The organism is Blautia sp. ZXY-1-B12, assembly GCF_056339915.1.
Genome location: NZ_JBWJVP010000211.1, coordinates 1 through 42803 on the forward strand (window position 1 = coordinate 1; position 42803 = coordinate 42803).

Consider the following 42803-nt stretch of genomic DNA (forward strand, 5'->3'; position numbering starts at 1 on the left):
GAAATGGGATTTATGACAAGCCAGAATGACGATCTGAAAATGAATGATGCAGAATTCCAGAAAACAATGGTACAGGGAATCGCAAATGGCATTGACAGCTACTTTGCATCATGATGATGTAAGTGTCAAAAAGCATTTTGCCCTTGACTTGATATCTGCGGATTGCTACGCAGCTTCGCAGTTCCCGCAATCCTGATTACAATAATAATTACGAAAGGAAAACCGCAATGAATAAAAAGCCAAATGAAAAACCTATTTTTCTCTATATAGTGATCGGCATACTGACTGTTGCAGTGATTGCACTGGCAGCTGTTTCATTTTTATCACTGAACCATCTCGTCACACTACAGCAAAAAGTACAGACACTCTCCAAAACCGTAGAGGAGATTTCCACTGATGCAAATACCCTTATCAGTCAGGCAGATCAGTTAGATGAATTAAGAGAACAGGAAAGTTCTGTCAAGGCAGCCACCGGAGAAACATCTCCTGCGCAGTCAGAATCCGCTGAACCCTCTTCAGAATCCGAACAGCAGAACGGAACACTTTCCCCTTCCTCCAACAACACATTTACCGACAACACTGATTCCAGCATGGACAATCTCCTGAAACAGGTACAGTCCCTGCTGCCGGCTGATAACGGAACCTGGTCCGTCTATGTCTGCAACCTGCCGAAAGATTCTGAAGGCATGATCAACGATACTCCCATGCAGGCAGCAAGCCTGATCAAACTGTATATTATGGGAGCTGTATACGAAAACTACGATACACTCTCCCAGTCTCACAATGGAGACGAAATTGACAGTAATATTTCAGCCATGATCACTGTCAGTGATAATGATGCTGCTAACACTCTGGTAAACTGGCTTGGAAACGGCGATAACTCTGCAGGTATGGCAAAAGTAAATGGCTTCTGCCAGGAACATGGTTTCACCAGCACCCAGATGAACCGCCTGCTTCTCGCAGGTAAAGAAAACGGCGACAACTATACATCCGTCAAAGACTGTGGAACCTTTTTAAAGCAGATATACCAGACTGTCAACGGAACCCTTCCCGCTTCTACTCTTCCAAACGCAGATGCAATGTATTATCACTTAAAAATGCAGCAGCGTAAAAACAAGATCCCTGCACAACTTCCAGAAGGCGTCGGTACTGCCAATAAGACCGGCGAACTTGACACTGTAGAAAATGATGCAGCGATCATCTATGATACAGCCAAAGGAATTGATCTTGTAGTATGCTTTATGTCACAGAATCTTACTGATACCGGTGCAGCCCAAAGCACCATTGCTGCAGATGCACGTGCTATCTACGGATATTATAATGAATAAACACACTCTTCTGAATCTACAGTCTATCCAGATAATTGTCATAAATCAGACAGATATTCGCAACCTCCGCAGGGGACTTACTTGATTCGGTTAAAAGAAGGAGGCACATCCCTTAACGGGTTGTGCCTCCTTCTGCAAATTCAACAGGAAGAATCGTCAATGTCTCAATCACTTCCCCTTTTATTTTCTTTAATAAAAGTTCCACAGCCTTTCGTGCCATATCCGGCACCGGCTGTACAATTGTTTATACCATTATGCCTCTTCAGCTTCCCCCTCTTCATAGGACTTCTCCCATATCTCCGAAAATACTGCCAGCGGACAGTCTGTGAGAAGGCACATGAGAAGGAAACATTCGTATGGATTTACTATGTATATCTCTCCCATTCCACATCGAAGCAGAATATCCTGAATCTCATCCAGAAAATGCTTGTATCTGTTAAAAGGATCATCATCCTCCATTTCCTGGGATACGATAAAGAATTCCAGTGTGATCAGGTCAAAGCGCTCCACCGGGAGTTTGTGGCTTAAAATATTTGTAATCCTCTGCCTGCTGAAACGCTTCTGGCTGAAATGCTTTGCCAGAATGGAGGCAGACATTTTCTTCAGATTGCCCATTTTGTTGATGGGGATTCCGCTGCAGATTACTTTTTCCACATCAGAAGGTGTAATTCTTTCTGCTGTCCACACCTTATCCCCACCTTTTTCCTCTTCATCATGCTGATACAGTCCGGCAATAATCTGCTTCGCATGATATAAAAGCTTTGTAAACTCCTGAAATGCCTGACTTTTCTCAGATATGGGATCTACTCTTTTTGATTTCAGTCGGGCAAGATAATCGATCAGTTTCTCCTCCGTATCAAGGCACAGGTTGCTTCCGTATAAAACCTGAGTATTTTCCACTTCCACAGGAGCGAGTATCTCATATTTTTTTTTCAATTCCTCTGCTTTATGATAACCCTGCTGCGTACTGTAACAATACCAGTAGATCACCTCGTCCGGATTGTAAAAATCAAAATCCTGTTCTTTCAGTACTCTTGTCAGGAAATCCGACACATCCTCTGTGGTCATTTTCAACCCAAACCCCAGAAGAAAAACAGTTTCTCTTTTTACAGATGCCTGATTCAGCCAGTTATTCACCAGTGCCGACAACTTGGTAGAGGTAGGATTCATGGATTTGGGCGTATAGGTTTCCTTAAAGGAATCTACTACGATCTCCTTATACACTTCCTGTGGAATCTCCGAGAAAGGTTCTTCCAGCTCTGCCCTTTCATAAATATATCTCTTCAGATGGTCGCCAAAGGACACCAGTTCCATCTCTTTATATAAATAGTGGAAAATAACATCCGCATCTTCGTCTTCAAAACTGTCCAGGCTTACCACCTGCCGAAATCTCTGTGCCGCCCTTCTGGTAAATTCATACTCCTGTACTTTATCAAACGCAACATTCTGTTCAAAATCCAGATCCTGCATACGGTTCTTCATGCTGCCCCACCTCTCATTTTTTATCTTTCAGATTTTTCATCCATTCTTTCATTCTGCGGACTGTATCCAGCTTCTGTACTTCACAGAGCACGATCGTCACATTATCTCTCCCACCTTTTTGGAGAGCATTTTTAAGAAGATCATTTACAATCTCCGGGATTTCCATATCCTGTGACAGAATCGCCTCTATCTCACTGTCCGAAAGCATATCTGTTACTCCATCTGAACACAGAAGATATCTGTATCCCTCCTTATGCTCGATTTCTGTCACAGAAGGTTCCAGTCTCTGCAGCTCTTCAGGAAGTCCAAGATACTGGGTTAACGGGGCTTTCCCAACTGCCGTACCACCAAAAACATGGTCTGTGGAAATCTGCTGAAGCTTACCACCATCCATAAAATAAATCCTGCTGTCCCCAAGATTGCAGGCAAACATAGACTCTGGTGTAAAGAGGAGCATCGCCATTGTGCTTCCCATGCTCCAAATATGATGCTCTGTTCCATATCTGCATACTGCCTGATTCATCTTCTCACATACATCGTCTATAAAATCTTCCGGCATATCCCTCAGCATTCTTTTATTCGCATTATAAAATTTTCCAAATTCTTCTGATGCAAGAAAGGCTGCAATCTCGCCGCAGCTTTCTCCTCCCATACCGTCAAATACCGCCATTGCCGGTACTCTGTTACCCGAAATAATCTTTGAGCAGATACCCTTTGTTCCTTCATTGTTCACCGGAAGGGATTCCCCAAAACACCAGAAATTATCTTCATTATTTGCCCGGATATTTCCTGTATGGCAGGTATATGCACATTCAATCTGATACATTGCCATTATCTGTCTTTGTTCCTTCTCCCTTCAATGCTTTCAATGAATTGTTCCAGTATTTCTCGCCACGTTTCACGAATTCCTCATTATCTTTTTCGTTATCGTGACACTTTCCATTGGAATCGATCCATCTTATCAGTTCGCCGTCGTTATAATAATAATATTCTGAAGTTTCATCATACCAGATATATGCAAAGAATAACTTCTCTCCCCAGTAGAAATATTCTTCATAAACTCCATCTCCGGATTCTGCCGGATAGACCAGAGCTTTCATGCATTCACTCTCAATATCCAGATTTCCATCTGCCTGCTGAGTGGTCTTTACCCTTCTCAGATATCGCAGAACAGTTCCTTCTGTTCCAACCCAGTCGTAACTGTTCAGATTATCTGTGATAGTTGTTGCCTGCTCCTTGATCGTATCCAGAGCTTTGGAGAAATCTTTGGATCCGGATTTTGTGGAGCTGTATTTCTCATCATCCAGAATTGCGATCGGATTATCCTCCTGTCCTTCCTGAGCATGATCTTTACTTACTCTGTAATAGACGGCGGCCATCATAAGTATCGCTGTACCTGCCACAATTGCAAGCAATGCCCTGCGCAGCAGCTGTTTCTTCCTGCGTCTTCGCTTTCTGGCTTCCACAGCACGCGCAGATCTTATCGCAACTGTTTCTGATGGCGTTTCCTGTGGCTGTATTTTCTGTTCTGCTACAACTGACATTGTTTCTTTATCTGTAAAGCTGCTCGCCGGAACATTGTTTACAGCACGTTTTCTTTTTGCAGCATTCTGAAAATCTGATGTTTTTTTATTTCCCCGGGTATTCTGTACTGACGTATTCTGCACTGTACTTTTTCGTACATTTTCGGCATCTGATGTAACATTCTGTGCTGCTCTGCCGTTCTGTGCAATTGCACTATATGATTCTGTTTTATCCGTTCCTGCTTTCTGAACACCGTTTTGTAACTGCCGGATTCTGCCAGATCTTCCATTTTTCAGATCATCCAGCGCACTATAAAGCTCCTCCGGTGTCTGATATCTCTGTGCAGGATCATAAGCACAGGCCTTCATGATAATACGGGCAAACTGTGTTCCTGCATCCACAGGTGCACTCATCTGCTCTCCTGCAACACGCTTATTTAATGCATTTTCCTTATCCCTGTAAGTGATAAACTGTTTTTCCAGACTCATAAATGGCAGTCTGTTATGATTCATCAGCCTGTACAGCACAATCCCAAGAGAATAAATATCTACCCTGCTGTCATATTTCTCACCTTTATACATCTCAGGCGCCATATAAGAGTAAGTACCTTTCTTGGAAAATCCGCTCATGGTTCGCTCAAGTTCACGTGCAATTCCGAAATCTCCAAGCTTAAAATCGCCAAATCTGGATACAAAAATATTCTCCGGCTTGATATCCCTGTGAATGATCTTAAGTTTCCGGCAATATTCCAGTGCCTTACTCAAATCCATTCCCAGCTTTATTACCTCTTTCTCAGTAAGCTGCTTTTCCGCACAGTAATCCATAAAACTTGTCAGATATTCCATCCTTATGGAAATCTCCCATCCAATGACATCCAGATATTCCATAACCTTAAAATCTTCTACAGAGACAATGTAAGAGTTTCCTCGAAAGTATTCCATGGTACTGATTTCCTGAATACATTCCTCAACCAGATTCTGAAAATACTGTCTTGTGGACTGCTCATCCCCTGTTTCAGAACGTACGCTGTTCAACTCGCTCTGGCTTCCGGGTATATTGATGATCTTGATAGCAGAATAGAAAGATTTTCCACGTTCTGTTCTCTGTGCCTTATACACCTTTCCAAAAGAGCCTTCGCCGATTTTCTCTATGATTTTCCATTCCGGCCATGCTGAAACCGGAAGTTCTTTATCCATATTGCACCTCCATTTCTGTTCAATTTCTATTTCCTTCCCTGTCCCGGTCAATGCTTTTTACAAGATGTTACCGGAAACAAAAATGTATATTTATCATAACTGTAAAAATACTTCACAGTTCATTACCTGCTCATAATGTACTGGTATTATAACACAAAAAGCAGTTTCTTTGTATTTTTCTCTTTTTTCGGCAATGGAATGTTCCGGAAAATAAAAGAGAACTACCTCGCCGGCAAAATCTGTCGGCACAGATAGTTCTCTTGTGAATTCATATCAAATCAGTCCGGATAAGTTATCTACTCCGTTGGATCATTCGTTGTCTTCTGCATCGTCTGAAGCCTGATCATCAGCTTCGTCTTCAGCAGCCTCTTCTTCATCAGATTCTTCAACATCGAATTCTTCGTCTTCCGGAAGTTCTTCATCCATTGTGACCATCTCATCATCTTTGATTTCTTCATCTTCCGTAAGTTCTTCGGCTATATCTTCAACCTTTACTTCCGGTTCAGGCATTGTGCTGTTGAGCCTTACATCTCTGTAGCGTTTCATACCGGTACCTGCAGGAATCAGTTTACCGATGATTACATTCTCTTTCAGACCGATCAGCGGGTCAACTTTACCCTTGATAGCGGCTTCAGTCAGAACTTTAGTTGTTTCCTGGAAGGAAGCGGCTGACAGGAAGGAGTTTGTAGCAAGAGATGCCTTGGTAATACCAAGCATAACCTGTTTTCCATCTGCAGGCTGTTTGCCTTCTTTTTCCATCTGCTCGTTAACGTCCTCGTATTCAAGGAAGTCAACCAGTGTTCCAGGAAGGAATTCTGTATCTCCGTTATCTTCGATACGGATTTTCTTCAACATCTGACGAACGATAACTTCGATATGCTTATCGCTGATCTCAACACCCTGGAGACGATATACACGCTGTACTTCACGGATCATATAATCCTGAACTGCACGTACACCCTTAATTCTCAGGATATCATGCGGATTTACGCTACCTTCTGTAAGTTCATCACCTGCTTCAAGGATCTGTCCGTCTGTGATCTTGATACGGGATCCGTATGGAATAAGGTAAGTCTTGGATTCACCTGTTTCCTGATCTGTAACGATAACTTCACGTTTCTTCTTAGTGTCATTGATAACAGCAACACCAGGAATCTCTGTGATGATGGCAAGACCTTTCGGCTTTCTTGCCTCAAAAAGCTCCTCGACACGAGGAAGACCCTGTGTGATATCTCCACCGGCAACACCACCACTGTGGAAAGTACGCATGGTAAGCTGTGTACCTGGCTCACCGATAGACTGAGCAGCGATGATACCGACAGATTCACCAACCTGTACCGGCTCGCCGGTTGCAAGGTTCGCACCGTAACATTTCGCACAGATACCAACTTTACATTTACATGTAAGGATTGTACGGATCTTAACTTTCTCGATAGATCCGCCTGTCTGGTTGTCCACGCCTTCTTTCATGATGCGGGCAGCACGTTTCGGTGTGATCATATGGTTGGCTTTTACGATAACTTCGCCATCTTTATTCTTAATTGTCTCACAGGAGAAACGACCTGTGATACGCTCCTGAAGTCCTTCGATCTCTTCTTTACCATCTACAAAAGATTCTACATACATACCTGAGATCTCATCTCTGTTTTCACAGCAGTCTGTCTCACGTACGATCAGATCCTGAGAAACGTCAACCATACGTCTTGTCAGGTAACCTGAATCGGCTGTACGAAGAGCGGTATCGGACATACCTTTTCGAGCTCCATGGGCAGACATGAAGTATTCCAGTACGTCAAGACCTTCACGGAAGTTAGACTTGATAGGCAGCTCGATGGTGTGACCGGTTGTATCGGCCATCAGTCCTCGCATACCTGCAAGCTGTTTGATCTGTTTATCGGAACCACGGGCACCGGAGTCGGCCATCATGAAGATGTTGTTGTATTTATCAAGTCCGGACAACAGAGCATGTGTCAGCTCATCATCAGTCTTCTTCCATGTATCAACAACTTCTTTGTAACGCTCTTCTTCAGTGATAAGACCACGTTTGTAGTTCTTTGTGATAAGGTCTACTGTATCCTGAGCCTGTTTGATCATCTCCGGTTTCTGCGGCGGAACGGTCATATCGGCAATGGCAACAGTCATGGCTGCACGTGTGGAATACTTGTAACCTGTAGCTTTGATCGCATCAAGAACCTCAGCAGTCTTTGTAGCACCGTGAGTATTGATAACTTTTTCAAGAATCTGTTTCAACTGTTTCTTGGCTACCAGGAAGTCAACCTCAAGAAGAAGTTCATTTCCCGGAACACTTCTGTCTACGAAACCAAGATCCTGTGGAAGGATTTCGTTAAACAGGAAACGTCCAAGTGTAGATTCTACTGTACCGGTCAGAACGGATCCGTCCGGCATTGTCTTGCTGCAGCGAACATGGATTCTGGACTGCAGTGTGATTACTTTATTCTCATAAGCAAGAATTGCTTCGTTTACGCTCTTAAAGAACTTGCCTTCACCCTTGTTTCCAGGTCTTTCCTGAGTCAGATAGTAGATACCAAGTACCATATCCTGTGAAGGAACGGCTACAGGACCACCATCAGAAGGTTTCAGCAGGTTGTTCGGTGATAACAGAAGGAAACGGCACTCTGCCTGTGCTTCCTGTGAAAGCGGAAGATGTACGGCCATCTGGTCACCATCGAAGTCAGCGTTGAATGCGGTACAAACCAGCGGATGCAGTTTGATCGCTTTACCTTCTACAAGGATCGGTTCGAATGCCTGGATACCAAGACGATGCAGTGTAGGTGCTCGGTTCAGCATAACCGGATGTTCTTTGATAACATCCTCCAGAACATCCCATACAGCAGGCTCCAGCTTCTCAACCATTTTCTTGGCGTTCTTAATGTTGTGCGAAGTTCCGTTGGCAACAAGCTCTTTCATAACGAAAGGTTTGAACAGCTCAATGGCCATCTCTTTCGGAAGACCACACTGATAAATCTTAAGTTCCGGTCCTACAACGATAACGGAACGTCCGGAATAGTCAACTCGTTTACCGAGAAGGTTCTGACGGAAACGTCCGGATTTACCTTTCAGCATATCAGAAAGGGATTTCAGGGCTCTGTTTCCAGGACCTGTTACAGGACGTCCGCGACGACCGTTGTCGATCAGGGCATCAACAGCTTCCTGAAGCATACGTTTCTCGTTACGAACGATAATATCCGGTGCACCTAATTCCAGAAGTCTCTTCAGACGGTTGTTACGGTTGATGATTCTTCTGTAAAGATCATTTAAGTCAGATGTAGCAAAACGTCCTCCATCCAGCTGAACCATAGGACGAAGATCCGGCGGGATTACAGGAATCACTGTCATGATCATCCACTCAGGACGGTTTCCAGACTCACGGAAGGATTCTACAACTTCCAGACGTTTGATGATTCTGGCACGTTTCTGGCCTGTAGCATCTTTTAATTCTTTTTTCAGTTCCGCAGAATCTTTCTCAAGATCAATTGCCTCAAGAAGCTCTTTGATGGATTCTGCACCCATACCTACACGGAAATCATATCCATAAGCCTCACGTGCATCCTGATATTCTCTCTCTGTAAGTACCTGTTTGTACTGGAGTCCGGAATTAGCCGGATCCAGTACGATATAGTTAGCAAAGTAAAGAACTTTCTCCAGAGTTCTCGGAGAAATGTCAAGGATCAGTCCCATACGGGACGGAATTCCTTTGAAATACCAGATGTGGGATACCGGAGCAGCCAGCTCGATATGTCCCATACGCTCTCTACGTACAGAGGATTTGGTAACTTCTACACCACATCTGTCGCAGACAACACCTTTATAGCGAATCTTTTTGTACTTTCCACAGTGGCACTCCCAGTCCTTGCTCGGTCCAAAGATTCTTTCACAGAAAAGTCCGTCTTTCTCCGGCTTTAAGGTACGGTAGTTGATGGTCTCAGGTTTTAAAACCTCGCCTCTTGACCACTCTCTGATTTTCTCAGGGGACGCCAGTCCGATTTTGATGGCATCGAAAGTCATTGGCTGATATGTTTCATTGGCGTTAGTTGTTTCTGCCATGTATTCTTTCCCCTTTCTTACTCTTCGTCATTGTCTTCAAGAGCCTCATCCAGCTCAATGAAGTCATCCTCATCTTCATCCTCGTCAATGTCAACGAGTTCTTCTCCGTCAAACTCCTGCTTTGTATAGCCATGTTTGCCGTAGTCTTCTTCTCTGTCATGATGTCTTCTGGAATCTCCCTCGATGACAGAACGAAGGTCTGTGTCACCGTAATCTACAGATTCAAGAAGATGTACTTCTGTATTGTCATCCTTGAGTACCTTCACATCCAGACCAAGAGACTGAAGTTCTTTTAAGAGAACCTTGAAGGATTCCGGAATACCCGGCTCAGGAATATTGTCACCCTTGATGATTGCTTCGTATGTCTTAACACGTCCAACAACATCATCGGATTTTACTGTCAGGATTTCCTGCAGTGTGTAGGATGCACCGTATGCTTCCAGTGCCCAAACCTCCATCTCACCAAAACGCTGTCCACCGAACTGTGCTTTACCACCCAGTGGCTGCTGTGTTACCAGAGAGTAAGGACCTGTAGAACGTGCATGGATCTTATCATCAACCAGATGGTGCAGTTTCAGATAGTGCATGTGACCAATTGTTACAGGACTGTCGAAATACTCTCCTGTACGGCCGTCACGCAGACGCACTTTACCGTCTCTGGAAATCGGAACACCCTTCCACAGTGCTCTGTGGGCTTTGTTCTCATCCAGATACTGCATTACATCCGGTGCTAAAATGTCTTTGTATTTCTCGCGGAACTCTTCAAAGTCTTCTGTGTTTACATAGTCGTTTGCAAGTTCCAGTGTATCCTGGATATCATGCTCGTTTGCGCCCTGGAAAATAGGAGTTGCAACGTTGAATCCAAGTGCTTTCGCAGCAAGGCTTAAGTGAATCTCCAGGACCTGTCCGATATTCATTCGGGAAGGCACACCCAGAGGGTTCAGCACGATATCAAGAGGACGTCCGTTCGGAAGGAATGGCATATCTTCAACAGGAAGTACACGGGAAACAACACCCTTGTTACCATGACGTCCGGCCATCTTATCACCAACGGAAATCTTTCTCTTCTGTGCGATGTAGATACGTACGGACTGGTTAACACCAGGTGACATCTCATCGCCGTTCTCTCTTGTAAATACCTTGGCATCTACGATAATACCGTATTCACCGTGAGGTACTTTCAGAGAAGTATCACGTACTTCACGTGCTTTCTCACCAAAGATCGCACGAAGAAGTCTCTCTTCTGCCGTAAGCTCTGTCTCTCCCTTAGGAGTAACTTTACCAACAAGGATATCGCCAGCACGTACTTCAGCACCGATGCGGATAATACCACGCTCATCCAGATCTTTCAGTGCATCGTCGCCCACGCCAGGAACATCACGTGTGATCTCTTCCGGTCCCAGTTTGGTATCACGGGCTTCGCATTCATATTCTTCAATATGAACAGATGTATAAACATCGTCCATAACAAGTCTTTCACTGAGGAGTACCGCATCCTCGTAGTTATAACCTTCCCATGTCATGAATCCGATCAGCGGGTTCTTACCAAGAGCAAGTTCTCCGTTTGCTGTGGAAGGACCATCTGCGATAACCTGTCCTGCCTCTACGTGCTCACCCTGGAATACGATTGGTTTCTGGTTGTAACAGTTACTCTGGTTACTTCTCAGATATTTAGTCAGATGGTAATCATCTTTTGTACCATCATCATTCTTAATGCTGATATCTGTAGATGTGGAACGAAGTACAGTACCAGATTTCTTTGCAACTACGCAGACACCGGAGTCAACTGCTGTCTTCACTTCCATACCAGTACCAACTACCGGAGCCTCTGTTGTCAGAAGCGGCACAGCCTGACGCTGCATGTTTGATCCCATCAGCGCACGGTTGGCATCGTCGTTCTGCAGGAACGGGATCAGGGCAGTAGCGACGGAGAATACCATACGAGGAGATACATCCATGTAATCAAACATATGACGCTCATACTCCTGAGTCTCTTCACGGAAACGACCGGATACATTCTTATGAATGAAATATCCTTCTTCGTCCAGAGGCTCATTCGCCTGTGCTACATGGTAATTATCCTCTTCATCAGCAGTCATATATACAACCTCATCTGTTACACGAGGATTCTTAGGATCTGATTTGTCGATCTTGCGGTATGGTGCCTCAATAAATCCGTACTGATTGATTCTTGCATAAGATGCAAGAGAGTTGATCAGACCGATGTTAGGACCTTCAGGTGTCTCGACAGGGCACATTCTTCCGTAATGGGAGTAATGGACATCTCGAACCTCGAATCCGGCTCTGTCTCGTGACAAACCGCCAGGTCCCAGGGCGGAAAGACGTCTCTTGTGTGTCAGCTCACCAAGAGGGTTGTTCTGATCCATAAACTGTGACAGCTGGGAAGAACCGAAGAACTCTTTCACTGCTGCAGTTACAGGTTTAATATTGATCAGGGACTGTGGAGAAATATTCTCTGTATCCTGAGTTGTCATTCGCTCACGAACCACACGTTCCAGTCTGGAAAGACCGATTCTGTACTGGTTCTGAAGCAGCTCACCTACCGCACGTATACGACGGTTGCCCAGGTGGTCGATATCATCGGCATTGCCAAGGCCATATTCCAGATGCATATTGTAGTTAATAGAAGCAAAGATGTCTTCTTTTGTGATATGCTTCGGGATCAGATCATGGATATCTCTGTGGATTGCTGCAATCCTGTCTTCTAATGTATCATTTTCTTCCAGAATGTTTTCGAGAACAGGGTAGTATACTGCTTCTGTAACACCGATGCTCTTTGGATCTTCAATTTCCGGAAGATAGTGGCGGATATCAACCATTAAGTTAGAAAGAACCTTGATTCTACGGTCTTCCTCGCCAAGGATCCATACATATGGAACAGCGCTGTTCTGGATGGTATTTGCCATTTCTTTTGTCACAACAGTTCCTTCTTCTGCCAGGATTTCGCCTGTAGAAGCATCAACAACATCCTCAGCCAGTCTGTGACCAACGATTCTTCTGTTGAGGTGGAGCTTCTTGTTAAATTTATAACGTCCAACTTTCGCAAGGTCATATCTTCTCGGATCAAAGAACATTGCATTGATAAGGCTCTCCGCACTCTCAACTGCAAGCGGCTCACCCGGACGGATTTTCTTGTATAATTCAAGAAGACCTTCCTGATAGTTGGTGGATGTATCCTTTGTAAAACTTGCAAGGATCTTTGGCTCTTCACCGAAGAGATCAATAATCTCTGCATTGCTTCCTACACCAAGTGCTCGGATCAGAACAGTGATCGGAACCTTTCTTGTTCTGTCAACACGTACATAGAAAACATCATTAGAGTCTGTCTCATATTCCAGCCATGCACCTCTGTTCGGGATAACAGTACTGGAGAACAGTCTCTTACCAAGTTTATCATGCGCTATTGCGTAATAGATTCCAGGGGAACGTACTAACTGGCTGACAATTACTCGCTCTGCACCATTGATGACAAAGGTACCTGTAACAGTCATGATCGGTAAATCTCCCATGAAAATCTCGTGTTCGTTGATTTCCTCTGTTTCTTTGTTAATCAGTCTCACTCGAACCTTCAAAGGTGCGGCGTAAGTTGCGTCACGTTCTTTACACTGTTCGATAGTATATTTCGCATCCTTCTCGTCAAATGTAAAGTCGATGAATTCCAGGCTGAGCTTTCCGCTGTAGTCCGCGATCGGAGAAATATCATCAAAGACTTCCCTAAGTCCTTCATCAAGAAACCATTTATAAGAATCCCTCTGGACTTCGATCAGGTTTGGCATTTCCAGGACTTCTTCTTGTCTCTGGTAGCTCATACGCATGCTTTTTCCAGTTTTTACAGAACGAATTCTGTTTTTTTCCATTGACGTTTCACCCCTGTTTTTTCTTTAAATTTATTATAACTTGACCCTTTTTGCCAAAAGACATAAAGGCACATCTTGCCATAATATAGCATTCTTCACTATAGCACAGCAAGTTGCGCCTGTCAATCACTTTTTTGATATTTTTTTAATTTTTTCAAATAATTGCAACAATCGCTATTTCGTTACTGTGAACGGAGCGAACAGTAACGCTATTTCTTCGAGATTTTACTGTTTCTTACGTGGATACGATTTGAATATCCATTTTCTTCAAAACGATTGCCTTTATAACTGCTGATATGAGAGCGGATAAATTCCGCCGCATATCCTCTGTTGCCGCGGAAGGAATTTCCGTCTGCCGAAATCCCCTTTGATCCGGCAATTCGCAGACCTGATTTTTTATTGGAACCACAGACATTTCCCTGCACAGAAGAATGATTGCTTCTTATATTGAGTTCAATTCCATTGATCGCATTTTCAGAAACAAAATTATCCGCTACCATTGCTGACTCACATCTCTGCAGAAGAATTCCTCTTGCCTTATTTTTAAAACTGTAATTACCATCAACCACACTCTTATCAATACATTTTACAAGTATGCCATTTGCCGCACCGGTACTAACTCTGTTGTGTTCAATACGGCTTCCTGCTGCAAGCCCTGAAGCCAGAATCCCATCTTTCATAAATCCGGAGACTGTATTTCCGTAAATCCGGCAGATTTTCTGTGAAGCCTCTGTTCCGACTGCATAAATCCCATATCCGTTTCCGCCGGAAAGATTGTTATAGGAAACTCTGATATTGCTTCCCTTGGCAACACTGATCCCCATATTGTTGTAGGTATGACTATCAGAAAGTCTGACTGTGTTCCCCCTGCATGAACAGTCTTCTGCAAGGGAAAATTTAATTCCGTCGCAATTTCCGCTGATCGTATTATTTCTGGCTGTAACTCCGCGAATAATATATCTTCCCGCCGGAATTCCATTGGTCGTCGGATTTGCTGTATTCTCAGGATCATCATCTTCAGAAGGAATAGTTTCTCCTGCTGAGCCCAGAGATACCTCGCCTGTGATCCAGATTCCATATCCATTCCATTGTTTGCCATCTATTACGGTTGGTTCCAGAACTGTGATCTGATTATCAGCGATCAGAATATTCTCTGCGTACTGATTTCCCTCCGGAGATACTTCCTGACCGCTGACAGTATGTGCATTTCTGGTATAAACAGAACGCACATAAACACCACCGCCCACATTTGTCATGGTATTTCCCGTCACAACCGTATCCTGATAATTCAGGCACCATATTGCTCTCTTTTTCAGATTATTAAACCGGTTGTTACTGATCGTGATATTTTTATACGGTTTATCAAACATCATGCTGTGGCTTCCAATGCCGGCAAATACATCTTCAAAGGTATTATCCTTTATCACAATGTTCTCACAGACACTTCCGTCATATGGAAGATATCCTGGGAAAATTCTCGGCATACAGGCATCCAGCTGGATACATTCCTGTCCGCCGCCTGTAAACTCTTTCCAGTAGCCCCTGAACGTACATCCTGTAATTTCTGCATTCTTCACTCCTGCAAGTTCCAGAAAATGCGATTTAAGGTTATTAAGAAATGTAACATTCTTCACTGTAACATTCGTAGCATGACCGATTCTAAAACCTACAAACCCTCCAGGTCCTCCCTTGTCTTCCACACATTCATAGTTTGAATCCCAGGTTCCGCCATCGATAGTTATATTACGGTATCCCTCGTATCCGCCTGCAGATTTCTTTGTATCGCCAAGACGGAGCAGGATTTCTTTTCGCGGTGAAGTCTTTGTTATCGTGGCACCCTCTGCATATAGATAGATATTGCTGTACATATGCAAAGTTCCCGTAAGTGTATAATTTCCGGGCGGCACGATAACTTTGCACTGCTTTTCATCCGTTGCCCTGTCCCTGGCCTGTGCCAGCAGTGTATTTAACTTTACAGTAATATCCTCTCCATCCTGCACATTCAGCACAAGTTCCTGCATATTTTCGCAGGACTGATCCGCATCCTCCGCAGAAAAAGTTTCAACGTCTCCATCACTGAAACCGTCGTCATCCCCAAATTCATTCTCTTCAGTTTTCTCTGCCGACTGCGTATCCGGTATTGACACATCTCCAAAAGTCTCTGAATCTTCTGATGAATCTTCAAACATCTGTCGTTCTTCCAGTTCAGCCGCCTGTACTTTTACACCTGCATATGGAGTCAGGCAAAGCTGGGCTGCAATGATGATACCAAATATGACTGCCGTTTTTCTTTTCATCATAGTCTGTAATCCTCCGGCTCTGTAAAAAAAGCAGGAATACCAGTGGCATTCCTGCTTGCAAATCTTCTATATATAATAGGAAGATAATTATTTAAGGTTAACCTTAGCGCCTTCAGCTTCAAGTTTTGTTTTGATATCTTCAGCTTCTGCTTTGGATGCGCCTTCTTTAACAACCTTAGGAGCTCCGTCAACCATTTCTTTAGCTTCTTTAAGACCTAAGCCAGTTACTTCACGAACAACTTTGATAACTTTAACTTTGTTTGGTCCAACTTCTGCAAGTTCTACATCGAACTCATCTTTCTCTTCTGCTGCTTCTGCTGCTCCAGCTGCTGCTACTACAACACCTGCTGCTGCGGATACACCAAACTCTTCTTCACAAGCTTTTACTAAGTCGTTTAATTCTAATACAGATAATTCTTTGATTGCTGCAATAAATTCTTCTGTTGTTAATTTTGCCATTTTAAATTCCCTCCATATAATATTATTTAATTCGGTAACTCTTCAGCATCCTCGTGGATGGTGATTTTCGAATAGTTACTAGATTCGTTTTATGCCTCTGGCATCAAAAATTATTCAGCTGCTGCTTCAGAGCCGTTTTTCTCAGCGATCTGATTAAGCACACGAGCGAAGTTTGTAATCGGAGACTGGATGCTTCCAAGCAGTTTGCCGAGAAGTTCTTCTCTGGACGGGATTCCAGCCAGTGCCTGAATACCTGCCTGATCGTTGTAGTTTCCTTCAACGATACCTGCAATTAATTCTAAAGCCGGTGCTTTCTTTGCGAATTTATCAAGGATTCTTGCAGGAGCAGTTGCGTCTGTAGCAGAGATTGCTATAGCGTTTGTTCCATGTAAGTGCTGGATAAGTTCTTCGCACTGAGTACCTTCGAATGCACGATGCATCATTGTGTTTTTGTATACTTTGTATACAACACCAGCTTCTCTTAATTCCTTACGTAAAGCAGTATCCTGTTCAACTGTAAGACCGCTGTAGTTAACAAGTACTACAGATTCTGCATCTTTCACGTTGTTGATAATTTCGTCTACGATTGGTTGTTTAAGTTCTACTTTTGCCATGAAATGGTACACCTCCTTATAGATTTTGTATACCGCTGCAAATGAGTAAATAAAAAGCCTTACTGTCTGGCAGTAGGGCTTGCGTAATCTTACATAAAAATATAAAGAATACTTAGTCCTCGGTAGGCGTTTACAACTTATGCCTTGCGGCACCTACTGTCTTCGGCAGCGTTCTGGTATAAGATAGCATATGAGATTTGGGTTGTCAAGAGGTTTTTTCGGTTTTTTGTTGATTTTTTCATTAAGGGACGCGTAAGCAGGATTCTCTTTTGGGGTTCAGTTTCGGGAGCAGGAACTCTAAGGCCTGCAAAATCTGCTAAGTGCATGAAAAAAGAAGGCAAAACTCGCCTGCGGCTCAGACAGTTGCCTTCTTTTTTCATAACGCAGATTCCGCAGGCCTAAGAGTTACTACACTCCCTGCAAGATTCACCCCAAAAGAGAATCCTGCTTACGCTGGTAGTTGGAAAATTGTCAGTATATCATAAACTATAGCAAGCCACTTAAATTAATGCATACAAAACAGTCCGTAAGGTTGTGTATTATTTTCCTGCCCACTCTTACATTGTTCCGAAGATACGGTCTCCGGCATCTCCAAGGCCTGGGCAGATGTAGGCGTGGTCATTTAACTCACGATCAAGGTGTCCACAGTAAATCTGAACATCCGGATGTGCTTCGTGGAGACGTTTGAGTCCTTCAGGGGCTGCGATGATGCACATGAATTTAATGTTTTTTCCGCCCTGTTTTTTGACAAAGTCAACGGCTGCTTCTGCGGAGCCACCGGTTGCGAGCATTGGATCTACGATCACTGAAATTCGCTCATCAATTGCTTCCGGGAGTTTGCAGTAGTATTCGTGTGGTTCATGGGTTACAGGATCACGATAGAGTCCTACATGGCCTACTTTTGCAGATGGCACAAGTGTGAGAATACTGTTTACCATTCCAAGGCCTGCGCGGAGCACAGGGATAACCGCCAGCTTCTTTCCTGAGATCATTGGTGTCATGCAGGTTTCAATAGGGGTTTCTACTTCTACATTTTCTACAGGAAGATCCCGGAGAGCTTCGTATCCCATGAGGATTCCAATCTCTTCTACTAATTTACGAAATTCATTTGTTCCTGTGTTTTTGTTTCTCAGCATGGATATTTTATGCTGGATCAGCGGATGATTCATAATATAAACGTTTTCCATTATCTTAATTCCTCGCTTAGTTGAATATTTGTTACTTTTTATAAATTCTACATCTGCTTACGTACAATGCGGTATTCGTCACCCATCTTGAAGTATGGACACTGATTGAAGTTTCCGGTGATGAACTTCACCATTTCATCTTCGTCAAGATTTATTTCACAGGTGTAGCATTCATAGTCATCATCATAACTGTAGTTTACACAATATTCGCAGTTTACTGCATCGGACATTATTTACTCCTCTCTTTGTTTCCGGCATATTTCATTTCTATCCGGTATCTCCTTTTGGATTTTTTCTGTTGCCTTTGTACCTGTGCAAAGTTTGCTGTTTCTGATATACTATGGTGTTGGGATCAAAAGATATTTCTTCCCTGAACTATTGCTTATAGCAATTCCATAAAATAACTATGAGGTTACATTTATGATATTATATCATATATCTGCAAAAAAATTAATAACACGCTGTACTTTTTCAATGCTCGCAGCATCTCTTATATTATGTCCGGCTGTTTTTTCCGGATGTTCGGCAAAAACGGAAAATGTCAAAAATACGGATGCCGGTTCCCAGGATCCCATCTCTGCCACTGCGATCAAACTGAATACTGCAGTTACGGTCACTATCTATGATTCTCAGGACAGAGAGCTGCTTACAGAATGCATGAATCTTTGTGACAAGTATGAGAAAATATTCAGCCGCACCGCAGATGACAGTGAATTATATCAGTTAAACCATCGGGAACTTACACCTGTGAAGGGAACAGAGGATACTTATCAGGTGTCGGCTTCTCTGGCGGAGCTGGTTTCTAAGGGACTTGATTATTCTGTATTATCTGAGGGTGCATTTGATATTGCTATTGAACCGCTGACTTCTCTGTGGAATTTTACTGCTGAAAATCCAAAAGTGCCCAAGGACAGTCTGATCCAGGCAGCACTGCCCAAATGCAATTATCACAATATCTCTGTTGATACAGATAAAAATGAGATTACATTAAAGACAGACGATACTGCAATCGAACTAGGTGCCATTGCCAAGGGTTATATCGCAGACCGCCTGAAGGATTATCTGGTTTCTCAGAATGTAAAAAGTGCGATCATCAATCTTGGCGGAAATGTTCTCTGTATTGGCGAAAAAACAGACAATTCTGCTTTTAAGATCGGGATCCAGAAACCATTTGCAGACCGAAGCGAAACTATTGCTGTTATGGACATCAGGGATAAGTCAGTGGTTTCCTCAGGAATTTATGAGAGATGCTTTGAACAGGATGGCACTTTGTATCATCACCTGCTCAATCCTAAAACCGGCTATCCTTATGATAACGGGCTGATTGCAGTTACCATTATTTCCGATCAGTCTGTGGACGGGGATGCGCTGAGCACGACCTGCTTTGCTCTTGGTCTGGAGGATGGCATGAAACTGGCCGAGTCTCTGGACGATGTACAGGCATTTTTCGTAACTTCTGATTATGCGATTCACTATACCAGAGATTTCCAGAAAAAAATCAAAGTTACGGAAACAGAATAAATCTGTCTCTGATGACTTAAATTGAAAAAACAGAAATATAAATCAACAATTATTAACTGGTGTTTTGACTTAATCAATAGATTTTGATTTTCAAGTCATACAATCCACACTAATTTCTTGACCTAATTTGCAATTTGTAAATTTCCAGTCAAATATTTTTGCTTGTTCGCTTGACTTAATTTGTTATTCTATAAAATCTCAGTCAACATACTGCTAATTATTTCATGACTTGTATGAAACTTTTTTTGATTTAAGTCAGTATTGCACAGATGACAAAAATCCCCTGCTTATTGCTTTTCGCAACCTCCGCAGGGGACTTATCCGATTCAATTAAACTTATCACTCAGCCTGACAGTTCTTCTGACGATTATTCATTTTTAGTCTGCTATATACTGATTGCATTCAAACACTTGCAATCCATATAAGATTTCACTGATTCAGTCAGAATCTCACTCCACATCAAATTTCTCCAGACTTTCCAGTCTTGCTCTGTATTTGGAGTCATAGGCATCTGTAAACGAAGCCTCTTTCTTCATTTTTTCGAGAGCCGCTGCTGCTTTTTTAACTGTCTGGATAGTACCGGCACCTGCTACACAGCCGCCCGGACATGCCATTCCTTCCAGCAGATATCCATTATATTTACCAATCTTGGCCATCTGGAGCATCTTCTTACAGTTCTGCAGACCTTCTGCATTCATTACCTTTACTTCCCGATCAGGATCAATACGCTTCACCGCATGGACAACCGCTTCTGCCACACCACCGCTGACTGCGAAACCTCTTCCGTCAGCACTGGCACGAAACAGTGGTTCTCCTTCCGGAATATCTTTCCAGTCCACGCCTTTGGCATCAAACATTCCTGCCACTTCCTCAAAGGTCAGCACAAAATCCACATAGCTGCGGATACTCTTACGGCTGGCTTCCAGCTTCTTGGCTGCACAGGGACCTACGAAAACTATCTTACAATTCGGTTCCTTCTGCTTGATCAGTCTGGCAGTAAGAACCATAGGTGTCAGTGCCATGGAGATACATTTCGCCTGTTCCGGGAATAATTTCTTAGCCATCATAGACCAGGACGGACAACAGGATGTAGCCATAAACGGAAGTTTCTCAGGAACTTCCTCCAAAAAGTCCTTTGCCTCCTCCACTGTGCACAGATCTGCACCGACGGCAACCTCTCTTACATCTGTAAAGCCAAGTGCCTGAAATGCACCCCGTATCTTATTATTCTCCATACCTGGGAACTGACCTGCAATGGCAGGCGCCACGATTGCATACACCGGTGTTTCACTTTTTAATGCCATAACAGTCTGGAAAATCTGTCCTTTGTCTACAATAGCGCTGAACGGACAACTCACCAGACACTGGCCGCAGGATACACATTTGTCCTGGTCAATCTCTGCTCTTCCGTATTCGTCAGAACCAATGGCATTCATGCCGCAGGCCTTTGAACAGGGACGTTCCTGTTTGATGATTGCATTATACGGACAGGCTTCCAGACACTTTCCGCATTTGATGCAGGCATCTTCATCAATATGTGATCTGCCGCCTTCCATATGTACTGCTTTCTTTGGACAGACCTCCACACAGGGATGCTCCAGACAGCCCTGACAGCCCTCTGTAATCATTACCCTTTTCTCAGGGCAGGAATTACAGGCAAACTTGATCACATTGATAAGCGGCGGTTCATAATACTTTTCCTCAATAACGCTGGCCTCCACACCTTTGGAGATTGGCGCATGCTCTGTAACCTTTCTCAGTGACATCCCCATTGCAACGCGAAGTCTCTCACCAACTACCGCTCTTTCCAGAAAAATACTGTCACGATAAGTCGCAATTTCACCGGGTACAATCTTGTAGGGAAGCTCTTCCAGCATCTCCGGAGACTGGCCTTCATATGCCATCCTCGCAATTTCCGTAAAAATTTTGTGTCTGATTTCTGTTTTGGATGAATACAGTCCTCTCATTCTTTCCTCCTGATTTTGGATTTTGATAACTGTCCAGTCATTGGGCAATTATCATTTACATTTTTGGCTCTGCTGCAAAACAGCCACCCATTATTTCCTCCTGCCAGGTTTTCAGCTTTTATATAAAAAAACGAATTTCCGCTCTATTCCGTTTCTTCCTCTGCAATCATATCACCAAACTCCATCGAACTCAATACAGCATCACAATTTCATAAACTGAAAAATCATCCCCAGATTCCACTCCTCTGTTCCTCCAGATAATCCAGGATATAATTATAAATATCTACAGACACACTGTCCGGATAGTGGGTTCCGTCTACGGTGGAAAATCCCTCAGATACCAGATGGGAATATACATCTATGTAGGTAACCCACGCTCGGATTTGCCTGCATTGCCGCATTGAAGCTTTCAATCTCCGCATTACTGCAATAGGGATCATTCTGCACCGGACCTACAGACACAAAATAAGTCTGCGCTCCCCTGTTTCCCCATTCGGCAGCTTTGGAATTAATATAGCTGATATAGTCATTAACATGATACAGGTCATTAACACCCATCAGAATAATAACCGCTGTATTGTCCTCAATCTGATCTTCTACCTGCGGCACTCCTGTAGATACCATCCAGTCATATCCCATAGAAGAAAGACAGGACCAAATGCTGTCATCATTTACCGCATCCCTCAATCCCTCTGTTCTGGAATCTCCGATAAATACCAGTTTATCTGCGGAGATAGTATCCGGATGATCTGGCTTGCTTAAAGTTCCCTGATCTGCCGGATTCTGTTTATCTGTCTCAGCTTCCTGCTCTGGTGTTGGAGTAGATGTAGGTATTGGTGTTGCTTCAGGTTTTTGTGTTAGTGCCGATTTGGATTTCGGTGTTGATTTGGACTTTGATGTTGACGCAGACTTTGACTTTGCTGTTGATTTCAGTTTTTCTGTCGGTGTAACTGTCAGAGTTTTCGGTGCCGGCGGACCTGCCGCTTCTGTCCCATAGACATTTGAAAACATACAGACAGCTACAATACATGCAGTTAATACAATTTGTCCGGTTCTATATTTTTTCGTAAATATCATTCCCTTCTGCAGTAATACTTACATCCCAGGCAGCATATCCGGCCATGAGAGGATTTCTCCGGAAATAATTTCCTCGTAATCTCCCTCAATATCCTGGCTTCTGCCTGCTTCGAACACGTTTGTCTCCGCTCCCCAGACACGATCTTCATATTCCCATATATGGAATCTCAGACCGCGAAACATAAAGTCGATGCTTCCGCATCCGTTTTCCTCTGTATATTCATAATGAATTTTCTTTGTTTTTAACGCTTCCTGTACTTTTTCCAAACGCATAAAATACCTCCTGATTATCTGTACAGTACCCTCTGTAATATAATACAGATAACTTTCACTGTAAAAAAATGTTCTCGTGTACACCCATCAAAAGTCAAACAGATATTCGCAATCCGCTTCACTACACAGCTCTACATATGCTCTTAATCCTGACGCCATTATACAAAATGAATTATATCATACTCTGCTGCATAATATGTAATCTGAATGCCACTTCACAATTGCCGTTACTGTTCACTCCGTTTACAGTAACTTAGCCAAAATTCATTCCAGATTGCCTGTGGCAATAGAATTTTGGCTTGTATGTCTCGGGATTTTTGCATATTCATGCCAAAACACCTCGCGGGATAATGGTGTGTGAACAGTAACCAATTGCCCATTCTACATTCTGATCGATATTCACTCATCTTTATTTCTGTCTTTTCTTCGTTGGTATCGCCAGGATGATGATCGTAGCAATTACAAACAAAGTTCCAAGCATCATCTCTTTTTTTGGTTTTGTTTACTTTCATTGTTCGTTTGCATATTTCTGTTATCTTTCCTGTCTGTATTATTATGGATTCTGAATATTTGAGAATAAGTATAATCCGCTGTAACGACACTTGTCAAGAAAACAAAATACCGCAGAGACTTTCTTTGTCTCTGCGGCGATTTATAGCCCTGTTATAATCAGATATAATTTCCATCTTGCACACTCTGCACTGTAAATGCAGATTTCTTTTTCACGAAATCAATCGCATCTTTCACAGTAATTCCGTCAATCTGCCAGTTCGCATAGAAACCATCCAGAGTCTTTAATGTCTCGTCTTTTGCTGTATTTTCATCAAGAACAAGAAGTACGATCAGACCTGCTGCCTTAAGATGGCGGACAGTTTCTGCATAGTTTTCACTCGCTGCCGGATGATACAGATAGGTATGTTTTCCAAGTACAGTCAGTCCCTTTTCTACCTGCTCTGCAAAATCAAGAGTGATTCCTTCTTTACCGATCGGGAATTCCACTACTACCGGTGTCTGACCTTTCAGTCCTGCACGAACCTGCTCGTCCACTTTTCCGATCTGGGATCTATCCTGAGAAACAAAGGTTTTTCTCACAACACCGCAGGCAGAAGTCATATTTGTGACACGATCTATCAGAATCAGCTCACCCAGTGTTCTGTGCCTGTCAAATTCGTCTACAACGATCTTCTCTGAGAATTCCAGAGTACAGGAAGCAATCTCATTTTTCTTTAAGGTATATGCGCTTTTCTTTTCACCTGTATTAACATCCACAGAATAATTGATCTTTGTAACCAGGCCGGGGATCATCTTTGTACCGATTTTTACAAAGAAGTTCTTGCCATCCGTAAGAGCATTGTCATCCATCCAGAGGATATCTGCTTCCACAGAGTCTGTAAGAACTGCGCCGGAATCAATGGCAAGTACACATCCGCGGGAAACATCTACTTCTCTGTCAAGCTGGATGGTAACAGGCTGTCCCTGTACAGCTTCCTGAACTTCTTTATTGCCAACAAGAATACTCTTTACATGAGCTTCTTCTTTACTGGGAAGAGTAGTCACAAGGTCGCCTGCCCTGATGGCACCATTCTCAATCTGTCCCTGGAATCCGCGAAACTCATGGTTTGGTCTGCAGACTCTCTGTACAGGCATATAGAAGCCCTTCTCTGTATCTTCCTTAATGTCTACGGTTTCCAGATGGGAAAGAAGCGCCTCACCTTTATACCATGGCATGTTGTCAGATTTGGTTGTAACGTTGTCACCTTCTGTGGCAGATACCGGAATAATAGTTACATTGGCAAGTTTCAGTTCTTCTATCAGTGCTGCGATCTGATTCTCAATGTCGCGGAAACGCTTTTCATCATATTCAATAAGATCCATTTTGTTTACTGCAAATACAAAGTAACGGATTCCCATCAATGCGCAGATTCTTGCATGACGTCTTGTCTGTACCAGTACTCCCTGTGAAGCATCCACCAGGATAACTGCCAGATCTGCAAAGGACGCACCCACTGCCATGTTTCTTGTATATTCTTCATGTCCGGGTGTATCTGCAACAATGAAGCTTCTGTTATCTGTTGTAAAATAACGGTATGCAACATCAATGGTGATTCCCTGCTCACGCTCTGCCATAAGACCGTCCAGAAGAAGCGAATAATCAATGGCACCGCCTCTGCTTCCTACTTTGGAATCCAGCTCCAGGGCTTTCTCCTGATCTGCATAGAGAAGCTTTGCATCATAAAGAATATGTCCGATCAGAGTGGATTTTCCATCATCCACACTTCCGCATGTAATAAATTTCAATAATCCTTTCATTCTAGAAATACCCCTCTCTCTTTCTTCTCTCCATGCTGCCTGCTGCCTCGTGGTCGATCACCCTGCTGGTACGTTCAGAAGAAACAGCACTTAACGTCTCATCAATAATCTCATCCAGAGTATCTGCTTCAGATTCAATACCTCCAGTAAGCGGATAGCACCCAAGAGTACGGAATCTGACTTTTTTGTTTTCAATCTTTTCACCCGGACGGAGTTTTAATCTGTCATCATCCACCATAATGATATTTCCGTCTCTGTAGATGACCGGTCTTTCTTTCGCAAAATATAACGGTACAATTTCGATATTTTCACGCTGAATGTACTGCCAGATATCCTTTTCTGTCCAGTTGGAAATTGGAAATACTCGCATACTCTCGCCCTTCTGGATCTTAGTGTTATAAAGCTTCCACATCTCCGGTCTCTGGTTTTTCGGATCCCATGCCTGAGCTGAATTACGGAAAGAGAAGATTCTTTCTTTTGCTCTGGATTTCTCCTCATCACGACGGCCGCCTCCAAATGCCGCTGTAAATCCATATTTGGTCAGAGCCTGTTTTAACGCCTGTGTTTTCATGATATCTGTATATGCAGAACCATTGTCAAATGGATTGATTCCTGCCTTTACACCCTCTTCATTGGTGTAAACCAGCATATCAATTCCGTTTTCCTTTGCGATTCTGTCGCGGAATTCGATCATCTCATGGAATTTCCATGTAGTATCAATGTGAAGGAACGGGAATGGAGGTTTCTCCGGGTAAAATGCCTTCATCGCCAGATGGAGCATAACGGAGCTGTCCTTTCCTATAGAATAGAGCATAACCGGCTTTTCACACTCGGCTGCTACTTCTCGCATAATATAAATCGCCTCTGCCTCAAGCGCATCAAGATGAGATAAGTTACTCATTGCATTATCCTCCTCTGTTTGTTTATACTCGGAATCTTTTCGTACTTGAGCAAATACACTAGAGCGTGTCTGAAAAATCATTCCCGCAATCTGCACGCCCCACTTTGCGGTATATTTTGTCCGAATTCGGTTGTCGTAGCCCGCTACGACGCCCTCATCCGAACAAAATCTCCCACAAATTGTGACGCACATCTTGCGTAAAGCATTTTTCAAACACACTCTAAAGATTCTGAGAGTACATACTTGTGTTTAATATTTATTAGCGTCTTTCTTATTAACCTGAATAGTGATCTTAGTGCCATCCGGCTTCTCCACTGTCCATGTGGAAATATCCGGTTTCTCTGATACAACCATACTTGCACCTCTGCCTCCCACATCAGCTCCAAGGAAAAAGCGGATGGCATCATGCCTGCATTCCTTAATACAGGAAGTACATCCCCAGCAGTCTCTTACCTGACGGATAAAGGCTTTGTTCTCTTTATCCTTTTTGATCAGATTTCCGGGACAGGCTTCAATACATCTGCCACATCCTGCACATTTACTTTTTTGAATCCGAATGCTCATCTCTCACCTGCTCCTTTCTCTGCTGTATTCAAACCTGTATTTTCCTTTGTGATCAGGTCACGATATAAGATCTTAATCTCGCCGTTTTCCATACGGGAGTTTACATATTTCATCCACTCTTCGCTCTGCTGCGGGTAGTCTGTATTCTCTCCGAAACTATGCCATCTGGTTTCCTTTCTGGCTGCCAGATGTGCGATCACTGCCTGACACACGATCAGTCGTTCGCGAAGTTCATAAATCTGCATCAGTTCATAAGTATCTGTTGCTGCCAGAGTGTCAACTACTGGCAACAATGCTGCAATCTTTTCATCTGCCTTTGCAAGACTCATCCCGCTGTATCTGTAGTCTGTACCGATTCCTCCTGCATACTGATCCATGATCTTCTGCATGGCTTCCTCAAGCTGCTCTGCATTCATCAAAGAACGGGAAGCATTCAAATGTGATTCGTATTCTGCCTTCTTAGCTATTGTAGTTTGAGACAGCTCCTGTTCTCCGCCACTCTCTAAAGCCCCTTCCTTATTTTCCGCTGCGATCCGGTTATCATCTTTGCCATTCAGATATTCCAAAATCGCCTCTGCTGCGATCTCACCTTCTGCCAGTGCGCCGGTTACATATTTCTGCGGACATCCTCCTGCTACGTCTCCGGCTGCATATAAACCTTCAATAGTTGTAGCTCTGTTATTATCTACCCAGTAACCGCTGGCTGTATGTCCGCCTACAATATATGGCTCTGTGCCCTCAATCTCTACATTCTCTTCGGATGGTCCTTTTCCGGCTTCCATCCATTTCAGAGTCTGGGACGGTGCCATATTCAGGTAAGCTTTGTAAAGGTCCTGCTCCTGTTCTTTGGAAATACCTTCCGTTCTGAGATAACATGGACCGTTTCCTTCTCTGTTCTCCATGACTGTACCGTAAACTCGCTGGGAAGTTGTCAGACCATATTTTGTTTCATAAATATCACCATGTGCATTGACCTGTCTGGCCCCAACACCCTGAGCAATAGTTCCTGTAGGAGCAATCGTGTCCTTACATCTCAATGCAATAAAACGCATCTCAAAGGTTGTCATCTCTGCACCGGAAAGAAGTCCCATTGCATATCCTGCACCTGTGTTAAACGGAGGATACCACATCTTATGTCTGGAAAATCCCGGATTATTCGGTCTGTAAAGTCCCGCTGCACCACCTGTGGCACAAAGAACTGCTTTCGCATCAATGTCATAGAAAATATCCTCATTAACGCTAAATCCAACTGCGCCTGTGACTTTTTTGTTTTCTGTTTTATAATCTGTAATATTTACATGATTGAGAACCGTAACATTCTCCTGTTCAGCTGCCGCCTTTGCAAGGATTGGCTTCATATTTTCGCCATTGATCTTGATGTTTCGGTTTCCTCTGGCAACATATTTTCCGTTTTCGTCCTTCAGGATGACCAGCCCCAGATCTTCCATCACCTTTGTCACATGATTCAGTCTCTCTGACATGGTAAGAAGAAGGTCTTCTCTTACGATTCCATGGGCATCCTTTTTGGCATAATCCACATAATCCTGCGGCACTCTGCCTTCTGTAATATATGCGTTCAATGCATTCACGCCCGCCGCCAGACATCCGCTTCGCTTAATATTCGCTTTCTCTGCGATCAGAACTTTTCTGCCGCTTTTTTTGCCGATCACATAGGCTGCAAAGCATCCTGCCGTACCGCCGCCGATGATCAGCACATCTGTCCTGATTCTCTCTGTTCTCATTCTCTCTTACCCTTTCCTCCATACCAATGTGCCAACAAGTTGATTTTCCGATCAGTCTTGCCTCTGAATTTCTTATTTTTTCATTGTGTCAGTCGCCGCAGCCACCGTTGTCAGATAATTACAAAGTCATCCCTTACAGCCTCATTTTCGATCAGCTGTACACTGTCATCTCTCAGTGCAAAAATCCTGTAAAGGAATACATTCACAGTCTCACCTTCCCGGATATCTGCTTTCTCCAGACTTCTTCTGGCAGTTACTACGGAATTGTTGACTCTCACCTGAAGTTCCAGATTATCTCCCCTGAAAGAAACCTGTTCAACCACTCCCCGGGATACGGAAGTTTTGAACTTCTCCACTTCATCCAGTTTGGAGATTTTTACAAATTCCGGGCGGACAATGATCTTGTCTGCTCCTTTTGCCTGAGCAAAGGTATGGAAATCATCCGCATTTTTCAACACAGATGGCTGTCCGAAGAAGGACGCTGTAAAAGCTGTCTCAGGATTTCTGTAAACCCCTATGGGAGTTCCTTTCTGTTCGATCCGTCCTGCATTAGTGATAATAATCTCATCTGCCACTTCAATGGCCTCATCCTGATCATGAGTAACGAAAATACTGGTAATTCCCAGCTTCCCGATCATCTCTTTTAACCAGCTTCGCAGTTCCTGACGGATTTTTGCATCAATGGCTGCAAAGGGCTCATCCAGAAGCAGCACCTGGGGATTTGGAGCAAGGGCTCTGGCAAATGCCACCCTTTGCCTCTGACCGCCGGATAACTGGCTTGGATATCTTTTTTCCAGTCCTTCCAGCCCTACCAGTTTGATCAGCTCTCTGACTCTGGCATCAATTTTCTTCTTATCAGCCTTCTGAACCTTCAAACCAAATGCAACGTTGTCATAAACTGTCATATAGCGAAACAACGCATAATTCTGAAATACAAATCCAATCCCACGCTGACTGGCCGGAACATCATTTACCACTTTTCCATCAATAATGACCTCTCCGCTGTCCGGGGTTTCCAGACCTGCGATCATTCGAAGAATAGTTGTTTTTCCGCTTCCGCTTGGTCCCAGCAGACCAATCAGTTTACCTTTCTCAATTCCGAAATTCACATTCCTTGATGCCTGGTAAGAACCATATGTCTTATTGATATTTTTTAACTCTACATACATATCAGGCTTCCTTCTTTCCTTTATATTCAATCAGGCTTCTGACTACCAGAATGATAACTGCCATGATCACAAGCAGCGAAGATACGGCAAACGCCGGAACATACTGAAACTCATTAAACAAAATCTCTACATGAAGAGGAAGTGTATTGGTCTTTCCTCTTAAATGTCCGGAAAGTACAGATACCGCTCCAAACTCTCCCATTGCTCTTGCCGTACAGAGCACAACTCCATACAGTAATGCCCATTTGATATGAGGGAATGTGATCTTCCAGAAAATGCTCCATCCACCTGCTCCCATCAGGGCTGCCGCTTCCTCCTCATCGCTTCCTTCTGCTTCCAGAACCGGAATCAGTTCTCTGGAAATAAAAGGAAAGGTTACAAATACAGTTGCAATAATGATTCCCGGTACAGAGAATACAACTTTCATCCCTAACTTCATGAGAAAAAAGTAAACAGGACTCTGTCGTCCGAAAATCAGAAGAAAGATCAAACCTGCAATAACAGGGGAAATAGTAACCGGAAGATCGATCAGGGTAGTGAGAAGCTTTTTACCCCTGAACTGAAACTTCGTCAGTGCCCAGGCTGCAAAAACACCAAAAACAGTGTTAAAAACAACTGCAAAGAGTGTTGCCTTCACTGTAAGAAGAAGTGCTTTGATGGTGTACTCATCTGTCACTGCAGCTGCATAGACCTTCCATCCGCTCCGCAATGCTTCTGTGATCACAGTGATCAGAGGAAGAAGGAGCATGACTGCCAGAAACAGAACACTGATCACGACAAGCAGCCATTTTGTAATTTTCTCCGAAGTCTTTTCATTGTTGTCCATCAGGCATTTCCTCCTCTTAAAATTCTTGCATTTCTCTGCTGTATCATACTGTTAAGGAACAGAATAAAAAATGAAACTGCCAACATCACAAGTGCGATTGCCGTTGCACTTGAATAATCAAATTCCTGAAGCTTTGACATAATAACCAGCGGTGTGATTTCTGTATAATAGGGTTTATTTCCTGCGATAAATACAACACTTCCATATTCACCCAGACATCTTCCGAACGCAAGTCCGGTCCCTGCAAAGATCGCAGGCTTCAGTTCCGGAAAAATGACCTTCCAGAAGATAGTTGTTTTCTTTGCTCCCAGCACTCCTGCTGCCTCGCTGTAAGAATTATCCATCTTTTCCAGAACCGGCTGTACACTTCGCACAACGAACGGTATTCCTACAAATATCATAGCCACTGTAATACCTATTCTTGTGTATGCGATCTTGATACCGAATCCTGCAAAAAAGCTGCCGACAATTCCCGAATCTGAGGTCAGGGATGTCAGTGCAATACCTGCTACCGCTGTGGGAAGAGCAAAGGGAAGTTCGATCACCCCATCCATAAGTCTCTTGCCCGGAAAATCATATTTCACAAGCACCCACGCAAGAATAGTTCCCATAATTCCATTTATTACTGCTGCTGCAAAAGCACATACAAAACTGGTATAAAAGGATGCCAGCACTCTGGCCCTTGTGATGGTTTCGATAAAATCTTTAAAACTCAGCTTCGCTGTGTAGACCACCAGGCTTGCCAGGGGGATCAGAACTACCAGACTCAATATGGAAATGGTAATTCCCATGGAGAGCCCAAACCCTGGAATCACCGGTTTATTTCTTTTTTTCATAATCAATTACCACCTCTCCTGTCTCATATATTCTGTCTGTGCTTATGCTCTTGCTTCATCTTGTCTTCCTTTATCTCTCATAAATCTGATCGAAAATTCCGCCATCTGTGAAATGTTTCTCCTGCACTTTATCCCATCCGCCATAATCACTGATATTTGCCAGATTTATATTCAGATCAAACGTATCACTGTGCTTCTTCAGGATTTTCTCATTGGTGGGGCGGAAATAATTCTCTGCTGCGATCTCCTGTGCTTCGTCGGAATACAGATAATTCAAATACTCTGTTGCCACATCTCTTGTATCTCTGTAATCCACCACTTCATCTACCACCGCCACAGAAGGCTGTGCCAGAATACTTACGCTTGGAGTAACAATCTCATACTCATCCGGATAATCCCGCATGGATAGATAAGCTTCATTTTCCCACGCAACCAGCACATCTCCTTGTCCGTTCTCCACGAAAGAGGTCGTTGCACCTCTTGCGCCTGAGTCAAGAACCACCACATTCCGGTAAAGTTTCTTAATAAATTCCTTCATCTGCGCTTCATCGCCACCATACTTTTTATCTGCGTAAGCCCACGCTGCCATGTAGTTCCATCTGGCACCGCCGGAGGTTTTCGGATTTGGTGTTACTACTCCCACTCCTTTTTTCGTCAGATCGTCCCAGTCTTTGATATCCCTGGGATTTCCTTTCTTCACCAGAAATACGATAGTGGATGTATAAGGAGAACTGTCATTGTCAAATTTATCTTTCCATCCTGCCTTGATCAGCCCTGCATTTTCAATAGACTCAATATCATATTCCAGTGCCAGGGTTACCACATCTGCATCCAGACCATTGGCTACCTCAAGTGCCTGTTTCCCTGAACCACCATGGGACTGTATCACTTCCACATCATCCCCGGTCTTCTCCTTCCAGTGGTCTTCAAATATTTTATTATACTGTTCAAACATCTCTCTGGTAGGATCATAGGAAACATTAGTGATAGACACCGTTTTTCCAAAAGCCTGTACCGGCATCAGTGCCAGTACAACTGCAAGACCAAAGGCAAATAATTTTCTGATCATGTTTCATCTCCTTTAAGGTACCAGTAGTTTTTTGCATTCTCTACTTTTCATAGTTATTCGATATGTTTTATATGATATTACAAGAAATGACAGAATTTGTCAATAGTGTATTAAAATAAGTACAATTTATGTTGTGTAGATAAGAACACAAAAAAAGCAGCATCCTGAAATACAGAATGCTGCAGTCAAAATTACATATTTTTTATTCGGCAGAAGCTGCTGCCTTTTCTTTCTCCGGGAAAAGCTTTCCGAAAATAAATCTTACGAATGGTCCGGCATAAAAGATCTGCCAGAAGAATGCCATCGGAAAGTTCATTGCTGTTGTCTGGAGCCATGTGGGAATGATCTGACTTGCCGGTGCATGTTTGATCAGCACAGTTGCCGCAAAGCTCATACATGGACACATAAATGCAACGGATACTGCTGAGATTGCAAGTACAAGGTGGAACGGATTATCTCTTCTCATATCCACAATACCAAATGCAATCTTCTTTGCAAGACCACCGATGATAAAGAAATCAAGAATAAATGCAATCGGTCCCATGAATGTTAATTCATGAAAAGCTAACAGAAATGTCTCATTTGTCATTGTCCCTGTATTCAGTACAATGTTGTAGCAGATCATGGCATAGACCATTACAAACACCATGATAATCGTAAAAATAACTTCCTGAAACTTGTTTTTAGGCATAAAAATCCTCCTTAGATAGTATGAATAACATCAATTAGAGATTTGTGTTGTTCATAACCATCCAGGAGGATGTACCGTTTCCAATAATACCAAATATCTGTTTCTTAAATTTACCGTTGGTTATTATACGGACTGTTTTAAAAAAAGTCAAGGATTTTTTCAGTACCTGCAGTGTGAATCAGGGAACAAAGGTTACTGTTCACACACCACTGTCCCGCGAGGTGTTTTGGCATGAATATGCCAAAATCCCGAGACATACAAGCCAAAATTCCATTGCCGCAGGCAATCTGGAATGAATTTTGGCTACGTTACTGTGAACGGAGTGAACAGTAACGAACAAAGTTTATCTCTACAAATACGGGATCCCCGGTATCTCCGGATAACTGCCCATTCCGATCAGAAGCTCCAGACCTGTCTGTCTGGCATTTAATACCGCTGTCTTAGCAGCACTGGCATCTCCGGAAACTGCCAGGATCACTTCATTGGAATGGCTGGTTCCCTTATTCGGCGTCATATATTTCGCAATGGAAAGAGGCGCTGATTTCATCGCGGTATCTGCCATCACAAGCCCTATTGCAGCCGGAGAACCCGCCATAAACCCAAAGGCTTCTCCAACCGGTACTCCGAATGCTTTATTCAGAGCCTGTCCTGCACTGGCTGAATAGGCAAATTCCAGATGTCCACTCTCGCTGATATAGAGTTCACCTGCATATTTATTCGTAAGTTCCAAAGCCATAGATATGGCATGGCGAACATCCGAGACATCAGTTCCCCCAAGAACAATATAGTTTCCATGACCACCCCATCCCTTGGTATCCCTCGGCAATTCTATGGAAAGAACCTCTGTGTTGGTTGCTTTCACCGCATCATCGATAGCAGTGATCTGCCCTGCAGCACCTGTACGGGAGCTGAACAATCCCAGACAGCGATACTTCATTCCTACGTTCATAGTCTCCAGCAAAGTATCATCAATCCCTGAAATCACAAGCCCGATCGTATCCAGAACTGCGGTTCCTACAAATTCATTTCTTGTACAGTTTGTACTTATCTTGTGTACATCTATCATTTGAAATCCTCTCCCGTTCTTTTTCCTGTATTTACTCTGTTAATGGGTATCTTCCGTATACCGCTCTCTGAGTCAGGCAACAACTTTCTGCGCGTTTTTTCTTATAGCAATTCCATGAAATAATGATAACATGAAACCATTTTACCGTAAAGTTAGATCATGCACATTCCTTGGATTTCTGCGACTTTTCCTCCCCTGCGGAGATTGTGAATATCTGCCTGACTTATAGCAAAAGAGTCCTTCTGTTTCCCACTTTTTACTTTCCCTTCATTTTCTAAATATCACCGGTAACATTGCCCTATTCCCATTCACATATATAAATCCCTCCCCATTAATTCATTCTGTAAAGTCTCCTGTTTCTTCTTTAATGATCTGCAAAATGCTTCGATGTCATCTATAAACAAAAAGCATATTTATATTCACTATTTTCAACAAAAATCAGTTTTTATCATTATAACCTACAATTTGTCAAATATCAATTTTTTAGCTTGATTACGCTCAAGTCCTACACATATTTATCCTAGATTATTCACGGCACAGTCGTGAATAATCTAGGATTAATTATACCACCGGAGGTTTTTTTCTGAAAGCTGAAGCAATGCTGACTCACCTGCATAGCAGGTGGTTTATTTGTTTTCCAAAGCTCCATTTTTCGGATCAGCGAAAAACTCCACAATGGCAAACAGGGCTTTGCCCTAACAAAAAAACAGCAGTAAAGTGTATGTCAATCCAATCCACCTTACTGCTGCCTGTTTTTCCTGATAACATCTAACTCAATATTTGTCAAACAGATATTCACAATCCGCTTCGCTGGCTGCTCATAATTTTATGTTCAGTAACACCCTTTGCGGCATATTTACTTTTCAATATGTACTGCACCTACTGCGCGGATATTCATTGGATATACGTTCTCTTTTCCGGCAAATTCAGAAATATAGGAAACATAGTTCTCTGTTTCTTCTTCCGGCACTACGCACATGATAACACCGGCAAATCCGCCTCCATGGATACGGCAGATACCTTTGCCCAGTTTCTCAAGGAAGAGATCTGTAAGAGCAAGCGCAACAGAAATCTTCTGCTCTGTATATGCTTTGATCGGATAGCAGTTCTGAAGTAATTCCCAGGAAGATTTTCCGGATTCACTGAGTAGCTTCAGTACAGTCTCACCGTCTTTCTCTTCAACTGCTTTTGCAGCTCTCTCTACACGTTCGTTCTCTTTGAAGAAATGAATCGCTCTTAAGATTGCTCTGTCATTATCGATCTTATCCATATTTGCAAGCACTTTGTCAAGAGTTGTCTCACAGAGAAGCTCTGCTCCTGCTGCCTTGGCTGCTTCTTTCATTTCCATAGGGATCTCAGAGTATTCTTCACTTAAATCAGCATGACCTTTTCCTGTATTAACGATTACAAGATGATGATCATAATCATGGAAAGAGAAGTTTACTTTCTCATATTTTGGATTCTCTCTGTCTGAGAAGTCCAGAAGGATCGGTCCGCCAACTGCACATGCAAGCTGATCCATTAATCCGGAAGCCTTCAGCCAGTAAACATTCTCAGCATACTGTCCTGCTTTTGCATAGTTGATGTATGTCATTGCACCATCATTAAAGAAATAATTAATGATGGAACATACCAGCATTTCAAAAGATGCAGAAGAGCTTACACCTGCTGCGCGGATTACATTTGTGGTCACATAAGCATCAAAACCGGCTACTTTAAAACCGAATTTCTGAATAGCTTCCACCATACCTGCTACCAGAGATACGGTTCCCTGAGCCTTCGGTACGCTGGCAAGATCATTGATGTCTACGACAACTTCCTTGTCATATCCTTCACTGGTGATACGGATAACACTGCTGTTGTTCGGGTAAGCTGCACCGATGGTATCCATATCAATACTGCCTGCAATCACACGGCCGCCATTATGATCTGTATGGTTTCCGATGATCTCTGTTCTTCCCGGTGCTGTAAAAAATTCTGCTATATCATGATGGTAAATTTCTGCGAAATGATCAGCTACAGCCTGAAAACGTGCTGCTGATTTCTCTGCTTCGCCGTAAATACGTGTCAATTCATTTTTATTTGGAATATTCATTGTAAAAATCCTCCGTTCATTTTTCCGGTCTGACCGCTGATACATAGTTTTATGAGTACTATGTACTGACAATTTTCACGGTTTACAGTGGCAGTGCAGGTGTGAAAACCAGCGGCAGACGGGAATATGTGTATGAAAGTTTGGGAGCAGCCTTATCAGCTACACTCTTGAATTAAAGTATACCCTGCTGTGTCATAAAATTCCTTAATAATCTCAGGGGAAAATAGTAAAATCTTGCGTTTATATCTATATAAGTGTACAATATATTATATAAGTCATCAACAGCAATTTCGCATAACGGTCTTTCTCTGATGCAGCAGGTTGTCTGCAATATTTTCCGGAATTGCTATAAGATAGGATAATTAAAGATCATCATATATTCTCAATGGAGGACGCATATATAATGGCAGAGATCATAACCGACGGCTCACAGAAAGAACTGAAGAAACATGGCAGTGATGAATTTCCGCTACTGGTAAGCTACGAGAAACTTTCCGGCTACAAATCCGGCTCCTTTCTCTGGCACTGGCATCCTGAGATAGAAATCACCCTTGTCCTGGATGGACAGATTCTCTATAAAGTAAACCAGTGTACTTACCACATGAAAGCAGGAGATATCCTTCTGGGAAATGCCAATGTACTCCACGCAGGCTTCATGGAAGATATGAAAGACGGCAAATATGTTTCCATCACTTTTCTGCCAAAGATTATCTATGGTTCCTACGGAAGTATCCTGCGCAGGAAATATGTGGAGCCATTTTTACACAATTTCTCCCTTCCTGCAGTCTACATTGACTATTCGCAGCCCTGGCATGAAGTTTTTTCCGAATATGTAAGAGAAATCATAACTCTGTATGAAGAGAAAAGAGAATTTTACGAACTGGATATCACCGGAACGCTGCAGAAGCTGTGGCGCTGTATGCTACAGAATCTTCCGGAGAACCTCCCCTATACGGAACACAGCAAACTGGAACGCAACCGTATGCGTGAGATCATGGATTATCTGGAACACAATTACATGAACAAAATCCAGATGAAAGATATCGCAGAGGAAATCCACCTCTGCGAGAGCGAATGCAGCCGGTTATTCAAGAGATACATGAACGTATCCCTGTTTACATTTCTGCAGGAATACCGGGTGGAACGGAGCCTTGAATTTCTCCTCAGCTCCGATGACAGCATCATGGAAGTCGCCCAGAAATCCGGCTTCACAGACTCCAACTACTATGCCAAGGTATTCTCCAGAGTAAAGGGCTGCAGCCCGCAGAAATACAGGAAGCAGAATATACGGAAAGATATGTGAGATTATATACAGGTTATATTACTCCACAGAAACAGTATTCTGCTCCAGGTATTTCTTCAATGACGAGACATACAGATTCCCCACCTTGCTGAGGATTGAATTCTTTCTGGTAATATAGCCAATCTCCATGTCGCTGTTCTGGTTCTGCTCATCCCCTTCGAAGGGAATTGCCAGATAATCACTGCCATTAAGCTCCTCACAGATAATCCCGGAACACAGGGTATAGCCATTGAGTCCTACCATCAGGTTCAGCATAGTCGCCCGGTCCGAAGCCTTGACTGTTCTGGAATATTCATTGGTAGACAGAATCTCCTCTGACAGATAAAAACTGCTCTTATCTCCCTGTTCGAAGGACAAGCAGGGGTATTTAGCCAGCTGGCTGTAGCTGATAGATTTCTCATTTGCCAGTGGATGATTTTTCCACAAATATACATATGCCTGACAGTCAATCAAATGATGAAACTCCAGATTCGCAGAGTGGAGAAGCTTTAGCAGTGCCTTTCTGTTGAAATCACTGAGATAAAGTACTCCCACCTCGCTTTTCATGGCGCTGACGTCACTGATCACATCTGCAGTCTTTGTCTCCCTGATGGCAAATTCATATTCCGACACATCAAACTTCTGCACCATATCCACGAATGCTTTCACTGCAAAAGAATAATGCTGGGTGGAAACGCCGAATTTCTTCTTATAGGAACCACCCTCACTATATTTCTCAACCACACTCTCATACTGTCCATATATCTGACGGGCATACATCAGAAATTCTGTCCCGTCATTGGTCAGTGTCACACCACGGCCGCTGCGGTTGAATATAATGATTCCAAGCTCTTTCTCCAGTTCCTTCACTGCATTGGTCAGAGAAGGCTGGGAAATATACAACGCCTCCGCAGCTTTATTTAATGAACCAGTTTCGGAAATTGTGATGATATAATTCATCTGTGTTAGTGTCATGTTGTCTCTCCCTTACATATCCTTAGATCTTTTAATCAACTTTTTTCAAAGTATTTTCTCTGGCTGTAATAATTTTACTATATCATCTGAAGTTTCTCAACATTGCAATTTCTGCAAACAAAAAATCTCCTGTGCAGACATATCAAATCGATTTCCTATCTGCTTCAGAAGATTTTTTATGAAAAATAATTACAACAGTCTGAATACCTGCTCTGCAGCTGCAGCCATATTTGCTTTTGCAGTGTCCGGATCCATTGCTTCTTCCAGCGTGGAAATTCCGCGTACAATTGGAAAGAAAGCATCTATTCCTGCTTCATTGCAGGCAACTGCCTCCTTCGTAACACTTCCTGCAAATGCAATGGTTTTTGCGCCATATTTCCTGCCAAGCTTCGCAACGCCCACCGGGGCTTTTCCCATGGCAGTCTGATGATCCAGACGACCTTCCCCTGTCACAACCACATCTGCATCCTTCATCTCATCCTCTATATGGACAGCATCCAGAATAAGCTGTATTCCCGGTGTCAGCTCTCCATCCAGATAATTCAGAAATGCAAATCCAAGTCCGCCTGCCGCACCTGCACCTGCTGCATTCTGGTTATCTTTACCAATCACTTTGGCAGTAACCTCTGCATAGTTTTTCATGCCTGCATCCAGAACCGGAAGGATATCGGGGGTAACTCCCTTCTGCGGTCCATAAATATATGTAGCTCCCTGAGAACCGCAGAGAGGATTGGTCACATCACAGGCAATCCTGAAATTACACTGGGAAAGAAGTTCCTTCTTGTCTGAAATTTCTACAGATGCAATCCTTGCAAGTGCCTGTCCACCTTCCCCTACATCTTCTCCCTTTTCATCCAGAAATTTATATCCAAAGGCTCTCAGCATTCCCACTCCACCGTCATTAGTGGCGCTTCCGCCAATACCGATAATGAAGTCGCGGATACCTCTGCCGATTGCATGAAGGATCAGTTCTCCCACTCCATAGGTGGTAGCGGTCATAGGCTCCTTCTTATCTGAAAGTGTGATACCTGCTGCTGTTGCCATTTCCATGACTGCGGTATTACTTTCCCTGAGATATCCATAATATGCCTGAACCGGCTCATGATAAGGACCTGTAACTGTCACATCCACACGCTCTCCCTTCAGGCCTTCAATCAGCGCATCCGTAGTTCCCTCTCCACCGTCAGCCAGCGGCTTTACGACCACTTCTGCGTCCTTCTTTGCTGCAAGAATACCCTCTTTGACAGCCATTCCTGCTTCCATGGAAGTCATACTTCCCTTAAATGAATCAACTGCAACTACAACCTTCATAACTTAAGCCTCCAACTATCCATGTTATTTAAGACGGATGATACATATTATGTTCTTTCTCCAGTTCTTTATAAAGCTGCATACAGTTCCAGTTCTGATTATGCTCCGTCAGAACCGCCTTGTAATCCACAGGTGTGCCTGCTTTCCGCAGAGTGTAAAGCACCTGGTCAAACAGATTTCCAGTGATTCCTGCAAGAATCAGCATTTCCTTCTCCATCTGCTCCTGAGGGATCAGCGCTGATGGAATCTGCACCTGAGGAACCTCTTTCACTCCTGCCAGATATCCGATTGGCTGACTATAGTCCTGAGTTTCTACAGTTTTTAAACGTATCTTAAAAGGCAGTAATGCCATCTTTAACTTGCGAAGCTTCTGCTGATCCTGAAAATTTATTAATAAAATAGTTGGTTTCATATAAACACTCCTTCTGATACAAGTAAATCCCCACCCACTACTTATTGCTCTTTACAATTGAAGCAGGGACTTCCTTGATTTGGTTAAATAATTACAACTATTATACCCTCTTCACCCGCACCTGACAATCATAATAGCCTGCATAGGACTTTTTATGTCACAGGAATATTACAAAATAATTTCCGGCAACGCAGAAAAACAGGCTTCGATATCTGTATCATCGATGCCTGTTTTTCTGTGTTACAATTTGGAGCGGCATGGCTTTATCAATTACAAACTATTTCGCAGGATGTTCCTTGAGCACTTCGGAAGCACTCCCACTCAAATAAGAAAACAGCGGGAAATATTGTAATTCACACATTATTGTGGTAAAGTAGTGTCGTGCTATTTTTCCTGAACCCGGTATCTTATCACAGTTATAGGCCGCAGAAATTTTACCAGATTTGCGCATCACTCAATCCGTCTGCCAATATAGTCCTTCGGGTATCAGGAAATAAAAATAAAGAGGAGGGAACAAATGAAAAAATTCTATTCGTGGTATAAAAAACATATTACCGCAGCAATCTTTACCGGTCTGATCCTTGGTATCATTACCGGACTGTTTCTGGCAAACCGTTTCGAACCGGTACTTGCCATCACAAGCCTTATCGGAAGCATTTACATGAATGCCCTGAACATGATGATCTTTCCACTGGTCTTCTGTTCCATTATCATGGGTATCTCTAGCATCGGTAATGCCCGCACAACCGGCAAGATCACAGCCGGCGCCATGATCTTTTTCCTGTGCACCACAGCACTTGCCAGCCTGGCAGGACTGATCATCCCGCGGCTGATCCATCTCGGTGAGGGTGTTAAATTCGAGATGGCAACTTCCGACATCCAGGCAACTGAGATGACCAGCATTCTGGACACCATCAAAAACTTGATCCCATCCAATCCGGTTGCAGCTTTCACAAACGGAAATATGCTTCAGGTACTTGTATTCGCAGTCATCGTAGGCTTCACACTTATCGCTATCGGCGAAAAGGGTACTGCACTTCTGAAAGTCATCGATTCCTGTAACGAAGTCTGTCTGAAAGTCATCAGCACAGTTATGTACTTCACACCTATCGGTGTATTCTGTACTATCGTTCCTGTTGTAGAAGCCAACGGTACAGAAACCATCATTTCACTGGCAACTCAGCTGATCATCCTGTATGTGGCATTCTTCGGATTTGCCCTGGTCATTTACGGCGGCTCCGTGAAATTCATCGGCAAAGAAAGCCCTGTGAAATTCTTCAAAGCAATGCTTCCTGCCGCTCTGAACGCATTCGGAACCTGTTCCAGTTCAGCGACCATTCCGATCAGTAAACAGCGTATGGAAGACGAAATGGGCGTATCCAACAAGATCACAAGTATTGCCATTCCTCTTGGCGCTACTGTAAACATGGATGCCGTATCCATCCTGATGTCATTCATGATCATGTTCTTCGCCAATGCATGCGGAATTAACGTAAGCATTTCCATGATGATCATAATCCTTCTGGCAAACGTACTCCTGTCAGTCGGAACCCCGGGAATCCCGGGCGGTGCCATCGCATCCTTCGCAGCCCTCGCAACTATGGCAGGCCTGCCGGCAGGTGTTATGGGTGTTTATATCAGTATCAATACACTCTGCGATATGGGTGCTACCTGCGTTAACGTTATTGGCGATATGGCAGGCTGTGTAGTTCTGAAAGAGAAAATTAAGCTTGAGGATTAATACATAAGGAATACAAAAAAGTTGTTGTATCTTTTCATATTGGAAATGAAAAGTACAACAACTTTTTTATCACCCTTTAACAGCTCCGCTCATTAAACCATTCTCTATTTTTTCCTGGAAGAAAATATACGCAATAATTACCGGAATGGTTGTAAGACAAATTCCTGCCATGCTGGAACTATAATCTGTACTGTATTCTCCAAAAAATGCAAGAAGTCCCATAGAAATAGTACCTTTATCTTTATCAGAAATAAAAATAAGAGGAAACAACAGGTTATTCCATACCTGTATAAAATTAAAAATTGAAACACTTACAATTCCCGGAACTGACAGTGGCAAAATCATCTTAAAAAATACTTGATAAATATTTGCTCCATCAATTACCATCGCTTCTTCTAATTCTGTCGGAATTCCATTCATAAATCCAGTAAGAATCAAAATTGTCATTGGAAAACAAAACGCCGCATAAAGCAAAATCAATACCGGATAATTATTCATAATTCCAAGTTTTCCAAAAATATAAGACAACGGAATTAATACCGCCTGAATAGGAATCATCATTCCTGAAATAAACAGTAAATATATTTTTGATTTTCCGCGAAACTTAAATTTTGCCAGAACATACGATGCCATTGCTCCAAAAAGACATGATATCGCAAGAGTTCCAACTGCAAGAATAATTGTATTCAAAAAATATCTTCCTATATTTCCCACATTCCATGCAGTTAAATAATTTTCTATCCGTAATTTCTTAGGTAAAGCAGTAAATGATGAAAATATTTCCAAATTTCCTTTAAAAGAACAGAAGATTGAAAATACCATCGGATAAATATTGATCAAAGCAACTATAATAAATATCAAAAATCCTATATAATACCCTGCGGAATGTTTTTTTGTTTTCATGATCTATCCCCCCTAATATTCTATGGATTCTTTCTGATT

Annotated in this window: 32 protein-coding genes, 2 pseudogenes and 1 other annotated feature; of the genes and pseudogenes, 5 read left to right on the top strand and 29 right to left on the bottom strand. The window is 43.0% G+C overall.

From position 1 onward, the window contains the following. The first annotated feature begins 227 nt into the window (after positions 1–227). A complete protein-coding gene (locus tag AC075L_RS13235) occupies positions 228–1328 on the top strand; it encodes a serine hydrolase (protein ID WP_008705163.1) in 1101 nt (366 codons plus the stop codon). 252 nt (positions 1329–1580) lie between these two features. Here AC075L_RS13235 and AC075L_RS13240 read toward each other — a convergent pair whose 3' ends face one another. From AC075L_RS13240 to AC075L_RS13285, 10 genes are all read right to left on the bottom strand, one after another. Next, positions 1581–2810 (bottom strand): hypothetical protein, encoded by a 1230-nt coding sequence (locus tag AC075L_RS13240; protein ID WP_008705165.1) that lies wholly within the window; start codon positions 2808–2810, stop codon positions 1581–1583. Positions 2811–2823: 13 nt separating this feature from the next. Next, positions 2824–3642 (bottom strand): PP2C family protein-serine/threonine phosphatase, encoded by an 819-nt coding sequence (locus AC075L_RS13245; RefSeq protein ID WP_008705166.1) that lies wholly within the window; start codon positions 3640–3642, stop codon positions 2824–2826. Beyond that, entirely contained in the window at positions 3623–5530 is a 1908-nt protein-coding gene (locus AC075L_RS13250; protein ID WP_008705168.1) for a serine/threonine-protein kinase, read from the bottom strand. The genes AC075L_RS13245 and AC075L_RS13250 overlap by 20 nt, the downstream gene beginning before the upstream one ends. Positions 5531–5839: 309 nt before the next feature. Then, entirely contained in the window at positions 5840–9595 is a 3756-nt protein-coding gene (rpoC, locus tag AC075L_RS13255; RefSeq protein ID WP_022380921.1) for a DNA-directed RNA polymerase subunit beta', read from the bottom strand. A 17-nt stretch (positions 9596–9612) separates the two neighbouring features. Then, entirely contained in the window at positions 9613–13473 is a 3861-nt protein-coding gene (rpoB, locus tag AC075L_RS13260; RefSeq protein ID WP_008705171.1) for a DNA-directed RNA polymerase subunit beta, read from the bottom strand. Between the two features lie 209 nt (positions 13474–13682). Then, complete coding sequence (locus AC075L_RS13265; protein ID WP_476387794.1) at positions 13683–15773, bottom strand: right-handed parallel beta-helix repeat-containing protein; 2091 nt, start codon at positions 15771–15773, stop codon at positions 13683–13685. 87 nt (positions 15774–15860) lie between these two features. After that, entirely contained in the window at positions 15861–16232 is a 372-nt protein-coding gene (gene rplL, locus AC075L_RS13270) for a 50S ribosomal protein L7/L12 (protein ID WP_008705176.1), read from the bottom strand. Between the two features lie 110 nt (positions 16233–16342). Continuing rightward, complete coding sequence (gene rplJ, locus AC075L_RS13275; protein ID WP_055201013.1) at positions 16343–16846, bottom strand: 50S ribosomal protein L10; 504 nt, start codon at positions 16844–16846, stop codon at positions 16343–16345. A gap of 41 nt (positions 16847–16887) precedes the next feature. Continuing rightward, positions 16888–17030 (bottom strand) — a sequence feature (ribosomal protein L10 leader region). Between the two features lie 373 nt (positions 17031–17403). Continuing rightward, positions 17404–18033: a uracil phosphoribosyltransferase gene (gene upp / locus AC075L_RS13280; RefSeq protein ID WP_055053923.1), complete on the bottom strand. Its 630-nt coding sequence runs from the start codon at positions 18031–18033 to the stop codon at positions 17404–17406. A gap of 47 nt (positions 18034–18080) precedes the next feature. Then, positions 18081–18263 carry a DUF6472 family protein gene (locus AC075L_RS13285; RefSeq protein WP_008705180.1) on the bottom strand — a complete coding sequence of 61 codons (183 nt, stop codon included), beginning with the start codon at positions 18261–18263 and terminating at the stop codon, positions 18081–18083. 190 nt (positions 18264–18453) lie between these two features. Between AC075L_RS13285 and AC075L_RS13290 the strand changes: the two genes are divergently transcribed. Further along, a complete protein-coding gene (locus AC075L_RS13290) occupies positions 18454–19554 on the top strand; it encodes an FAD:protein FMN transferase (protein WP_195278122.1) in 1101 nt (366 codons plus the stop codon). Positions 19555–20003: 449 nt separating this feature from the next. On the opposite strand, the gene AC075L_RS13295 is transcribed toward AC075L_RS13290, so the two are convergent. The 5 genes from AC075L_RS13295 to cysD form a co-directional block, all read right to left on the bottom strand. Continuing rightward, on the bottom strand, positions 20004–21521 hold the full coding sequence (locus AC075L_RS13295; protein WP_055053925.1) for a 4Fe-4S dicluster domain-containing protein: 1518 nt from the start codon (positions 21519–21521) through the stop codon (positions 20004–20006). 333 nt (positions 21522–21854) lie between these two features. Next, positions 21855–22598, bottom strand: a complete 744-nt coding sequence (locus AC075L_RS13300) for a hypothetical protein (RefSeq protein WP_476387795.1) — start codon at positions 22596–22598, stop codon at positions 21855–21857. 18 nt (positions 22599–22616) lie between these two features. Continuing rightward, the gene (locus tag AC075L_RS13305; protein ID WP_008705184.1) at positions 22617–22871 is read right to left on the bottom strand and encodes a hypothetical protein; all 255 of its coding nucleotides are present in this window, start codon (positions 22869–22871) and stop codon (positions 22617–22619) included. 669 nt (positions 22872–23540) lie between these two features. Then, positions 23541–25181: a sulfate adenylyltransferase subunit 1 gene (locus AC075L_RS13310; protein ID WP_118408603.1), complete on the bottom strand. Its 1641-nt coding sequence runs from the start codon at positions 25179–25181 to the stop codon at positions 23541–23543. A 1-nt stretch (position 25182) separates the two neighbouring features. Continuing rightward, positions 25183–26082, bottom strand: a complete 900-nt coding sequence (gene cysD / locus AC075L_RS13315; RefSeq protein ID WP_026649863.1) for a sulfate adenylyltransferase subunit CysD — start codon at positions 26080–26082, stop codon at positions 25183–25185. A gap of 45 nt (positions 26083–26127) precedes the next feature. Between cysD and AC075L_RS13320 the strand changes: the two are divergent. Then, a pseudogene (locus AC075L_RS13320) lies at positions 26128–26220 on the top strand (DUF6783 domain-containing protein); the annotation flags it as partial. Here the strand turns inward: AC075L_RS13320 and AC075L_RS13325 are convergent. The 10 genes and pseudogenes from AC075L_RS13325 to AC075L_RS13370 form a co-directional block, all read right to left on the bottom strand. Further along, positions 26188–26274: pseudogene (locus tag AC075L_RS13325) on the bottom strand (DUF6783 domain-containing protein); the annotation flags it as partial. The pseudogenes AC075L_RS13320 and AC075L_RS13325 overlap by 33 nt on opposite strands. A 57-nt stretch (positions 26275–26331) precedes the next feature. After that, positions 26332–26646, bottom strand: a complete 315-nt coding sequence (locus AC075L_RS13330) for a 4Fe-4S dicluster domain-containing protein (RefSeq protein WP_008705189.1) — start codon at positions 26644–26646, stop codon at positions 26332–26334. Next, the gene (locus AC075L_RS13335; protein ID WP_476387796.1) at positions 26643–28388 is read right to left on the bottom strand and encodes an adenylyl-sulfate reductase subunit alpha; all 1746 of its coding nucleotides are present in this window, start codon (positions 28386–28388) and stop codon (positions 26643–26645) included. The genes AC075L_RS13330 and AC075L_RS13335 overlap by 4 nt, the downstream gene beginning before the upstream one ends. A gap of 110 nt (positions 28389–28498) precedes the next feature. Beyond that, positions 28499–29557, bottom strand: coding sequence for a sulfate/molybdate ABC transporter ATP-binding protein (locus tag AC075L_RS13340; protein ID WP_412187226.1), 1059 nt, complete (start codon positions 29555–29557; stop codon positions 28499–28501). Between the two features lies 1 nt (position 29558). Further along, complete coding sequence (cysW, locus tag AC075L_RS13345) at positions 29559–30383, bottom strand: sulfate ABC transporter permease subunit CysW (protein WP_476387797.1); 825 nt, start codon at positions 30381–30383, stop codon at positions 29559–29561. Continuing rightward, positions 30383–31219, bottom strand: coding sequence for a sulfate ABC transporter permease subunit CysT (gene cysT / locus AC075L_RS13350; protein ID WP_055053941.1), 837 nt, complete (start codon positions 31217–31219; stop codon positions 30383–30385). The genes cysW and cysT overlap by 1 nt, the downstream gene beginning before the upstream one ends. Positions 31220–31289: 70 nt before the next feature. Then, on the bottom strand, positions 31290–32288 hold the full coding sequence (locus AC075L_RS13355) for a sulfate ABC transporter substrate-binding protein (protein WP_055053931.1): 999 nt from the start codon (positions 32286–32288) through the stop codon (positions 31290–31292). A 202-nt stretch (positions 32289–32490) separates the two neighbouring features. Further along, positions 32491–32979: a DUF2798 domain-containing protein gene (locus AC075L_RS13360; protein WP_008705200.1), complete on the bottom strand. Its 489-nt coding sequence runs from the start codon at positions 32977–32979 to the stop codon at positions 32491–32493. Between the two features lie 349 nt (positions 32980–33328). After that, the gene (gene pduB, locus AC075L_RS13365; RefSeq protein WP_008705201.1) at positions 33329–34045 is read right to left on the bottom strand and encodes a microcompartment protein PduB; all 717 of its coding nucleotides are present in this window, start codon (positions 34043–34045) and stop codon (positions 33329–33331) included. Between the two features lie 856 nt (positions 34046–34901). Further along, complete coding sequence (locus AC075L_RS13370) at positions 34902–36140, bottom strand: galactokinase (protein ID WP_025581048.1); 1239 nt, start codon at positions 36138–36140, stop codon at positions 34902–34904. A gap of 403 nt (positions 36141–36543) precedes the next feature. Here AC075L_RS13370 and AC075L_RS13375 point away from each other — a divergent pair, with 403 nt between their 5' ends. After that, on the top strand, positions 36544–37443 hold the full coding sequence (locus AC075L_RS13375) for an AraC family transcriptional regulator (RefSeq protein WP_373218518.1): 900 nt from the start codon (positions 36544–36546) through the stop codon (positions 37441–37443). Between the two features lie 18 nt (positions 37444–37461). Here the strand turns inward: AC075L_RS13375 and AC075L_RS13380 are convergent, their stop codons facing one another. From AC075L_RS13380 to AC075L_RS13390, 3 genes are all read right to left on the bottom strand, one after another. After that, a complete protein-coding gene (locus tag AC075L_RS13380; protein ID WP_055058637.1) occupies positions 37462–38397 on the bottom strand; it encodes a LysR family transcriptional regulator in 936 nt (311 codons plus the stop codon). A gap of 189 nt (positions 38398–38586) precedes the next feature. Next, positions 38587–39708, bottom strand: coding sequence for a glycerate kinase family protein (locus tag AC075L_RS13385; protein WP_370865646.1), 1122 nt, complete (start codon positions 39706–39708; stop codon positions 38587–38589). Positions 39709–39736: 28 nt separating this feature from the next. Continuing rightward, positions 39737–40120, bottom strand: a complete 384-nt coding sequence (locus tag AC075L_RS13390) for a DUF3783 domain-containing protein (protein ID WP_370865647.1) — start codon at positions 40118–40120, stop codon at positions 39737–39739. A gap of 517 nt (positions 40121–40637) precedes the next feature. On the opposite strand from AC075L_RS13390, the gene AC075L_RS13395 reads away from it, so the two are divergent. Beyond that, entirely contained in the window at positions 40638–41861 is a 1224-nt protein-coding gene (locus AC075L_RS13395; RefSeq protein WP_120062233.1) for a dicarboxylate/amino acid:cation symporter, read from the top strand. A 69-nt stretch (positions 41862–41930) separates the two neighbouring features. Here AC075L_RS13395 and AC075L_RS13400 read toward each other — a convergent pair whose 3' ends face one another. After that, positions 41931–42764: a carbohydrate ABC transporter permease gene (locus tag AC075L_RS13400; protein WP_173705488.1), complete on the bottom strand. Its 834-nt coding sequence runs from the start codon at positions 42762–42764 to the stop codon at positions 41931–41933. Between the last annotated feature and the right edge of the window lie 39 nt (positions 42765–42803).

Bases quoted from the DNA above. Each gene is read 5' to 3' on its own strand.
- AC075L_RS13235 (WP_008705163.1), top strand. From the start codon at position 228: ATGAATAAAAAGCCAAATGAAAAACCTATTTTTCTCTATATAGTGATC.
- AC075L_RS13240 (WP_008705165.1), bottom strand. From the start codon at position 2,810: ATGAAGAACCGTATGCAGGATCTGGATTTTGAACAGAATGTTGCGTTT.
- AC075L_RS13245 (WP_008705166.1), bottom strand. From the start codon at position 3,642: ATGGCAATGTATCAGATTGAATGTGCATATACCTGCCATACAGGAAAT.
- AC075L_RS13250 (WP_008705168.1), bottom strand. From the start codon at position 5,530: ATGGATAAAGAACTTCCGGTTTCAGCATGGCCGGAATGGAAAATCATA.
- rpoC (WP_022380921.1), bottom strand. From the start codon at position 9,595: ATGGCAGAAACAACTAACGCCAATGAAACATATCAGCCAATGACTTTC.
- rpoB (WP_008705171.1), bottom strand. From the start codon at position 13,473: ATGGAAAAAAACAGAATTCGTTCTGTAAAAACTGGAAAAAGCATGCGT.
- AC075L_RS13265 (WP_476387794.1), bottom strand. From the start codon at position 15,773: ATGATGAAAAGAAAAACGGCAGTCATATTTGGTATCATCATTGCAGCC.
- rplL (WP_008705176.1), bottom strand. From the start codon at position 16,232: ATGGCAAAATTAACAACAGAAGAATTTATTGCAGCAATCAAAGAATTA.
- rplJ (WP_055201013.1), bottom strand. From the start codon at position 16,846: ATGGCAAAAGTAGAACTTAAACAACCAATCGTAGACGAAATTATCAAC.
- upp (WP_055053923.1), bottom strand. From the start codon at position 18,033: ATGGAAAACGTTTATATTATGAATCATCCGCTGATCCAGCATAAAATA.
- AC075L_RS13285 (WP_008705180.1), bottom strand. From the start codon at position 18,263: ATGTCCGATGCAGTAAACTGCGAATATTGTGTAAACTACAGTTATGAT.
- AC075L_RS13290 (WP_195278122.1), top strand. From the start codon at position 18,454: ATGATATTATATCATATATCTGCAAAAAAATTAATAACACGCTGTACT.
- AC075L_RS13295 (WP_055053925.1), bottom strand. From the start codon at position 21,521: ATGAGAGGACTGTATTCATCCAAAACAGAAATCAGACACAAAATTTTT.
- AC075L_RS13300 (WP_476387795.1), bottom strand. From the start codon at position 22,598: ATGATATTTACGAAAAAATATAGAACCGGACAAATTGTATTAACTGCA.
- AC075L_RS13305 (WP_008705184.1), bottom strand. From the start codon at position 22,871: ATGCGTTTGGAAAAAGTACAGGAAGCGTTAAAAACAAAGAAAATTCAT.
- AC075L_RS13310 (WP_118408603.1), bottom strand. From the start codon at position 25,181: ATGAAAGGATTATTGAAATTTATTACATGCGGAAGTGTGGATGATGGA.
- cysD (WP_026649863.1), bottom strand. From the start codon at position 26,082: ATGAGTAACTTATCTCATCTTGATGCGCTTGAGGCAGAGGCGATTTAT.
- AC075L_RS13330 (WP_008705189.1), bottom strand. From the start codon at position 26,646: ATGAGCATTCGGATTCAAAAAAGTAAATGTGCAGGATGTGGCAGATGT.
- AC075L_RS13335 (WP_476387796.1), bottom strand. From the start codon at position 28,388: ATGAGAACAGAGAGAATCAGGACAGATGTGCTGATCATCGGCGGCGGT.
- AC075L_RS13340 (WP_412187226.1), bottom strand. From the start codon at position 29,557: ATGTATGTAGAGTTAAAAAATATCAATAAGACATATGGTTCTTACCAG.
- cysW (WP_476387797.1), bottom strand. From the start codon at position 30,383: ATGGACAACAATGAAAAGACTTCGGAGAAAATTACAAAATGGCTGCTT.
- cysT (WP_055053941.1), bottom strand. From the start codon at position 31,219: ATGAAAAAAAGAAATAAACCGGTGATTCCAGGGTTTGGGCTCTCCATG.
- AC075L_RS13355 (WP_055053931.1), bottom strand. From the start codon at position 32,288: ATGATCAGAAAATTATTTGCCTTTGGTCTTGCAGTTGTACTGGCACTG.
- AC075L_RS13360 (WP_008705200.1), bottom strand. From the start codon at position 32,979: ATGCCTAAAAACAAGTTTCAGGAAGTTATTTTTACGATTATCATGGTG.
- pduB (WP_008705201.1), bottom strand. From the start codon at position 34,045: ATGATAGATGTACACAAGATAAGTACAAACTGTACAAGAAATGAATTT.
- AC075L_RS13370 (WP_025581048.1), bottom strand. From the start codon at position 36,140: ATGAATATTCCAAATAAAAATGAATTGACACGTATTTACGGCGAAGCA.
- AC075L_RS13375 (WP_373218518.1), top strand. From the start codon at position 36,544: ATGGCAGAGATCATAACCGACGGCTCACAGAAAGAACTGAAGAAACAT.
- AC075L_RS13380 (WP_055058637.1), bottom strand. From the start codon at position 38,397: ATGACACTAACACAGATGAATTATATCATCACAATTTCCGAAACTGGT.
- AC075L_RS13385 (WP_370865646.1), bottom strand. From the start codon at position 39,708: ATGAAGGTTGTAGTTGCAGTTGATTCATTTAAGGGAAGTATGACTTCC.
- AC075L_RS13390 (WP_370865647.1), bottom strand. From the start codon at position 40,120: ATGAAACCAACTATTTTATTAATAAATTTTCAGGATCAGCAGAAGCTT.
- AC075L_RS13395 (WP_120062233.1), top strand. From the start codon at position 40,638: ATGAAAAAATTCTATTCGTGGTATAAAAAACATATTACCGCAGCAATC.
- AC075L_RS13400 (WP_173705488.1), bottom strand. From the start codon at position 42,764: ATGAAAACAAAAAAACATTCCGCAGGGTATTATATAGGATTTTTGATA.